The organism is Sphingomonas sp. LM7, from assembly GCF_002002925.1.
Classification (GTDB): Bacteria; Pseudomonadota; Alphaproteobacteria; order Sphingomonadales; family Sphingomonadaceae; genus Sphingomonas.
This window is the reverse complement of record NZ_CP019511.1, coordinates 620,834-678,504: the sequence shown is the minus strand read 5'-3', so window position 1 is coordinate 678,504 and position 57,671 is coordinate 620,834. Positions and strand designations below refer to the sequence as shown.

The window sequence follows — 57,671 nt, the reverse complement described above, 5'->3', positions numbered from 1 at the left end:
TCTCGAACTGGCCCGGCAGCGCCAGCACCTGCCCCTTGGCGAGCAAGTCGAGTTCGGCCTGCGTCGCGGGGCGCGTCTTGTTGATCCCGCGGACTTCCTTGTCGATCTCGCTCAGCGCCTCGGCGGTCTTGTCGGTCTGGATGCTGGTGGCGATCCCGAACGCCTGGGGCCCGCGCGCGTCGGCGATGTAGCTGTTGGCACCATAGGTCCAGCCCTTGCCTTCGCGCAGGTTCATGTTGAGCCGCGCAGTGAAGTTGCCGCCGAGCACGTCGTTCATCGCGCCAAGCTCGAAATCCTTCGAGTCGAGCCCCGACGGCATGATCTGGCCGACGCGGATTACCGACTGGATCGCGCCAGGCCTGTCGACCAACACGATGCGCGGCGCGGCCTGCCCGGCAACGGCGTCGAGCGTCTTGACGCCCTTGGCGCGGGCCGGCGCCTTCCAGTCGCCGAACGCCTTTTCCAGCGTGGTGGTCAGCGCGGCCATGTCGGTGTTGCCCGAGGCGTAGATCACGGCGTTGTCAGGCCGGATCCAGCTTTCGTGAAACGCCGTCAGATCCTCGCGGCTGAGCGCCTTGATCGTCTCCTCGCGCCCGGCGAGCGCTACGCCATAGGCGTGGTCGGCACCGTAGAGCAGGTTACCGAAGGTGCGCTGGGCGATGTCGCTGGGATCGACCAGCGACTGCGACAACCCCGAGAGGTGCATCGCGCGGTCGCGCTCGAGATCCTCGGCCCGGAAGCCGGGGTTGCGGATATAGTCGGCCCACAAGGCCACCGTCTCGGGCAGCGCGCGGGGCAGCGCCGAAAGTGCGAAGTCGGCGGTATCGGCATCGCTATGTGCCCAGATCCGGGCGCCGAGCACTGCCTGCTGCTCGGCAAAGGCCTGTGCGCTGAGTTTGATGGTGCCTTCGTCCATCATGCCGAGCGTGAAGCCCTGCAGCCCGCGCTTCATATGCTGTTCGGCGGCCTGGCCCGCGTCGAACACCATTGCGAGTTCGACCGTGGGCGTGCCCGGTCGCTCGGACAGGACGACGCGGATGCCGTTCGAAAGCTTCGCCTCGCGCAGCGCCGGCAGCTTGAGTTCGGGCGAAGGCCCGAGCGGCGGCAGCTTGGTGCGGTCGGCGGTGTCGGCGACGACACTGTGGCTGCCATACGGAAGCACGGTCAGCCGGTACGACGGCTTGGTCAGCCAGCCGCCGACTGCGGTGCGAACTTCTTGCGCCGTGACTGCCGCGAACCTCTGCTCCTCGACCTGATATTGCCCCGGATTGTTGGCGAACAGTGCGCCGTCCGACAGCGCCATCGCCTTGACGTAGATCGACTCCATCGACCGCGCGGTATCGGCATAGGAAGTCGTGCGCGTACGCTTGAGCTCGGCTTCGGTCGGCCCCTTGGCGAAGAATTCGGCGAGCACGGCCTTCACCGCCGCCTCGGCCTTAGCGCGATCGACATCGGGCTTGAGCCGCACATCGACCGAGAAGGTCCCCGCGATCGCAAAGGCGCCATAGCTCGCCGAAGCCGAAGTCGCGATCTGCTGGTCGTGGACGAGCGCCTGATAGAGCCGCGAGGTCTTGCCGCGGCCGAGCACCTGCGCTGCCATCCGCAACGCCGGCGCTTCCGCCGTGCCGCGGCCGGGAACGGGCCAGTTCCATGCGATGGCGGTCTGCGGCACCGCTTCCTGCATCACTTCGCTCTTGTCGCGATCGAGCACGGGCACCCATGCGGTCACCCGCCCGGTCGGCGGCCCCGCGGGGATGCCGCCGAAATACTTCTCCATCAGCGCTTTGGCCTGCGCGACGGTGACGTCGCCCGAGAGCGTGACCACGGCGTTCGACGCGCCATAATATTCGCGGAACCACGACTTCACGTCTTCCAGCGAGGCGGCGTTGAGGTCCTCCATCGAGCCGATCGTCGAATGGTGATAGGGATGGCCCGGCGGGAAGACGCCCGCGCCCGCGCGCTCGTCCATCAACGCATAAGGCTGGTTCTCGCGCGTGCGCTTCTCGTTCTGGACGACCGCGCGCTGCTCGTCGAGCTTGGCCTGAGTCACCGCGCCGAGCAGATAGCCCATGCGATCGGATTCGAGCCACAGCACCCGTTCGAGCCCGCCGGTCGGGACGATCTCGTAATACCAGGTCTGATCGAGCGCGGTCGCGCCGTTGACTCCCGACACGCCGACTTCCTGGAGCGGCGGCATATATTCCTTATCGTGATGCTCGGAGCCATTGAACATCAGATGCTCGAACAGATGCGCGAAGCCGGACTTGCCTTGCGGCTCGTTCATCGAGCCGACGTGATACCAGACCGACACCGCCACCTTGGGGGTATTATGGTCCTCGTGCACCACCACGCGCAGTCCGTTGGCGAGAGTGAACTGCTGATAGGGCGCAAGCTCCTGCGCGGCGGCGGGCAGCGCCGTGGCGATGGCGAGCGCCGCCGCTGCGAGAAGCAGTTTGCTGGACTTCATGACGATGGCTTCCTTGGGAGAATGCCGGCTCCCGCAAGGGCTGGAGCCGGCAATGACTATGCTTGCGTTCTTCAGAAGGTGACTGAGGCGCCGATCTTGAACTTGCGGCCGCCGAGATAGGTCGCGCGGGTGTAATAGCCGGCGATCAGCTGCTGGACGTCGGGCGTCTGCGTACCCTTGAGCAAGTCCGATGCCTCGAAATAGATCCGGTAGTTGCGGGTCCTGGGATCGACATAATATTCGGCACGCAGATCGAGCGTCTGGACGCCCTTGTCATAGACCGAGAGCCCGCGCGGGATGAAATTGTTCAGCGTCTGCGACTGGAAGCTGTAGGCCAGCGTGCCGTCGAAACCGAACTTGTTGTAGTTCAGCGCGACCGTGCCCGAATGCTCGGGCTGCTGGTTGAACGGCAGGCCGGAGAATTCATAGAGGTTGCTTTGGCCCGCCGGGGCCGCGGCCCAGCTGTACCGCTGCCAGCGGCTGCTCTTGGTGTAGGTATAATTGGCGATCACGCCCAAGCCGCTCAGCGCGCCGGGCAGGAAATCGAACTGACGCTCGAACCGGCCCTCGATGCCCCAGATCGTCGCGGGGTGCTCGCTGTTGATCGGCGCGCCGCCGTTGATGAAGAAGTTCTGCGGATTCGTCGGATCGAAATAGGGCGGGCCCTGGAAATAGGGGCTGTCGGGCAGCGTCACATTGGCGAGGCTGGCGGGGCCGTTGGTCTCGTTGGCCTGAAGCAAATTGTTGATCCGCTTGTAGAAGCCGCCGAGCTTGATGATGCCGATCTTGTGATAATATTCGGCGCTAAGATCGAAATTGTGCGTCGTCGCCTGCTTCAGGTTCGGATTGCCCGAGTTGAGCTGGAGAATCGGCTGCACGCCGTTCGGGCCGGGGATCGGGATATTGATGAAGGTGATCCGCGTCTGGTTCGACAAATTGGTGATCTGCGGCCGCGCGACCGACAGGAAATAGCCGCCACGGAAGATCAGATTGTCGCTCTGGCGAAAATTGAACAGCACGCGCGGCAGGAAGTCCTCGGACTTCGCCGTCTCGGTCACCAGTTTGCTGAACTGGTTCTGGAAAGCCAGGTCGACGCCGAAGCCGCCGCCGTTCGCCGGCAGGATCGGGCCGATATAGGTGGGGAAGAGCAGGTTGGAGGCGCGCAGATCGGTGCGATTGTAGCGCACGCCGCCGACCAGCTCGAGCTTGCCGAACTGCAGGCTGGTCTGGACATAGGCGGCGTAATTGTCCTCGCGCGTGCCCTGCTCGTCCTGCCCGATCGCCGGCACGATCGGTGACAGGACCACCGCGGGATAATCGCCGATATTGTCGAGGAAGTTGATGAACGTCTTCTCGCTCAGCGCAGTGAAGTTCGCACCGGTGACGCCTACGCGGGTGAGATCGGTCGGCGAGAAAGGCAGGCCAAGCGCCTGTAGCGACGCGTTGCCGCCGAACTGAACGCGCTCGTTGTTGCTCTTGAACTCGGCCCGCTCGTACCGCGCACCGACCTGGATATAGGTAAGCGGGCCGGCGCCGACGTCCCAGCGCAGGCTGACGTCGCCGGTATAACGGTCGTTGCTGCCGGTGCTCGTGTCGATCTGACCGGTGCCGGTGGTGATCGTGTAGAGCGAGGGATCGTTGATCAGCGCCCAGCCGGCACCGGTGAGCAGCGGGATCGGGATGGCATCGCCGCTGCGCCGACCAAAGGCACCGACGATATAGCCGAGCGACGCATCGGTGGCGCCGGGCTGGAAATAGGCCGCGGTCGCGTCGAGAGCGGGCGTGCGCATGTCGAGCGTGGCGTTGCGATCGTGGCGCTCGCTGCCATGCGCATAGCCGGCGAGATAGACGAAGGTGAGCTTGCCCGCCGTCGTCTTGCCGTTGAAGCTGTAGGTATCAGTGATCGTCTTGGCGTTCGGATCATAGTGATAGGCCTGGTAGCGCTGCAGGGCCGCATTGCCCGGCGCCAGGCTGAGGTTCAGCGCCGAGATCGCGTCGCCGCCAGGGATATCCGAATATTTGCTCAGCGCGCCGAACGTATCCTTCATGTCATAAGTGGTGCGGTCTGCCTCGGCATGCTGGAAATCGAACTTCCAGTTGGTGTGGTCGGCGACCTGCCACTCGGCCGATACGGTCGCCGCCAGCGTGGTCTGCTTCACATGATTGAAGCTGGTCTCCAGCTGGAGGACATAGGCGTCGTCGTCCCCGGCGACGAAGGGAAAGGTCGCGCGCGGGTCGACGCCCTCCGCAGTGGTCAGCGTCGGCGTGCCGTTCGCGGCATTGGGCAGGAACGCGCCGAACCGGGTCACCGTGTTGTACGAGACGTTGCGCACCGCATTGCGGCGGTACTGAACCGAGGCGCTGATGCCGAAATTGTCCTGCGCGCCGAAGCGGCCGGCGATCGTGCCCGAGGCGAGCAGGTCCTTGCTGAAGTCCTTGCCGCTCAAGCCGCCTTCGAGCTGGAAATTGGCGTAGCGGCGCGGGCGGTTGAGCGGCGACAGCGTCTCGATTTCGATCAGTCCGCCGGTGCCGGCGCTGTCCTGGCTGGGGAGCAGGCTCTTGCTGATCGTGATCCGGCTGACCGAATCCGCCAGCAGATTGCTGAGATCGGCCGAACGGCCGGTGCCGTTGCCCACCGGCAGCTGCAGGCCGTTCAACTTGACGCTGTTCATGTCGGGATCGAGCCCGCGGACGATGACGTTGGTGCCGTCGCCGGTCACGCTGTCCCGCTGGAACGAGACGCCCGCAGTGCGGCGCAGCGCGTCCGCAAAGGTGGTGCCGGTGAAATTGCCGAGATCGTCGGCGGAGATCACGTCCGAATTGTTCGACGCGGTGCGCTGGAGGTTGAGCGCGTTGGCGCGGGCGCTGCGCGAGCCATAGACGACGATCTCGCTCGCGCCGTCGCCCATGGCGAGCTCGACCGATGCGTCGCTGCCGCTGGTCACGTCGATGGTCTGGACCAGGGTCGGAAAGCCGAGGAACGAGATCTCCAGGGTGTAGCTGCCTGCGGGGACGCTCGGAAACCGGAAGTTGCCGAGATCGTCGGCGCGGGTGGTCTGGCCGGTCTCGACGATGCGGACCAGCGCGCCGGCGACGTTGCGGCTGCCATCGGCCTCGGCGACATGGCCAAGGATCGCGCCGGTGTCGCCGCTGCTCCCCTGCGTGTGCGGACGATTGACGACGTACGAGCCCCCGCTCGTGACGCTGAGCGTCAGGCCCGATCCCGCGAGCAGCTGGCGATAGGCGGTCTTGGTGTCGAAATCGCCGCGCAGCGCCGGCGCGGACTTTCCGCGTACCGCATCGTCCGCGAACACGATGTTCGAGCCGGTGCGCGAGGCGACGGCGCGGAGCGACTTGTCGAGCGGCTGGACGGGCAGGTCGAAGGAATAGCGGGCCTGGGCATGCGCGCCCACAGGACCGGCAACCACGCATGCCGTTGCGGCAAACGCCGAAAGCGTAACCTTCGATACCATTCGATTCCCCCCGTTCGGGACCGCGAGGATTTGCGACCCCTCACAGGAGTAGACGATGCTGCAGTGCGAAACCGACACGGGCGGGAAACAAAAATGTCACCTGCCGAGCGCTCAGCGCAATAAATGCAGTTCGTCGCCGGTTTTCTGGACACGAAGCCCATGCAGGGCGGCAACGGCATTGGCGAATTCGGCGGTGTCGTTGGTTGCGAATACGCCCGACACGCGCAGCGAGGCGAGGTGCGGATCGTCGATCGTGATGCGCGGGCCGCCATAGCGGTTGAGCTCGACGACCGCAGCGGCGAGCGGCGCATCGCTGAACATCGCCTGCCCCCGGCGCCAGGCGGTCGCCGCGTCCAGCGCCGGCTGGTCGATCAGCGGGGTGGCGTTGGGGCCGGCGGCAGTAAGCCGCTCGCCCGCCGCGAGCAAAGTCGGACGCGCGGCCCCCGCCGAAACGTCGCTGACCGACACCTTGCCCTGGATCAGCGTCACCACGACGCCGCTGCCCTCGCGGCGGACGATGAAGCTGGTGCCGATCGCCTTGACCAGCTTGTCGCCGGCACGGACGATGAACGGACGATCCGGATTGGGTGCGACTTCGAACATCGCCTCGCCGCGCTCCAGCGTGACGCGGCGCACGTCCTTTTCGAAAGCGACGTCGATCTCGGTATCGGTGTTGAGCGCGACGCGGCTGCCGTCCTCCAGCGTCGCGACCTTCTGCTCGCCGATGCGCGTGGCATAGTCGATCGGCCGCGCGAACAGCCACCAGCCGCTGCCCGCTCCCACGATCAGCAGCAGCGACGCGGCTAGCGCGAACGCCGTGACGCGCAGGCCCGAGCTGCGCCGGACCGGAAGCGGCACGGGTGCCGACACCGGCGCATCGGCGCACAGCATCGCACCCGGGATCATCGCCCAGATCTCGGTAGCGCGCTCGAACGCTTCCTCGTTGGCGGGATCGGCGTGGGCCCATGCCTTGAACGCGGTTTCGGTGGCGGCGCTGCGATCCGAATCCTGCAGCCGCGCCAGCCACGCGGCAGCCTCGGCATCGACGTCCCTGCGGAGCAGCGGATCGGGGCTCACCATTCCGCCATCCACTTCATCAGCTGAAGCGTGGCGCGCGCGACCTGCTTTTCCACCGCGGCGACCGACATGTCCTCCGACGCGGCGATCTCGGCATAGCTCATATCCTCAAGCCGCCGCTTGAGCAGGATGCGCCGGGTGCGCTCGGGAAGCTGGGTCAGTCCCTCGGCGGCATGGCGCAGCCGCGCCTGCTGCTCGACGATCTGCGAGGGATCGGGCGTGGCGTCGGCGATCGCATGGAAATCGTCGATGTCGACGAAGGGCGCGCGGGCACGGCGACGGCTGCGGTCGATCGACAAATTGACTGCGGCGGTGACGAGCAACGCCTCGCGCGAGCGCGCAGCGTGCGTCCGCTCATATTGCTCGACCTTCAGGAAAGCATCCTGCACCAACTCGTCCGCATCCTCTTCCGAGACCCCGCGCCGCAGCACGGCTCGCCTCGCCCTGGCCAACATCTCGATTAGGCTCGACATTGCCGGCTCGGGCTCCTTCTGCACTAAAGACGCGCGGAAACGCCGAACCAGACATTGCTGGCTGCGCACCCCCGTTGATTCAGTGCTTAGCAGAGGATCGGAGTGATTGCTTCCCTCTCCGGACTCCCCTCCCTGCAAGAGAGGGGAATTAACTGGCCTTAGCGCAGCGCCTTGAACCGGATCGCCGTCCCGCCGCCGGGGGCAAGCGCCAGATCGAGGACGTCTTCGCGCGTCACCACGCGCTTCTCGATGCGATAGGCCTGGGGGTTGGTGCGGTAGTCGGCCCCTGCCCCGTCGGCGTAGATCTGCGCTTCATAGCGCATGCCCTTGCTCAGGAAGGACAAGGACTGGCGCAGCGTGCGCGCCTCCTCGTCGGTAATCGCGCCGAGATACCAGTCGGCGCCGCCGCGCTCCTGCCGCGCGACCACGACGAAATCACCGATCTCGCCCTGCAGCGTACGGGAGTGCTCCCAGTCGGTGGGCACGTCCTTGATGAACTGGAAGGCGTCGGGCCGCGCCTCGTAATTCTCGGGCAGGTCGGCGGCCATCTGCACCGGCGAATAGAGCACGACATATTCGGCAAGCTGGGTCGCCAGCGTCGACTGGACGCGGCGCGTCAGTTCGGTCTTGCCATGGGCGAGATCGAAGATGCCCGGGGTGTAGTCCATCGGCCCGGCAAGCATCCGCGTGAACGGCAGGATGGCGAGGTGCTCGGGCGGATTGGTGGGATTGCCCCAGGCGTTGAACTCCTGCCCCCGCGCGCCCTCACGGCTGACCATGTTGGGCCACGTGCGGCGCAGCCCGGTATCCTTGACCGGCTCGTGCGCGTCGATCGCGATGCGGTGCTTCGCGGCGACTTCGGCGACGCGCTGGTGGTGGCGGACCATATATTGCCCCGCGAACCACTGCTTGCCGCCCGCGCCATCGGCAATGTCGCCGCTATGGCGGACATAACCGGTCTTGACCACATGCACGCCGAGCCCTTCGTAGAACGCCATCGCGTCCTCGAGCTGCGCGGCATAATTCTCCACGCCGCCGCCGGTCTCGTTATGGCCGATCAGCGCGACGCCCCTGCCGCGCGCATAGGCGGCCAGCGCCGGCGCGTCGAAATCGGGATAGGCTTTGGTGAAGCTGAACTTGTCGCCATTGGCGATCCAGTCGCCGTCCCAGCCCTGGTTCCAGCCCTCGACCAGCACGCCGCCGAATCCGCTCTTCGCCGCGAAATCGATATAGCGTTTGACGTTGTCGGTGTTGGCGCCGTGGCGATAGCCGCTGCCCCAGGTCGAGTGGTTGAGATGCATCTCCCACCAGATGCCGACATATTTGCCCGGCTTGAACCACGCGACGTCACCCAGCTTGTTGGGCTCGTTGAGGTTGAGTTCGATGCGGCTGTCGGCAAGCGCGCCGGCGCTGTCGCCGATCAATACGGTACGCCACGGCGTGGTGAAGGGGCCGATCTTGTGCGCCGCGGTGCCGTCCGGCCGGGGCATCAGCGATGCGGTGAGCGTGCCCGTGCCGTTGCCTGCGAGCAGCATGCTGGGGAAATCGACCAGTGCCGCTTCGTGGAACGACAGGTAGACGCCATTGTCGCCCTTGAGCGTAAGCGGCGTCTCGGCCAGGGTAATGCGGCGCGCGTCGGTCTGGGTGTAGAGATATTCGTCACGCTCTTGCCCGAGCGCCTGATACCACCAGGCCTGTTGCGCTCCGACCGGGCGAAACTGGGTAAGGTCGGCAGTCACCTTCACCGCCTGCCCCGCCGCGAGCCCGGCATAGCCGTAGCGCAGCCCGAACCCGTCGTCGAAGACGCGGAAGGTGACGTCCACTGCGCGGTTGAGCGGGGTATCGCCGCCGATCGTGACAGTCAGCGCGTTGTGGCGGTCGCGGATCACCCGCTGCTCGCCCCAAGGCTGTTCCCAGCTGGTATCGACTACACTGCGGCGCGGATTGGCCAGCGTGGCGAAGCGTGCCGTCGGTTCGCCCTCGAAGCTCAGCCCGAGTTCGCCCGGCGCCAGCACCGGCTTGCCCGCGCGGCGGACGTCGTAGGTCGCCTTGCCGTCCTGCACGTCGACGCACAGCTCGATCACCTTGGCCGGCGACTGCACGCATTCGCGCGCTTCGGCCGCGGCGATGCCTTGGGCAAGGACGGCGAGCGATACGGCGGCGAGGCGGAAATACATGGAAGATCCTTTGCGATATCGATCCGGACGTGCGGCATCCGGAGTTCTTCGAACCCGAAAAAACCGCGCCGCCGCCGGGGTTTGGCAGCGGCGCGAGGAAGGGTCTCAGAACTTGGCGCGCACGCCGAACTGGAAGCGGCGATCGACGCGGCTCCAGGCGGAGTCCATGTAGACCGGCGCCGCATTCGGCGTTGCCGGCGAGTCCCCGAAGATCTGCTGCTGGTACACGCTCTTGGTGTTGAGCAGGTTCGACGCATCGAGCGACAATTCGAGGAAGCGATTGACCGAGAAGCGCAGCGATCCATCGAGATAGCCCGCCGCCTTCTGGAACACCGGCAGGCCGATGCAGCAGTCGAGATTCTGGGTCAGGTAGCGCGAGCGCCAGTTGTATGCGACGCGGAAGCCGACCGGCCCCTTCTCGTACAGCGCGACTGCGTTGAACGTGTGCTTCGAGATGCCGGCAAGCTGGTGCGAGTCGATCACCGATCCGGTGCCGCCGAGCGCCGGCTGCCCCGCCCCGACTGCACCCAGATTGGCGCTGGAAGATGCGTTGAGCAGGTTCGAGTTGTTGATGTCCGACTGGTGGACATAGGTGTAGTTGAGCTGGGTGCCGAGCCCGCTCAGCAGCCCGGGCAGGAAGTCGAAGAAGGACTGGAACGCGACTTCGGCGCCCATCAGCTTGCCGCCGTCCTCGGCGTTGCTCGGCCCCAAAATCTCGACGGTCTGAGTCGAGCCGTTGTTGGTGAAGGTCCGTGCCATCTCGCCGAAGCTGATGCTGCCGTTGAGCTTCTTGTAAAAGCCGGTGAGCGTGAACGAGCTGCTCCGCCCGAAATAATGCTCGAACGACAAGTCGAACTGGTCGGCGGTGATCGGCTGGAGCGCCGGATTGCCGGCATTGGCCTGGAACACGAAATTGTAGCCCGTGACGTTCGCCGCAGTGTGCGCCGCGGTCGGCGAATTATAGACGATGTACGGCGAGTCCGGCGAGGTGTTGATGATCGGCGCGTTGATCGCGACGCTGTTGCGCAGGAAGCCGATGTCGGGCCGCGACATCGCCCGCGAATAGGCGAAGCGGACGAAGTTCTTGTCGTCGAGCCCCAGCCGCACGTTGAAGCTCGGCAGCCATTCGGTGCTCGATGCCTTGTAGGTGTCGGCCAGCGCCGCATTGTTGGCGAACGCCTGGATCGCCGGAGTCAGATAGCAGGCGGGATTGACGATGCTGTTGCCGCTGAGCGGCGTGCCGCAGGGCTGGAGATTGGCAAAGATGTTGCTCGCCGGGAAGGCGACGCTGCCTTCGCTGGTCTCGCGCGTCTTGACCACGCGCAGGCCAACATTGCCGACGACGCTCATCCCGCCGATCGTCTTGTCGTCGCCGCCGAAGCGCAGCATCAGATATGCCGCCTCGGTCTGCTCGCGCACCTTGAGCACTTCGCCCGGGGTGAAGCAGTCGTCCACCGTCGCCTCGGGCCGGTCGCAGATCGCGGTGTAGCCCGGCGGGACCGGCGAGTTGGTCGCGGCGCCGCCCAGCGAGCCGATCAGCTTGTTGAAGTCCTTGAGCGTATCGCGGTTGAGGAAGACCAGCGGTCCGTTGGGGAAGACCTTCCCGTCATAGAAGCCGTCCATCGCATAGGATTCCCAGATCCCCGCGCCATAGCCCTTGAACGGCGCTCGCCCGGCGTTGCCGCCGCAATTGCCGGTGTTGCTGGGATAGGCGCCGCCGCTGGTGTTGTCGGCGTTGAAGCCCGGGCCGTTGCAGAACCAGGGCGCCGCGATCGGAGTCCAGTTAAAGGTCGAATAGCGGACATTCTGCTTGCGATCGGCATAGCGCACGCCGGCCTTGATCGAATTGAACCAGCCGCCCTCGCCGAATTCATATTCAAGATCGGTGCGCAGCGCGACTTCGGTCGCGTCATTGTCCTCGACATGGCCCTGGATGAACGGGATCCAGTAATTATGGGCGTTGGTCAGCCCGCCCGACGCGTAATTCACGTTCGAGCCCGGCAGCAATGCGATCTGAGGGGTTCCGTCTTCGTTGGTGCTGTACTGGAAGTTCGCCATCGTGCCCGAGGCGACGAGGATGTCGTTATTGTAGGTCGACGCGTCGATATACTGCGCGTCGAAATTGGCGTGCAGCCGCTCCGAGATATCCCATTTGAGATTGCCCGAAAAATCGCGGGTGCCCTCGCGGTGCGCGAAGTTGCGCGCCTCGTTCTCGAGATACAGGCCGTCGCGCAGCGTGGTGCAGACCGACGGCGCGGCGCAATTGTTGACGAAGGGCACGCCGGGGATCGCCGATCCGGCGTTGATCGCCGCCTGGGTGCTCTCCCAGGTCCCGCTGAAGCTGCCATGGCCCTGAGTCAGCACGCCCGACTGGAGCATGCCGTTGGCCCCGAACACCAGCGCACCGCTGCCGTCGGCCGGGCCGAGGACGGTGCCGGTGCGCGGATTGAACGCGGGGGTGCCGAAATAGCCGCCTTCCAGCTTGGCGTGGCTGGCGCGCTCGAACCAGGCATTGCGGTAATGCGAGTCGACATATTGCAGCGTCGCGCGGACCGAGCCGCTGTTGTTCTCATATTGCGCGGCGAGCGCGATGCCGCGGCGCTTGCGGTCGTAATCGACTTCCGAATAGCGGACGCCGTCGGGCGCCATCGCGAAGCCGGTGCCGCCGAACGGATTGGCGGTGCAGGCGATGCTGCCGTCCGCATTGACCGTGCCCGCCGTCGCGGTGCCGAAACCGGCGCTGCAATAGGTGTTGATCTTGTCCATGATCACGCTCTCGGTGCGCGTCACGACCTTGCTCTCGGCATAGCTGGCGAGCAGGCCGAAACGGCCGATCGGCGTCTCGAAGACATTGCTGATCAGTCCCGAGAATTCGGGAGTCCAGCGATCTGAGCGATCGCCGTAGTTCATCTTGAAATTGCCGGTGACGAGCAGGCCGTTCTGGTCGAACGGCACCCGGGTGCGCAGGTTGACGGTGCCGGCGAGGCCGCCCTCGATCATCTCGGCGGTCTGGTTCTTGTAGGCGTCGACTCCGGCGAGAAGCTCGGGCGAGACGTCGTTGAACTGGAGCCCGCGCGCCGAATCCGCCGAGAAGCTGTCGCGGCCGTTGAACTCGGTACGCACCTGGGTGAGGCCGCGGATCAGCACGCCGGTCGGCTCGCCCGAAGGATGCGTGCTGTCGTCGGCCGACTGGAGCCGGCTGACGGTGATGCCCGGTACGCGCTGCAGCGCCTCGGCGGCGGACTTGTCGGGGAAGGCGCCGATATCGGTCGCAGTGATCGAGTCGACGAAGGTGTCGGCGTTCTTCTTGATGTTCTGCGACGTGTCGAGCGCGGCGCGCACGCCGACCACGACGATGTCGGGGCCGGAATCCTGCGCATCGGAGTCGGTCGCGCTTTGTGCCTGCGCGTCGGCAGTCTGCGCCTGCGCCTGCGCCGCCGAAGCGACGCCGATCGCGATCAGCGCGCAAAGCGAGACACCGCTCCGCAGCGCACGAAACCGGCGCGTAGAATTGAAATCGGTCATGCATACCTCCCCTGTGGCTCCGCTTTTGCGCGGATGCGTTTCGGGCACGGCTTGGCGCCGCCTTGGTCCCGTTGCACAAGATTGCGTAATTTTGCACACAGCGCAAGAGGCTTTTTCGCTCTTACTATGGCGTAGCCGGCGGTTCTACATTGCGACGGATTATGCAAGTTTGCATTATTTGGCGCGCGCCCTCGGGATGGTCAGTGCCAGGCAAGCTCCGATCGCCAGCGCTATTGCCGCGATGGTCAGCGCTCCGCCCGGCGCGCCGCCGAACGGCACGCGTACCAGTGCGCCGAGCGTCGCTGCGGCGATCAGCTGGGGCAGCACGATGAAGATGTTGTGGATGCCCATATACACGCCCATCTTGCGCGCCGGCACGCCGTCCGACAGCATCGCATAGGGCAGCGACAGGATCGCCGCCCAGGCCACGCCGATCCCGATCGCCGGCAGCCAAAGCTCGGCGGACCGGTCGAAGGTCGCGAAGCCGAGCAGCCCCAGCGCCCCGCCGGCAAGGCAGATCGCATGACATGCACGCCGGCCCACGCGCCGCGCGACGGCGGGAAGCAGCAGCGCGACGAGCGCCGCGACTGCGTTATACTCCGCGAACAGCATGCCGACCCAGTCGGCGCTGCGCCCATAGGCGGCGGAGGACGGATCGCGCGCGGCCGGATCGAGCGCGGCCACCGCGGGGATCGCATAGACCCAGAGCGCGAACATCCCGAACCATGTGAAGAACTGGACGAGCGCCAGCCGCTTGAGCACCGGCGGCATGTGGAGGATATCCTCGACGATCACTACCATGCCGATCGACGTCCGCCCGCGCCGGCGCAGCGCCACCGCCGCAAGCTGGAGCAGCCCGAACACCGCGGCAATCCCCGCCATCAGGTACAGCTCGCGCGGCGGCTGCAGCGCCGCGGTGAAAGCGGCGAGCAGCGCGCCTCCCAGTGTCCAGGCGACGCCGCTCCTGGCGAGCGCCGCGGCGCCGCTGGCGGTCGGCACCTCGGGATGCGCGACATCGGCACGTCCGGAGGCGAGCTGCCCGGGCGGCCGCTCGGGCGTAGTCGCCACCGACCAGCCCACCGTCACCACCAGCACGACGGCGCCGACCGCATAGGCCGCGGTGACGGTGTCGGCCCCGCCCCCCACGCCGAACCAGTTGGTCAGCATCCAGGGCAACGCGGAGGCGAACACCGCGCCCGCGCCGATGAAGAACACCTGCAGCGCGAACGCCGAGGTGCGCTGCGGCTCGGGCAAGGTATCCGCGACGAGCGCGCGGAACGGCTCCATCGCGATGTTGATCGATGCCGTGAGTACCCACAGCATGACGCAGGCCGACCACAGGGTCGTCACGCTCGGCATCGCCAGCAATGCCAGCGCCGTCAGCAAGCCACCTGCAAGGATATAGGGCCGCCGCCGCCCCAGCCTCCCCCAGGTCCGATCGCTCAGATGCCCGACCACCGGCTGGACGAGCAGCCCGGTGATCGGCGCGGCAATCCACAGCAAGGCGAGCTCATCGACATCCGCGCCGAGCGTCTGGAAGATGCGGCTGGTGTTGACGTTCTGGAGACCCCAGACGATCTGCACGCCGAACAGGCCGACGCACATGTTCCACAAATGCCAGGCCGCCGGCCGCGAGGGAGACGCGCGACCCGAACGCCCGGCCCGCGCCGATCGCCGCTTGATCGCTTGCAAAGTACCCCTCTCGATGCGCTACTAGGGCCGTCTTCGGCGTTGCCGTCAGCTTGGGTCCGATGGGTAGCAATAGCAATAACAATACCACCCTGCAGGATCTCGCGACGCTGGCCGGCGTGTCGGTGTCGACGGTGTCGCGCGCGCTCAACGATCATCCGCTGATCAGCACGCGGACCAAGCAGCGCGTCTGGGCGCTGGCGCGCGACCATGATTACCCGTTCAAGCCGACGATGCCCGCCGGGCCGATCGGCGCAGTCGGATCGATCGCGATCGTCACGCCGGTGATGCGCGGCCGCCCGCTGCCGCTGTCGCATCCCTTCTTCCTCGAGCTGCTCGCCAATATCGGCGAGGCGGCGCGCGAGCGCGACTGCGACTTCACCGTCAGCCACACCGCGCCTACCAGCTTCGACGATCTGGTCGCCACCACCACCACCAGCCGCGCCGACGGGGTGATCTTCCTCGGCCAGTCGATGCTCCACGACGAGTTCAACCGCCTGGCCGAGACCAATGCGCGCTTCGTGGTGTGGGGCGCGCAACTGCCGGGGCAGCTTTATTGCTCGATCGGATCGGACAATCTGCTCGGCGGAAGCCGCGCGACGCGACACCTTGCCCGGCTCGGCCGGCGGCGCATCCTGTTTATCGGCGGTAGCGATCCCGAGGCGATGCAGCGCCGCCGCGGCTATCTGGAGGCGCTCGCCGAAAGCGCCTTCGACGCCGATCCCGAGCTGATCGTGTCGGTGGAGTTCGAACTCGAATCGGCCTTTTCGGCGGTCAGCGGCCTGCTCAAGCGCGGCGTCGCGTTCGACGGCATCGTCGCGGCGAGCGACCTGATCGCACTCGGCGCCATCCAGGCGCTGCGCCGCGGCGGCAAGTCGGTGCCGCAGGACGTATCGGTGGTCGGCTATGACGACATGCTGCTCAGCCGATTGAGCACGCCGACGCTGAGCACTGTCCGCCAGGACACCTTCGCAGCGGGGAGGCTGCTGGTATCGCGAATCATGGACAAGGACGAACACCAGGAGAGCAAGCGCCTCCCGACCGAGCTGATAGTGCGCGAATCGTGCGGCGGATGAGCGACGCCGATCCCGCCGCGGTCGCACCGCGCGAGCGCGCCGGCAGTCAGACGCTGCTGCGCGGCCTCGACATCCTCGAGCAGCTGAGCGGCGAGCCGCTGCGCATCGCCGAAGTATCCGACCGGCTCGAACTGACCTTCCCGACCACCCAGCGGCTGGCCACGGCGCTGATCGACCGCGGCTTCCTCAAAAAGCTACCGCGCGGCCGGCTTGCACTCGGTCCCAAGCTGGTCCGGCTCGGCTTCATCGCCCGCGAACAGATCGACATGCTCGATCTGGCCCGTGCCGGCGCGGACACGCTGTGCGAGGCGATCGGACTCTGCGTCTTTGTCGGCGCGCGCGACGGCGACATGGCGCTCCATCTCCATCGCTCGATGGGCCGCCAGCGCATCGAAGTGGCGACCCGGCCGGGCACCCGGCGCGCGCTCGCCGATACCGGGCTCGGCAAGGCGCTGATGTTCGACGACACCCCCGCGGCCTGGGCCCGGCTGTTCATGCTCGCCCGGCCCGAACAGGACGACGGCGCCGCCGCCATCGACGAGATGCGCGCGCATGTCGCCGCCGGGGTGGTGCTCCATCACAGCACCAGCGACGATACGATCCGCTCGGTCGCGGCGCCGGTTCGAGACGCTTCCGGGACGATCGTCGCGGCGCTCAGCGTCGCCAGCCCGATGCAGTATCTCGACAGTTCACGAATGCGCGAGATCGCGCCGCAAGTCCTGCAAGCGGCGCGCGACATCGGCGCCGCGCTGGGACGCGAGCCGAGCTAGCCGATCAGGATGGCCGGCGCGGCGGCTTGCTGCCGGGGCCGCGGTTCGGTCCGGGTCCGCCGCTGCGCGGCGGCCGGCGCTCGCCGCCGCCGCCACGCGGGCGATGCACCGGCGCGGCAGCCGGCGGCGCGCGCCGCGGCTCGGCACCCTGGGGCGCGACCGAATAGCCTTCCTTGAGCAGCCGGGTGAACGCCGAGCGCACATTGGTGGCGATCGACGCCTGCACTTCCTTGGGCAGATCGGCGAAAGTGGTGTTGGGGTGGATGCTGTTGAGCTCGCGCAGCAGCGGGTTGGGAAGCCCGTTGGATGCGTCCTTCAGCGCCACGATCGAATCGAGGACGGTGGAGAACAGGATCTCCTGCATCAGGTCGGTTGCCGATTTTGCCATAGCCCCGCCTCAACGCCCGTCCGCGGCGCCGGTGTCAAGCGATGACTTGTTTCGCCAATGTGACAGCCGGAATCGCCAGTCGATCGGATGACGCAATGCGCTTGCCCGCAAGCACCGTGCGGACAAGCAGCTGGAGCCACGAAGTACGGCACATCATGCCGGAAATCGCGAACCGATGCGATCCGGACCTATTTCCCTGCTTTCGCATCGATATTTGCTTTAATATTCAATCCGGACATGTATTCTGCGGATCGCTTCTGCGGGATCAATAACTAGCGGATCGTTCTTGCCACGATATTTACCCATGCAAGTTGCACAGACATGCCAACTGGCATAGCATTCGGACGACTCGGGGATTTATTGCCGTGTCTGGGGGAAATGACATGACCGATGCTCCGATTGGGCGGGTATCCGCCGATACGATGACGCCATTGGTCTTCATCCATGATGCCGCCATCGACGATTTCATCGCGACGCTTCTCATCGAATCCATGCCGCAATTCGACTTGAAGGGCGTGATCATCGCCAATGCCGATTGCGTGCCCGAACCGGGCATCGAAGTGGCGTCGCGGGTCAACCAGTTCATGGGGCGCCCGGATCTGCCGCTGGGCCTCAGCAAGGCGCGCGGCTGGAACCCGTTTCCCTGGCCCTATCGCGGCGATTGCATCCGGCTCGGAGCAATTCCGATCCTCGCGCCCTTCACGTCCAATGTGCCGACCCCGCCGCCCTCGGGCGACGATCTGCTCGCCGACATGCTGCAGGCTGCGATCGACACCGGCACGCCGCTGACCATATTGCTGACCACCGGCTTCACCCCGCTCACCGATGTGCTCGCCGCGCGGCCCGAACTGGCGCAGGGCGTCGGCCAGATCGTCTGGATGGGCGGTGCGCTGGACGTAAAGGGCAATCTCGATCCGTCGACGATCCCCGCGGAAGTCGCCAACAAACATGCCGAGTGGAACGTGTTCTGGGATCCGTTCGCCGCGGACGAGGCGCTGGCGCGCTTCGGCGAGGTCGCGGTGTTCCCGCTCGACATCACCGACACCGCCGCGGTCACCAAGGAACTGATGGCGACGCTCCAGGCGCAGGGTGCCGAGCACAGCTTCTCGCAATTCGCGTACGAGGCGTACGACCTCGTCTCGGAAGAGCCCTTCTACGACATGTGGAACGTCACTTCGACGGTGTGGCTCGACGCGCCCGAACTCTATTCGGCGCCCCGCCAGACGCCGCTCCAGGTCGTCCAATGGGGCTTCGAGCAGGGCTGGTTACAGCCCGCGCCGCCCGAGGCCGATCGGCCCTCGCACAACCTCTATCTCAGCTTCGCCGACCAACCCGGCTTCTACGACTATGTGACCACGCGCCTCGCCAGATCGGCGTGACGCAACCACAGGGGGTGACCATGGGGAATGCGTTTCGGGGCCCGGCGATCCGGGCGACGGGTCTCGCAGCCTTGTTCGGGCTCGTCGCGATCGGCACCACCGGGTGCAAGCAGGCCGAGGCGCAGGGTGGCGGCAATTCGCCCGCCGCGCAGTTCGCCTTCCGCGATTCGGCCGATACGCCGCCGCCCAACCCCGGCCGCATCTTCAAGCTCAGCGACGATTATCCCAAGGCGATGCCCGGGGCGTGCGCGGAGTGCGACTGGCTCAAGATCCCGGTGAGCTTCGACGCCAATTTCCCGCCCAAGGAATCGCCGCACGCGTGGACCCAGGGCAAATGGGCCGACTATATCGGCTCGATCCTGCGCTATGTCCGCCAGGGACAGGATCCCAATCTGCGCGACGAAGTCGGCTTCCTGGTCGATGTCGGCGGCAGCACGCGCTGGTTCAACGTGCCGTGGATGGCGTTCGACCCCAGTGTCGGCCGCGAGTTCCGCCACGGCACCACCAACGAGCGCACTGCCGAGCTCGAGGATCTGGTCGGTCCCGACGGCAAGCCGCTCCCGGCGGACGCGGACTCGATCGGCGCCGCGCACTTCCTTCCGCACATGACCACGGCCTGCAAGCAGCGCTACCCGCGCGGGTTCGAGACCTGGTCGGTCGGCTATTACAATCCGCATGGCGGCTATGCGATCGGCAAGGCGATCCCCAAGGACGGCGTGCCGAAGGTGGTCGATTACATGGGCTCGCCGATGCCCGACGGCCTGCCCTTCCCGGTCGGCACCGCAGTGGTCAAGGTGCTCACCACCAACGCGCCGGTCGATTGCGTGCCGTTCCTCGCCGGATCGCCCGAATGGCGCGTCAACCGCCATGTCCAGAACCCCAATACCAAGGAATATATGTGCAAGCGCGAGGTCCAGGTCTCGCGCATCGTCCAGATCGACGTCGCGGTCACCGATCCGCGCTCGCCGAGCGGCTGGGTCTACGGCACCTATGCCTATAACGGCACGATCAAGGGCGCGACCTTCTGGGACCGGCTGATGCCGCTCGGCGTGCAATGGGGCGCCGATCCGTGGACCTTCCCTGCGGTGCCCAAGCGCGACAGTCAGCCGCTCCAGCAATCGGTCGCGAACCCCAAGATGGACATTTTCCAGCACATGGGCTGCCAGGGCCGTCTCGCCGGTCCGGTCGATAATCCGCAATCCTCGTGCATGTCGTGCCACGCCAGCGCCTATGCCGCGAAGCCGGGGTCGCTTTCGGTGATGGGGACCAATGCGCCGCCCTCGTTCGGGTTCGACGGGCTGTGCACGGCCTATTCCCTGGACAACGCCGCCTATTTCCAGACGACGCGCCCGCCGCAGAGCTTCCCGGGCGGGAAATATCCCAATGCGATGTCGCTCGACACCTCGCTCCAGCTCGAAGTGGCGTATCAGGAATATGGCCAGTTCGCGACGTCCAAGGCGCCCAAGCCCTGCAAGGATCCCAGCTGATGCCCGGCCCCGTATCGCGCCGTGACCTCCTCAAAGGGGTCACGGCGGCAGCGGTCTCGACCGCGGCAGTCGCGCCCAGCCAGGCAAAACAGGCCAAAGCCGGCGGCGAGTTCTTCGAGCTGCGCTGCGGCTTCAAGGAGGCGATCCTCGACGGCAACCGGGTGCGGCTGCGCGCCTATAACGGCCAGGTGCCCGGCCCGCTGATCACCACCCGCCCCGGCGACACGATGCGGATCCGACTGCGGAACGAGCTTCCGCGCTACGATTCACGCGCCTGGAACGGCGATCACAACGTCCCGCACAAGCTCGACAGCACCAACCTCCATGTCCACGGCATGGATGTCATCCCGCATCTGTTCGAGCCGCTGGGCACCAGCGATCCGCTCGCGCCGATGATCGGCATCGAGCCGGGCGAGCAACTCGAATATGTTTTCGAGATTCCCGACGATCACCCGCCCGGGCTGTACTGGTATCACCCGCACCACCATGGCTCGACGGCGGTGCAGGTCGTCACCGGGATGGCCGGCCCGATCATCGTGCGCGGCAAGATCGACGAAGTGCCCGAGATCAAGGCCGCGCGCGACATTCCGCTGGTGATCCAGGACATCGGCCTGTTCCCCAGCGAGACCGATCCCAAGCTGTGGACCTACGAACCCAGACAGAACGCGATCTGGCAGACCTTCGGCGGCAACGTCACGATCTACGATCCCAAGACGGGGCAGGCCGAACCGACCAAATTGAAGGGCGGCTTCACCACCGGCGACTATGCGCTGCGCTATTACCTGATGAACGGCGAGCCCTTCTTCAAGGAAGTGCACGACAACGCCAATCCGACTGCGCCCACGCCGACGCAGCTCAAGCCGCAGCGCATCAAGATGCGTCCGGGCGAGGTCGTACGTTTCCGCGTGCTCAACGGCTGTTCGGACAATCTCATGCCGATCCTGGTCGAGGGTCACGACTTGCATCTGATCGCGCTCGACGGGATCAATTTCGACGCGGTGCGCACGATTGCGCCTTACGGGGCCGACGGCACCGGCCAGGTGATGCTCTCCCCCGCCAACCGCGCCGAATTCCTGATCAAGGGATCGGCCAAGCCGGGCATCTATCGCATCCTCCAGCTCGCCCAGTCGCAGCAGTTCCTCGCCAGCCCGCAAAAGGTGATCGCCGAGATCGAAGTCGTCGGCACGCCGACCAACATGGCGCTGCCGACCAAGCTGCCGCCCGCCGCGCGCTATTATCCGCTGATCAAGCCGTCCGAGATCAAGGCGATCCGCACGATCGAGTTCGGCGGTGCGTTTCCGGGCGTCGCCAACCCGGTGGTCGGCATCGATTTCTTCATCAACAACATGCAGTATGGCGAGCAGGCGGTGCCGACCGTCGTCCGGCTGGGCGACACCGAGGAATGGCATCTCGTCGTCGAAGGCGCCCATCACGGCGGCACCGAGGGCCATCCCTTCCACATTCACGAAATCTCGTTCGAGCTGATCTCGATCAACGGCGTCGCGCAGCCGCCCGGCACGTTCATGGACACGGTCTGGGTGGCGAAGGACAGCGTCGTCGTGGTGCGGATGCGCTTCATCGGCTGGCCGGGAAAGACCGTCTTCCACTGCCATATCCTCCCGCACGAAGACACGGGAATGATGCAGAATTTCCTGATCCTGCCGGCGGAGAAGCCAGGGCATCACTAGGCCGGGTGGGAAAATCCGAACGGCCGAAACGCGTGTGTTTGGGCTCGGAATCCGTCTTTCCACTACCGCCCAGTTGCAGATATAGGGTCTTGGCTGCATCGTGCTTTGATGAATGAAGCGCCAAGCTCTTGCTGTTGCGTAGCCCTGCCTGACTTGGCCGCAGTGCCAATGGGCGGCGACGGGCTCGACGAGCGAGTGTTCGCGACCGTCGAGAATATCGTCGATCATGGCGGAGACGCTTGGTGGCTACATCTTTCGCAGTGCCGCGCCTGCGGTCAGCATTGGCTGATTGCTCAGGAAGAACGCATCTTCGATGAGCACTTCCTACGGCGATTGAGCGTCGATGAGGCCAGGCGCATTTCTGTCAATGCGGAATGGCCGGTCGAGTTTCTCAGTTACGAGCGTGTGCTCAGGACAGGGCACGCCTTGCGCGTTCGACCCTGCGTCTTCTTAGAACAACTTTCTCCGTCGCTGGTTTGGGCTGCGGAAGACCTGCGCAAGGAGCGGCCCGACATCTCAGTTGAGGAGATCGCGCTTCTGCTCGGTGCCACCGCAACGCAGGCGAAGCGACTCTTGGCAGCGGCTTCTTCGAAGCAGGGTTCATGGTGGCAGCGGACGCGCGACCGTTTGGGTTGGTAGCGGCTAAATCGGCGAGGCTGGAATGTCCGCTATCCACCCAATTCCCGCCATTCCCGACCCGCGAATGCCGCCGGAAATCGGATGGCGCAGCGGTCGGAACTTGTCCGTGCGGACCGGCTCCCGTACCGCCAAGCAATAGTCCAGCAATTCCTACCGATAGGTACGAATCTTCTTGCAACACCGGCTGGCTGCTTTAGTTGCTGCAGCGCAAGAAAGGGGAAGTCTGTGCGGCTCGTGCTCGGAATTTTGGGATTGTCGTTGCTTGCCGGATGCGGCGGAGAACAGGCGCCGCCTGCCCCGCCCCCGCCGCAGGTCACCGTCGCCACGCCCGTCGAGCGCGAGGTGGAGGACTGGGACGACTATACCGGCCGCTTCGTCGCGCCGCAGGACGTCGAGATCCGCCCGCGAGTCAACGGCGTAGTCACCGCGATCCACTTCCGCGACGGTCAGGACGTGCGCCAGGGCGCGCCGCTGTTCACCATCGACCCCCGCCCCTATCGCGCCGCGCTCGCCCAGGCCCAGGCCCAGGCATCGCGCGCCAATGCGGCGCTGTCGAACGCCCGCCAGGTCACTGCGCGCAGCCGCAAGCTCGCCACTGCCCAGGCCGTCAGCACCGAGGAGCTCGAGGCGAACATCGCTGCCGAGCGTACCGCGGCGGCCGATCTCGCCGCCGCGCGCGCCGCGATCGACAATGCCCAGCTCAACCTGAGCTTCACCACCGTCCGCGCGCCGTTCAGCGGCCGCATGTCGGATCGCAAGGTGAGCCTCGGCGCGTCGGTGGCGGACGGCCAGACGATCCTCACCCGCATCGTCTCGCTCGACCCGATCTGGTTCGAATTCGAAGGTGCCGAGAGCTTCTACATCAAGAACCTGCGCCAGGATCAGCGCGGCGAGCGCGGTTCGTCGCGCACCACCGCCAATCCGGTTCAGATCCAGCTCGCCGACGAGGCCGAATATCGCTGGCAGGGCCGGATGGAGTTCCTCGACAACGCCGTCGATCCGGACTCGGGCACGATCCGCGCGCACGCCGTGGTCCAGAACCCGAACCGCTTCCTGACGCCCGGCATGTTCGGCCGCGCGCGGCTGCTCGGCTCGGGCACGTACAAGGCGATGCTGATCCCCGACGAGGCGATCGTCACCGACCAGACCCGCCGCCTCGTCTATGTCGTCGGCAACGACAACAAGGCGCAGCCGCGTCCGGTGGAAGTCGGCGCGACGGTGGGCGGCCTGCGCATCGTCCGCGACGGCCTCGCTCCCACCGATCGCGTGGTCATCACCGGCGTCGGCAGGCTCCAGCCCGGCGCGCCGGTCTCGCCGGTCAGGGGCGTGATCAAGGCGGATGCCGCCAAGCAGGCAGCGCCGACCGCTCCGACGCAGGAGCCGGCCTCGGGCCAGGCGACTGTCCGCTAAGGACCGATTGATGAAATTCCCGCATTTCTTCATCGACCGGCCGATCTTCGCGGCGGTGCTGTCGATCCTGATCGTGATCGTCGGCGCGATCGCCTATCCGTCGCTGCCGATCGCCCAATATCCGAGCATCGCGCCGCCGACGGTGGTGGTCACCGCGACTTATCCGGGTGCGAGCGCCGAAACGCTGGCCGAGACCGTCGCCGCGCCGATCGAACAGGCGATCAACGGCGTCGAGAACATGATCTACATGACCTCGTCGTCGACCGGCAACGGCCAGACCCAGGTCACCATCGCGTTCAAGCAGGGCACCGACGTCGATCAGGCGCAGGTGCTGGTGCAGAACAAGGTCTCGCAGGCCGAGCCGCGCCTGCCCGAGGATGTCCGCCGCCTGGGTATCACGGTGAACAAGAACTCGCCCGACTTCCTGATGGTCGTGTTCTTCACCTCGCCCGACAACAGTCTCGAAATCCCCTACATCTCGAACTACGTCACCCTGCAGGTGCTCGACCGCATCGCGCGCGTGCCCGGCGTCGGCCAGGCGCAGGCGTTCGGCGGCCGCGACTACAACATGCGCGTGTGGATCGATCCGGGCCTCGCGGCCGCGCGCGACATGACCGTCGATGAAGTCGTCAATGCGATCCGCGGCCAGAACCTCCAGGTCGCCGCCGGCGCGGTCGGCCAGCCGCCTTATGGCAAGACCAGCCCCGCCTTCGAGCTTGGCGTCCAGGCCAAGGGCCGGCTAAGCACGCCGGAGGAGTTCGGCAAGGTCGTCGTCAAGCGCGATACCGAAGGCCGGCTGACCTATCTGCGCGACGTCGCGCGGGTCGAGCTCGGCGCACAGGACTATAATTTCAACGGCTATCTCGGCGGCAAGAGCGCCGTCGGCATGGGCATCTTCCAGATGCCGGGTTCGAACGCACTCGCCACTGCCGACGCAGTCAAGGCCGAGCTCGATTCGCTGTCGAAGAGCTTCCCCGCCGGGATGAAATATTCGATCGACTACAACCCGACCGAATATATCTCGGAATCGATCAGCGCGGTCGAGCACACGCTGATCGAGGCGCTGGTCCTCGTCGTGCTGGTGGTGCTGATCTTCCTGCAGAGCTGGCGGACCGCTTTGATCCCGATCATCGCGATCCCGGTGTCGCTGGTCGGCGCCTTCGCGGTGCTGTTCGCCTTTGGCTATTCGCTCAACACGCTGTCGCTGTTCGGCCTCGTCCTGGCGATCGGCATCGTCGTCGATGACGCGATCGTCGTCGTCGAGAATGTCGAGCGGCTGATGGAAGAGGAAGACATCGGCCCGCGCGAAGCCGCGCACAAGACGATGGACGAAGTGTCGGGGGCGATCATCGCGATATCGCTCGTCCTCGTCGGCGTGTTCGTGCCGACGATGTTCATCCCGGGCATTTCGGGTGCCTTCTACCAGCAGTTCGCGATCACCATCGCCTCTGCCACCGTCATCTCAGCCTTCGTGTCGCTGACGCTGTCGCCGGCGCTCTGCGCGCTGGTGCTCAAGAAGCCCGACCACGATAGGGCACCAACCCCCGGCTGGCGCGGGCTGCCCGCACGCGCGGGGAAGAAGTTCAACTCCGGGTTCAATTGGCTCTCGCACAAATATAGCCGCCTCACGGCGCGGCTGGTGCGGATGCTGGTGATCGTCGGCGTGGTCTATATCGCATTGATCTTCGTCGTGGGCTGGCGCTTCTCCGCCACGCCGAGCGGATTCATCCCGCCGCAGGACCAGGGCTATCTGATCGGCGTGGTCTCGCTGCCGCCGGGCTCGTCGCTCCAGCGCACCGACGCCGTGGTGCGCGAGGCGATCAAGGAGTCGCTGAAGCTCCCCGGCATCCAGACGTCGATCGGCTTTGCCGGCCTCGACGGCGCCAGCTTCTCGACTGCGCCGAACGCCGGCGTGATCTTCTTCGCCCTGAAGCCGCACGCAGACCGCGACCAGCATGCCGACGAAATCCAGCAGGCGCTGTACCCCGCGCTCGGTGGAATCACCGGCGGTGACATCATGGTCATCGCACCGCCGCCCGTTCCCGGCATCGGCACCGGCGGCGGCTTCAAGATGATGATCCAGGACCGTTCGGGCCAGGGCTATCAGGCGCTGGCGCAGGCATCGATGGCGATGATGATGGGCGCGAACCAGGCCGAAGGCGTCGCCGGCGCCTTCTCGCTGTTCAACACCGGAACCCCGCGCCTCACCGCCGAAGTCGATCGCGACCGCGCCGAGCGGATGGGCGTGCCCGTCTCGAACATCTATTCGACGCTCGGCTCCTATCTCGGCTCGGCCTATGTCAACGACTTCAACTATCTCGGCCGCACCTTCCGCGTGACCGCGCAGGCCGACGCCGCCTATCGCGACGACGCGTCGGACATTCAGACGCTCAAGACCCGCTCGGCCTCGGGCAAGATGGTGCCGATGAGCGCGGTCATGGCGCTCAAGAACGACGCCGGCCCGTATCGGGTGGTGCGCTATAACCTCTATCCCGCCGCCGAGCTGATGGGCGACACCAAGCCCGGCTTCTCGACCGGCCAGTCGCTCGATTCGATGGAAGCACTCGCCAACCAGACCCTGCCCAAGGGCATGGGCTTCGAATGGACCGAGCTCGCCTTCGAGCAGCGCCAAGCGGGCAATACCGGCGTGATCGCCTTCGGCCTTGCCGTGGTGTTCGTCTTCCTGCTGCTTGCCGCGCTCTACGAGAGCCTGGTGCTGCCGCTGGCGGTGATCCTGATCGTGCCGATGTGCCTGCTCGCCGCGATCCTCGGCGTGAATGTGATGGGCATGGACAACAACATCCTGACGCAGATCGGCCTCGTCGTGCTGATCGGCCTCGCTGCGAAGAACGCGATCCTGATCGTCGAGTTCGCGCGCCAGGGCGAGGAGGAGCAAGGCCTCGAGCCTGCCGCCGCCGCCGAGCAGGCCGCCCACCAGCGCATGCGCCCGATCATCATGACGTCGATTGCGTTCATCCTCGGCGTGCTGCCGCTGGTGATCGCCAGCGGTGCTGCGGCCGAGCTTCGCCAGGCGCTGGGTGTCGCGGTGTTCTTCGGCATGATCGGCGTGACCATCTTCGGCCTGCTCTTCACCCCCGCATTCTATGTGATGGTGCGGAAGCTGGCACGCTGGTCGGAAAAGCAGCGCGCGCGGTTCCGCAGCAAGCCCGACAGCAAGCCGGAGCCGGAGGCCGCAGCATGAAGCGCCTGACTATATTCGCCGCCGGGCTGCTCTCGGCCTGCGCCGTCGGCCCGAACTATGAGCGGCCCGAAACGCCGCCGACAGCCGCGGGCACCTTCGTCGATCCGGGCGTGACCAAGGTCTCGCTCGGCGCGGTCGAAGGCGAGTGGTGGCATCTGTTCCGCGATCCCGTGCTCGATCGCCTCGTGGTCGATGCACTGGCGCACAACACCGATATCCGCGTCGCCTCCGCCAATCTCCGCCGCGTGCGTGCCCAGCTGTCCGAAGCGCGCAACCAGCGCCTGCCCACGACGGACCTGAGCGCCAGCTATACCCGCCAGCGTGCCGGCTCGAACGCCTCCAACATCCCCGGCATGCCCAGCGTCGAGTTCGACGCGTTCCAGGTCGGGCTCGACGCGGGCTATCAGGTCGACATCTTCGGCCAGGTGACGCGCGCGATCGAAGCCGCGCGCGGCGACGTCGCCGCGGCACAGGCGGCGCTCGACGCTGCCCGCATCGCGATCGCCGCCGAGACGGCGCGCAGCTACGCCCAGGCCTGCAGCTTCGCGGCCCAGGCCGCCGTCGCGCGCGAAACCGCACAGCTCCAGGACCAGACGCTCGGCCTCACCCGCCGCCTGCTCGAGGCTGGCCGCGGCACCCAGCGCGATGTCGACCAGACCCTCGTCCTCGCCGAGAATGCGCGTTCGCAGGTCCCGCAATTCGAAGCCGAACGCCGCGCCGCGCTCTACGCCCTCGCCACGCTCACCGGCCGCCCGCCGGCCGAGACCGATGCCGAGGCCGGCGCGTGCGTCGTGCCGCCGCAGGTCAGCGGGCTGATCCCGGTCGGCGACGGCGCCGCGCTGCTCGCCCGCCGCCCCGACGTCCGCCAGGCCGAGCGCAACCTCGCGGCCGACACCGCGCGCGTTGGCGTCGCCACGGCGGCGCTCTATCCGTCGATCCGGCTGCTCGGCTCGGTATCGCTCGGTGCGCAGGACATCGGCGATCTCGCCAAGTCCGACTCGTTCAATTTCTCGCTCGGGCCGCTGATCAGCTGGAGCTTCCCCAATATGGGCCAGGCCCGCAGCCGGCTCCGCCAGGCCGAGGCCACTGCGGAAGGTTCGCTCGCCAGCTTCGACGGCACCGTGCTGACTGCCCTGCGCGAAGTCGAACAGGCGCTGGCCCGCTATTCGGGCGAGATCGAGCGCAACGTCGCGCTGCGCCGCGCCGAGGCGGCCGCAAGCAACGCCGCGCGCATCGCCGGCCTCCGCTTCTCGGCGGGCCGCGACACGCTGCTCCAGCGCATCGACGCCGAACGCGACCGCGCCACTGCCCGCGCCACGCTCGCCCAGTCGAATGCGGCACTGGCCGAGGCACAGGTCGCGCTGTTCAACGCACTGGGGGGCGGATGGGAAACCGCCCCCGAGCCGGTGCGCCGCGAGCCCGTCACCGCCCAATAGGCGTCAATTCGCCGGCGGATCGGCCGGATTGTGCTTGGCGAGGAAGGTTTCGAGGCGCGTGAGGAAATCCGTCAGGTTGGCGGCGCTTTCCAGCCCATGCCCCTCGCCTTCGTAAAAGGCAGTGGAAATCTCCGGCCCCAAATCCTTGCGCTTGGCCAGCGCCTTGATCATCTGCTGCGCCTGCTGGGCGGGCACGGTCCTGTCGAGCGTGCCATGCGCAATCAACACCGGCACGCGCAGCCGTGAAGCCTGGGCGAGCGGAGAAAGCGCCTTGAGGTCGACGTCCTTCTCGCCGCTCACGCGCTGCTGCCATTGCTTGAAATAGCGCGTCGCGTTGAACATCCGCCGATCGTAGCGCAGCATGCCGGGCAAGTCGGTCACCCCGGCCAGGCTGGCGGCGCAGCGATAGCGCTCCGGATTGCGGATCGCGCCCCACAAGGCGACATAGCCACCATAGGATGTGCCCATGATGCACACGCGTTTCGGATCGATGATGCCCTGCCCGGCCAGCCAGTCCACGCCGTCATCGACATCGTCCTGCATCTTGCGGCCCCATTGGCCATAACCTTGCTCGACGAAGCTCTTCCCATAGCCGGTCGATCCGCGGAAATTGGGCTGGAGCACGGCATAGCCGCGGCTGGCGAAGAACTGCACGAACGGATCATAGCGCCATCCGTCGCGCGCGAAGGGCCCTCCATGCGGCAGGACGATTAGCGGCAGGTTCTTGTCCGCCCGCCCCTGCGGCAACGTCAGGTAGCCCGGGATCGCCAGGCCGTCGCGCGCGGTGTAGCGGATCGGTGCGACCTTGCTCAGCCGCGCTTCGGACAGTTTGTGATAGGGCTTTCCCAGCGCTTCGAGCCGCCGCGCGGCGATATCGAAGGTGTAGAATGTGCCCGGGTCGCTCGCGCCGCCAGACCAGACCAGCAGATGCTTGCCGTCAGCGCTGCTGTCGACCACGACGGTGTCGAGATCGGGAAAGGCCTTGTCGAGGCGCTTCTGCACGGTCTGCATCGCCGGCGTGGTCCAGGCGACACGCGCACGCTCGTCTTCATAGGAGATGCCCGCGATCGATCGCGTGGTCGGATCGGGCAGGATCGCAGTGACGTCCACGGCAGGATGCTCGTAGATCGCCTCGCCGATCTGCCCGGTGCGAAAATCGAAGCGATAGGCCGCAAAGCGCCCGGTCCGCGCATTGGTGAGGATCGCGCCGGCATTCTCGCCCGGAAAGAAATAGACGCTGTCGACCGAGCCTTCGCTCCCCTCGAAGCGCGGCGAGCGCACCTTGGCGAGCGGCGCGCCGGGCCGATCGCGATACCACATCGTCCAGCGGTCATTGTCATAGGCTATGCCTGCGCGGACCACACCGGCCGTATCGGCGAACCAGCTCCAGACATTGGGCCGCGCCTTCTCGACGACTTCGCTGGCGCCCGAGCTTATATCGATGCGCCGCACCGCCGGCGTGTCGCCCAGCGCTTTGGGTGCGGCGAGAAGCAGCCACTCGGCCCTCGGATCGATGTGGAGCACCTCCCCGGTAATGAGCAGGTTGTTCTTGGGATCGAGGTCGTGCTGCGCCTTGGTCTGAAGATCGACTACGGTCAGTTTCGCGATCGGCATCGTCATGCCGAGTACCTCCAGCACGAGCTCCGACCGGACGAGCAGCCGGTTGGGGCCGGCCCAGCGCACGTCCGCGATGGGCAGGACGCCGACATCGTAATAGCTGGGCTCCGTCTCCTTCCCCGCGAGCGGGACGACGAGCAGCCGGGTCTTGGTGCCGGTATGCTCGACCGCGGCGACCCGCGTCGCGTCCGGCGACAGCTTCGGCACCGAGAACCCCGGTTTCTCGGCAAAGACGGCCGCGGGGACAGGCGCCACGACGGTTCGCGCGACCGGCGCCGTTTGCGCACCCGCCCCCGATGCGCCGAGCAACAGAAATGCCGCGCCGCCGATGCAGCCCAGCCGGATCGCCCCCATAGTCTTCCCCCTCGCTGAATACGCTCCAGCCGCCTCAGTCTAGAGTCAGCCTAAAGCGCAGCGCAAGCGCCCCCCCGTGGTGCCGTTCGAGTCGATGCGTCGGCGATTGCCTATCGTCCCGCGGCACGGCATGCTGCGCACTTCAAATCAGAGGAGGCCGATGATGATCGTCTTGTTGTTCGCAGCCTTGCAGCCCGCGCCCGCCGTCGATGCGCAGCCGCCGCGGCTGATCGAGACGCAGCCGGCGATCAGCTATGACGATTATCCGATCGAAGCGATCCGGCGCGGCGAAGCGGGCGTCGTCTCGGTGCTGCTCAAGGTCTCCGACGAAGGCAGCGTGATGCAGTGCGAAGTCACCGAATCTAGCCTGTCGAAGCCGCTCGACGAGCAGACCTGCAGCTTGCTCAAGCGGCGCGCGCGCTTTGCGCCGGCCACCGACGCGAGCGGCCGCAAGGTCGCCGGCGAATATCGCCTGTCGACGCCCTGGGGACTGGAGAAGGAGCATCAGCCGCGCACTGCGATCGAGGCAGTGCTGCAGGTGGCTGAGCTGCCCAGCGGCTATGATCGCCCGGCCAAGGTCCAGCTGGTCTATTACGGCGCCGGCGCGCCCAAGGAGTGCGACGTGCTGACCTCGAGCGGCAGTTCGCTCGCCGATCGCACCGCTTGCCACTACGCCACCCGCACCTTCTCGGCCGAAGCGCCCAAAAGCCGGTCCAAGTCGGTCGCTGCCGCCGCGGTGCGCTACGTCAATGCGAGCTTCGTCGTCGAAAAGGGCGCGGCGGCGAACTGATCCGCCCGCACGCCCACGGGTCAGGCGTTGGCCAGTCCGCGATCGGGGTTCTCGCTGAACCCGCGCTCCTCGCGCACGACGATTTCCATCCCGGCATCACCGGGGCCGACGGCACGGAGCTTGCGCCGCTCGCGATGCTCGGCGGCGACGGCTTCCTTGGCCCAGGCGGTTGCCGCGGCTTCCGCCTGGATGCGGACGCTGTTCAGCGTCGAGGCGGCGGCCCGGGCACGCTGGAGCGCTTCCTGGGCACGGCAAAGAATCGATGATGGGGGAATGTACACAGTCCTTTCGGTGAGGCGGTAATCGGCTGTGGGGATCAGCTCTGGAGTGAACTCCCGCGCACGCTTGCCGTTCCGGCGCCGGTCCGAAGTGCGTTCACTGCCGCCACGCATTCGCGCTCGCTGCCGAACCCGTCGCCCGAGGCGACGGTAAGGCCCGCGCCCGAGCAAAACCGCCAGCGCCAGTCCTCGCCCGAGAACAGGACCGAAGTGAGCTTGATGCGATCGGCGCGATAGATTTCGAAATAGGCCTGGGCCTCGCCCGCCGGTCGCAGGTCCTGATCGGCGCAGGCGACAAGCCCCTCCGCCGACAGAGCGCCCGCGAAGAGGTTCATGGCCGCAACCGGATGCGCGTCACCGCGCCGGTGATCACGCGCTTGCCGAATGCCTTGGCAACCGCGTTGGCGCCGTCAATGTTCATCAGCACGACGCGGGTGCCGCGTGGGTGCAGCGATTCGATCGCGCTGATCGCCGCCTTGTGCTTGGCGGCCATGGCCTCGACGTCGGCCCGATCGGCATCGATATTGATTGCGCGCGACACGTGAATCTCCCGTCAGAGCGGGAGCGCACGCATCTCTCAGCCGCACCATGCTCGAATGAAGGTCGGCGCGATGACAACGATATGGGGTGCGACTCGGCTTTTTACCAGCCCTCAGGGCCGGCGCACCGTGATCGCCGACCCGTCATAGACGAAGCTCTGCGCGGATTCGGCAAAGTCGGGCACCACAGCGCGGCCCGGCGTGTAAAAGCGCACCGACACCGCCCGCTTTTTCGCCATCCCGTCATAGCCGCCCTCGCGCGCCCCGATCGTCAGCGCGCCGCTGCCTTCGTCCCATTTGACCGGCACCCGCGCGAACTTGCCCTGCTGGTATTTCGGACTGACTCCGTCGTCCTCGTAGAGCGAGAAACTGCCGCTTGCCCCGGTGAAGACATGCAGCACGATCGGCCCGTCGGGCTGTTCGCCGACATGGCTGATCGCCGCGCCGGTCGGCACGATCGAGCCGGCGCGCACGAACAGCGGCATCGCCTCGCGCGGCGCCGCCGCCTTGACCGTCTGCCCGCCCTTGTAGAGCACGCCCGTGGCGAAGTCGTACCACCCGGCGCCGTCAGGCAGATAGACGTCGCGTGTCCGCGCGCCGAACCCGGTCACCGGCGCGACTAGGAAGGCCGGCCCGAACAGGTACGCGTCATCGATGTTCCAGGTCTTGCGGTCGCGCGGGAAGTCCATCACCAGCCCGCGCATCATCGTCCCGTCCTTGTGCCAGGTGTCGGCGGCGATCGTGTAGATATACGGCATCAGCCGGTAGCGAAGCTTGTCGTAGGCGACCATCGACTCGTACATCGCCTTGTCGCCCGCAGCGATCTCGAAGATCTCGCGCTTGGGGGTTTCGCCATGGCTGCGGAACAGCGGCGAGAAGGCGCCGAACTGGAACCAGCGCAGATTGAGCTCGCGCCACTCCGCGACATGCGCGGGCTCCTGGTTGGTATAGCGGTCCTCGAGCGCGAAGCCGCCGATGTCATGCGTCCAGTTGGGCACCCCCGACATCGACAGATTGACGCCGGCCGAAATCTGGTCCCGCAGATCGTCCCAACGTGCGGTGATGTCGCCCGACCACAACGCCGAGCTGGTCCGCTGGACCCCGCCGAACCCCGAGCGCGTCAGGATGAACGGCCTTTTGTCGGGCAGCGCGGTACGTAGTCCGTCCGCCACCCCCTCGGCATGGACCAGCGGGAAGCTGTTGAAGAACAATGCCGCCGGCCCCTGCGCGGTCGGCCCCATCCGGTCGATGCGCTGCTCGATCGACAGGTTCGAATGGATATCGGGCTCGGTCGCGTCCATCCACCAGGCATCGAAGCCCTTGTCGACCAGCGCTTCCTTCATCTGGCGGAAATAGATCGCCCGCGCCTCGGGCGCATACGGATCGTAATCGGTATTCTCATACCCCTTGCCGACCCAATCCTTCTCCCTGGCCTTGAGGTTGCCGAGATAGAGATGGCCCTTCGCCATCAGCTCCTTGGCGTTCGCGGTGTTCGGATAGAATTTGGGCCAGACCGAGATCATCACGCGCGTGTTCAGCGCATGCGCCTCGTTGACCATGCCCACCGGATCGGGGAAGCGCTTGGCGTCGAAGCAATGGCAGCCCCATTGGTCCTCGGGCCAGTAGAACCAGTCCTGGACGATGTTGTCGATCGGGATGTCGCGCTTGCGATACTCGCGCACCACCGAGAGCAATTGTTCCTGCGTCTCGTAGCGCTGGCGGCTCTGCCAGAAGCCATAGGCCCAGTTTGGCATCATCTCGGCCTTGCCGGTCAGCCCGCGATAGCCGGCGATGACCTCGTCCATGTTGCGCCCGCCGACATAATAATAGTCGATCGCCCGTCCGACATCCGACGACAGCCACACCGAATGGCGATCGGGCTGCGCCAGCGGATCCGAATGGTACAAGGCAAGATAGCCCGCATTGGGCTCCCATTCGATGCGCAGTTCGACTTGCTTGCCCGCGGTCATCGGCAGCTCGAAATTGTGGAACCAAGGATTCCAGTTCTGCCGCCAGCGCGACAGCACTTCCGTGCCGTCGGCGAACACCTTCACATAGCTCGACGAATAGAGCCGGAATTTATGCGTGCCGGTCTTGTCCGGCGTGACGCTGCCGCTCCACACCACGCTCTGCTTGCCGACGACCACGCCCGCGGTGTTCTGCCCGCTCTGCGGCGAGGCGACGGTCTGCGCCTTGGCCGCCTCGGGCCAGTTCGCCTGATCCTTGATGAACTGATAGTCGATGAACGGCTCCTGCCGCGTGACCGCCAGCTTCTCGCCGAGGAAATACTCCGCCTTCCAGCCCGGCTTGCCGCCACTGCTTACCTTCAGCCCCTGCCCGACATGGGCATAGGGCGCCGGATTGCCGAAGCGCGTGATCGAGTTGTTGTCCCACAGCAGCCCGTAATTGCGCGTCGACACGAGGAACGGGATCGCGATGTCCATATTGTGCTGGGCGAGTTCGACGTCCTCGCCATTGTAGTTCATCTGTCGGTTCTGGTGCTGGCCGAGGCCGTACAGGCCCTCGTCGGTGCCACGGTTGAACTGCTGTTCGGTGGCGAGGAACGGTTTGCCGTCTGCGCTGGTCGCGGTGAAGCGCCGCCGCGCCTCGTCGAGCACCAGCTTGCCCGCGGCATCGCGAAACTGCACGCGCCCGTCGGACAGGCGGATCTCGGCCGTCGCCTTGGCCAGCTTGAGCGTCACCAGCCCCCTGGTCTCGGCAATCACCGGATCGCCCGCCGCGTCCGCAGTCACCATCAGGCTCCTGGGCAGATTGAGGTCGCTCGCCGGCACCGCGGTCACCCGGAAGGCGGCGTCGCCATAAGCGAGCACGCGCACGCGCTTGGCAGCGCCCTGGTCCGGCGTAACGATCACGCCGTGCGGCACGCGCTCGACTTCGGACGCCAGCGCCGTGCCCGACAGCAGCATGGCGGCGAGCCCCGCCATCCCCCAAACCTTGTTCAAGCCCCGTCTCCCAATATTTTCACATATGCTATTCATTTTTACATTCGCCGTCCAGCCGCATCGCGCGACCAAAGCATGTTCCTACGCGATGATCCGCAGGGTCCCGGCATTGAAGCGTTAACCTTACCGGGCTACCAAATCCGCGAGATCACGCGGGGGCGGGTTTTGAAACGATGACCGAATTCTTCATTTCACTCTACGCGATGCTGGCGATGTTCGTCCTGTTCGCGATGCAGCGCAACCAGCGCGAACAGCGGCCCAATCCGCAGATGGTGACCCTGGTGGGCTGGGGCCTGTTTTCGCTTTCCTCGACGCTGGCGATCCTGCTTGGCGCCGTCGGCCTCGCGCTGGTGCTGGGGCTGCACATGCCCCTCCCCGCGACGTTCAACGCACCGCTTTTCTGAGGCGATGCCGCTCTACGCACTGGGCGGCTACCAGCCACAACTCGCCGCAGACGCCTGGGTCGCGCCGAGCGCCGACCTGATCGGCGACGTCCACCTCGCCGAACTGGCGAGCGTATGGTTCGGCGCAGCGATCCGCGCCGACAACACTCCGATCCTGATCGGCGCGCGGACCAATATCCAGGACGGCGCGATGCTCCATTCGGACCCCGGCGCGCCGTGTACGCTGGGCGAGGACGTGACCGTCGGCCACCACGCCATCCTCCACGGCTGCACCATCGGCGACCGCTCGTTGATCGGCATGGGCGCAACGATCCTCAACCGTGCCGTGATTGGCGAGGACTGTCTGGTCGGCGCCGGCGCGCTGGTCACCGAAGGCAAGACCTTCCCGCCGGGCTATCTTATCGTCGGCTCGCCGGCCAAGGCGATCCGCCCGCTCGACGACAATCAGAAGGCGATGCTCAAGGCGTCGGCGGCGCTCTACGCAGCCAAACAGCGCCAATATGCGCAGGAACTCCGTCGAGTCGATTGAGCCACGGCCATGCTACACGGCCCTGCCGTAGCGTCGCCGAGACCGGGATAGACAGCCATTCCCGTTGCGCTACAAAACTGGTCCATGGCTCTTCCTCCGCTGTTCGATCGCCTCCGGCTCCCTGTCATCGGCTCGCCCTTGTTCATCATCTCGGTGCCCGATCTGGTCATCGCGCAGTGCAAGGCGGGGATCGTCGGTTCCTTCCCGGCGCTCAATGCACGCCCGCAGAGCCTGCTCGACGAATGGCTCCACCGGATCACCGAGGAGCTCGCCGCCTGGGACCGCGCCAATCCGGACAGCCCTGCCGCCCCCTTCGCAGTCAACCAGATCGTCCACCGCTCGAACGACCGGCTCGAGGCCGATCTCCACACCTGTGCCAAGTGGAAGGTGCCGATCGTCATCACCTCGCTCGGCGCGCGCCCCGAACTCAATGACGCAGTGCACAGCTGGGGTGGCATCGCGCTCCACGACGTCATCGACGATCGCTTCGCCCACAAGGCGATCGAGAAGGGCGCCGACGGGCTGATCCTCGTCGCTACTGGCGCGGGCGGCCATGCCGGCAAGCTCAATCCCTTCCCCTTCGTCCAGGAAGTGCGCGAGTGGTTCGACGGGCCGCTGATCCTGTCGGGCGCGATCGCCACCGGCCGCGCAGTGCTCGCCGCGCAGGTGCTCGGCGCCGACCTCGCCTATATCGGCTCACCCTTCATCGCGACTGACGAAGCCAATGCCGTCGACGCCTATAAGCAGGGCATCGTCGAGGGCCGCGCGGCCGATATCGTCTATTCGAACCTGTTCACCGGGGTGCACGGCAATTACCTGCGCAGCTCGATCGTGGCAGCCGGGCTCGACCCCGAAAAGCTGCCGGAGAGCGATCCCAGCGCAATGAACTTCGGCGGCGCCAAGGCGTGGAAGGAGATCTGGGGATCGGGCCAGGGCATCGGCGCCGTCGGCGCCGTCGAGCCCGCCGCAGTCAAGATCGAGCGGCTCAAGAGGGAATATGCCGCGGCGAAGGCGGCGCTGTGCCAATTGACAGTTTGACCCGGTATAGCTCAGCGACGGCTGGAGTCGGGCGGGCTCGACGCTCTACGTAAGTCAGCGCGCAGGCGTGTTGCGCACTCCTAGGCTCATCTCTGACGCGTTGATGCCCGATCTTCGCGTCTCTGAGCTCTCGGTGTTCAAGACGACAGCTATCGTGTATATTTCGAGCCATGCAGCTTGAAGAGCAATGGGACGACGAAGAAGCAATCCTTCGCCGACTGGATCGCAGTGAATCCACCGCAAGCGAGCTGGCCGCTCGTATCACGAACTCGATCGCAGCCGCCAATGGGGCGGGCTTGTTGGCGCTCGGTGGCTATCTGGTTTCGAAAACCTTCATTCCCCAATTGGTTCTTGTCGGAGGACTAAGCGGCTTGGCGTTCGTTACGGGATTGGGTCTGTGCGTCAGCGCGCAGATCTGCTTTCAAGCGCAAGCCGAATTTAACGCCGAACGCCTTCGACAGCGTTACATCGGCAAGAAGCTCTTGGAAGACGGCAAAGTGTTCGTTGATTCCACAGCGAGCCTTGATGAATCGGCCCGCAAAGCGCGTGATGCGGCTTGGAGCATATCTACCTGGGGCGTAGTCTCATTCATGGTGGGACTCATACTCGCAATTTCGCTTGTCACCTTTGTTGCCTTGGGGTGGAACGAAACTCGCACGGTCGCCGAGAAAAATCGTTGCGCGGCCTTACGTGCGAAAATGGTGGCCAGCAGTGTACCCGATGCCGCATCCGCAGACGTGTTCGCTGCTCTTGGCTGCAGGGTCAGCTAGCCATACGACCCGTGACCGCTCAGAACGAAGCGGAAAGCCGCTCGATCATCCGGCGCGCCGGACTCGCTTCGGCCGGCGGCTCGTCGAGCGAGGCGTCGAGCCGTGCGACGCGGCGGTGGAGTTCGATGCTGGTGGCGATGATCGTGCGCGCATGGGCAGGCATCGTATCGAGCGTCTCCGCCTCGGTCTCGGGCGCATCGCCCAGACGCCGTGAGGGCGACAGCGCATCGACGGGCGTGAGTTCGCCCGCCTCGACCGCGCGCTGAGTCAGCAGCCACGCGATGATGTGCATCAGCCGCGTCGTGACCTTGAGCGACTCGCAGGAAAAGGTGACGCGGCTCAGTGCCTCGAGCGAGTCGCGCTCGGCGCGGCCCAGCACATCGAAATAGCCGCGCGCCTCGTCAGCCAGCAGCATCGCCTCGACATAGAGCGAATCTACCAGCCTGCGATGGATCGTCGAGGTTGCCTGCTCCGTCATCCCGCTATGGTTGCCATATCGGGCGGACGAGTTGAATGCTTAATATTACAGCATTTTCGTCCCGGCTCGGGAGATCAGGCAATGATGTCGGGGACGAGCTGATCTTCGAACACCGCGATCTCGTCGCGCAGCCGCAGCTTGCGCTTCTTCAGCCGCGCCAGCTGGAGCTGGTCCGCCGAGCCGGTTTCGCGCAGCGCGTCGATCGCGGTGTCGAGATCCCGATGCTCGGTCCGCAACTCCTCGAGTCGCCGCACGATCTCGCTTTCGTCCATTCCCGCCCCCTTACGCAGTACAAGCCCCGCAACGGATCATCGCGCCTTTTCTGCAGGCTGTCGATTGCGCCGAATACGGGGGGCGACAAGCAACTCGAAAGGTGATTTATTCATTCCCCCCGGCGCCTATTGAAGGAGGAACGCTTCCATGCAGAACGCGCATTTCGTGGCACTCAACGCCAAGCATTCGACTCTGGACCAGCGGATTACCGCCGAAGCGCAACGGCCGCTTCCCGATCAGATGCTGATAGCGGATTTGAAGAAGCAGAAACTGCGCGTCAAGGAGGAGCTAAGCCGCTAGCGCGGCCGTCCACAGCTTTATTGCCGGGAGGTGCGGCCAGAGGGCCGCATCTCTGCGGTAACCACCGACGGAATGCCGAGCCGCGCCTTAGCGTCGCGTGAGCGAAGGCTTCGTATAGGCCGGGTTTTGCGCACCCTTGCCGACCGGCTTGCGCGCCAGCATCGGATCGATCTCGATATCGAAGGCCACGCCGACGCGCCCGTCGGTGACCCAGGCGATGCGCCCCTTCACCCAGCCCACGCCACGCACTTCGATTTCCACCGGCGTGTGCGCTGCGACGGGCGAGGCATATTCCGCCATCAATCCGCCCGAGGAGAGGTTGCGCACGCGCGCCTGGACGACCTTGTCGTCACCGGCGATTCGAAACTGCGCCGTGAGCATCAGGCTGTCGCGCGAACCGCTGCGCTGGCCGGTAAAGTCATCGGCCGAGAGCGCGTTCACCGAATCGGTAGAGAAATGGTCATCCATCAGGGTTGCTCGACGCAAAAATTGATCTGCGTCAGTTAAACCATCAATCCCTGACGAAAGCCTAAATTTGGCGGGCCGCGACCAAAAATCGCGGCCCGCAAGTCGCTATTCGTCGCGCGAGACCTTCTCGTTGCGCTCGTGACGCTCCTGCGCCTCGACCGTCATCGTCGCGATCGGCCGTGCTTCGAGCCGGGCGAGCGAGATCGGCTCGCCGGTCACTTCGCAATAGCCATATTCACCCTCTTCGATCCGGCGCATCGCCGCGTCGATCTTGGAGATCAGCTTGCGCTGGCGATCGCGGGTGCGCAGTTCGATCGACCAGTCGGTCTCGCTCGATGCGCGGTCGGTAAGGTCGGCCTCGCGCAGCGAATCGGTCTGCAGCTGGTTGAGGGTGCCGGCGGCCTCGCGATAGATCGCGTCCTTCCAGGCGAGCAGCTTCTCGCGGAAATACTCCTGCTGCCGCGGGTTCATGAAGGGTTCGTCGTTGTGCGGGCGATATCCGTCGCCGCCGTCATTCGCCGCCGCCGGGAAATATTTCCCCGCTTCGTCGGCACGTTCCAATACCGTAGCCATCCCCACTCTCCAACTGGTCACCCAGTGGCCAAGCCGCTGGTCGACTGCCTTTTTGCCCGCCCGCCCTATACTTGCGCACGAACGCATAGACAAGCGCGCGATTATGACAGGCACGCTGACTAATTCCCGGTAACATGAAGGAAATTAGCATCGGCTGAACAGGAGCCGGATGTCGTCCTGCGTTAACCATCATTGTTAACAAGTAACGACTTGGCGGAGCCACGAACCGTACCGAAACCGCACATTAACCATAAGCTCTGCTGCCGAGTCCCGAAAAACTGTCCAAGAACAAGGTAAATGGCGCTCGTTCCGCTTGCGCTTAATAGTTTGTTTTGCGTTTCTTGTGCATTGACGGCGCAGAAGCTGCTGACGGTTCCGTGGGGAGCGACGCGCCAGCAACAGGGAAGAGTGGGACATCATGTCGGTTCGCATGGCCTTGGCGAAACTCTGCGCATGCGCCTGTGGCGGCGCAGTCATCGGTGGCAGCGGAGTCTACGCCGTCGAACGCGTAACGCAGCCCAGCGTGGTCAAGCAGTACACGGTCGCGAAGAAGCGCGTCGTGCGCAAGGGGCCGGTCGCCGGCGTCGAGCGCAAGAAGCTCGTCCGCCGCGTCGTCACGACCAAGACCGTGACCAGGCCCGAGGTCGTCGTGGTGACGACGCAGGGCGCACCGATCCCGCTTCCGCCGCGTGAGATGCCCGTGGTAGCCGCGGCCAGCAGTGCGGCGGCCGGCGTCGTCGGTGGCGGCGGTGGCTATGGCGGCGGCTTCGGCGGCGGCTTCTTCGCCGGCGGCTTCTTCGGCAGCTCGGGCAGCTCCTCGGGCAGCAGCAGCGGCATCAACATCGAAATTTCGAGCGGTGGCACCAGCACGTCGACCGGCGGCTCGTCGACATCGACCGGCGGATCCTCGACTTCGACGTCAACCGGTGGATCCTCGACGTCGACGTCGAGCGGCGTCAGCTCCTCGACTTCGTCTTCCACCTCTTCTTCGACATCATCGTCGACATCTTCGTCGACGTCCTCCTCTACTTCATCGAGCGGCAATTGGAGCACCTCGGGCAACTGGAGCACGTCGAGCAGCTGGGGCTGCAAATGGGGCAAGCATTGCGGTGGCGGTCATAATCCCCCGCCGTCGCCACCGGGCGGCCCCGAGCCGGTCCCTGCCCCGCCGATGATCCTGCTGTTCGGCGGCGCTGCGGCGGCGCTGATCGCACGGAAACGCTTCGCCAAGAAGAAGGTGGCGGAAGCGGCCTGAGCCCAAAAAAAGCCCCTCCCTGGAAGGGAGGGGTTGGGATGGGTTTAGCAACAGGGCGGGGCTAGATGCCTCGCCCTTTGCTGTTCAGCGAGACAGCTACGATTCTTTCAAGCGCGCGGACGTGCGCACGCACCCTCCCCTCCCGAAGCGGGAGGGGATTGGACTGCGCCCTACTCCGCCCGGGCCAGCGCTTCCTCGATCTGCGGCACGGTGTGGTCGGTCAGGTCTTTCGCGATCTCGGCCTTCAATCGGTCGCTCACTTCCTTGTGATAATGCTTCCGCAGCTCGCCCAGCGTCTTGGGCGGGGCGATGATGATCAGCGACTCGAAGTCGTTGTTGAGCGCGCGCTTCTTGAGCAGTTCGGCCGTCTCCGCGGCGAAGCGGTCCTCCTCGAGCTGGTGGAAGTCCACCTCGCCCATGCTGCCGCCACCCCATTGCCCGCCGCCGCGAGTGCTCGATGCGCCGCCGGCCAGGTCGGTCGCCTGTTCGTGGTGCGAGGGGTTATGCTTGTCGACCACCTTCTTCTCGACCTGCAGGTTGGGATATTCGGCATCGCCTTCGTTCCTGAGGAACAGCATCTTCCGGCCATCCGCGACCACCACGAACGTATCGTGCGGAACCTGCATTACTCATCTCCTTGCCTAGGTGCTGATCGTCTAACGCGCCCGCACGCCGCAGGGTTGCGCCGGCCATCGCGCAAAGCCATAGCCCGGCCATGCATGACATCCGGTTCATCCGCGAAACCCCCGCTGCCTTCGACGCCGGCCTGGCCAGGCGCGGGCTCGAACCCCGCTCGGCCGAACTGCTCGCGCTCGACGAGAAGCGCCGCGCGCTGATCCACGAGGCGCAGACCACTCAGGCGCGCCGCAACGAGGCGTCGAAGGCGATCGGCGCCGCCAAGGCCCGCCGCGACGACCCCACCGACCTGATGGCCGAAGTCGCCGCCCTGAAGGAGCGGATGCCCGCGATCGACGCCGAGGAAAAGGCCGTCGGCACCGAGCTGACCACCGCCCTCGCCGCGATCCCCAATCTCCCCCTCGCCGACGTGCCGCAGGGCGCCGACGAGGAGGATAACGAACTCGTCCACCAGCGCGGCACCCCGCCCAGCTTCGCCTTCGAGGCCAAGGAACACGACGCGATCGGCCCCGCGCTCGGCCTCGATTTCGAGACCGGTGCCTTGCTCTCCGGCTCGCGCTTCACCTTCCTGCGCGGCAGCGCTGCGCGCCTCCACCGCGCGCTCGGCCAGTTCATGCTCGACACCCTCACCCGCGATCACGGCTTCGAGGAAGCGGTCGTCCCCCTTCTCGTCCGCAGCGAGAGCATGTTCGGCACCGGCCAGCTCCCCAAATTCGCCGAGGACAGCTTCGAGACCACCGACGGCCGCTGGCTGATCCCGACCTCCGAAGTCAGCCTGACCAACAGCGTCCGCGAGAAGATCCTCAGCGAAGAGGTCCTGCCGCTGCGCTTCACCGCTCTCTCGCCCTGCTTCCGCTCGGAGGCAGGCTCGGCGGGCCGCGACACCCGCGGCTATATCCGCCAGCACCAGTTCGAGAAGGTCGAGATGGTCTCGATCACCACTCCGGACCAGTCCGAGGCCGAGCATGAGCGGATGACCGCCTGCGCCGAGGATATCCTGACCAAGCTCGGCCTCGCCTTCCGCCGGATGAAGCTGTGCACCGGCGACATGGGCTTCTCCGCCGCGCGCACCTACGATCTCGAAGTGTGGCTCCCCGGCCAGGCGCGCTACCGCGAGATTTCGAGCGTCTCGACCTGCACCGATTTCCAGGCCCGCCGGATGAACGCGCGCTACCGCCCCGAGGGCGAGAAGGGCACGCGCTTCGTCCACACCCTCAACGGCTCGGGCCTCGCGGTCGGCCGCACGCTCGTCGCGGTAGTCGAGAACTATCAGCAGGAGGACGGCTCGGTCGCCGTGCCCGAAGTGCTGCAGCCCTATCTCGGCGGCATAAACCGGCTCGAACCGCGCTGATGCGTATTCTCCTCACCAACGACGACGGCTATCATGCCCGCGGCCTCGCAGTGCTCGAGCGCATCGCCCGCACCATCTCCGACGACATCACCGTGGTCGCCCCCGCCGAGGAGCAATCGGGCAAGGGCCGCGCGCTCACCCTCACCGAGCCGTTCCGCGTCCGCCGCATGGGCGACGACCGCTACGCCGTCCGCGGCACGCCCACCGATTGCGTGATGTTCGCGCTCGCCGAGGCAATGAAGGACTCCCCGCCCGACCTGATCCTCTCGGGCGTCAACCGCGGCGGCAATCTCGCCGAGGACGTGAGTTACTCGGGCACCGTCTCCGCCGCGATGGAAGGCGCGCTCGCCGGGATCCGTTCGGTCGCGCTCAGCCAGCGCTACGAGCGGACCGGGATGGGCGACGCTGTCCCCTTCGACACCGCCGAAGCCTGGGGCGAACGCGCGCTGCGCCCGCTGCTCGACGCGCCCTGGGCGCCGCGCACCCTGGTCAACATCAACTTCCCGCCGATCCCCGCCGATGCGGTCAAGGGCATCAAGCCAGTCAGCCAGGGCCTTCGCGACTATGGCCGGGTCGGCCTCGACAAGCGCGTCGATCCCCGCGGCTTCCCCTATTACTGGCTGGCGATGAGCCGATTGCCGCACACGCCCGATCCCGAAACCGACCTCGAGGCGATCGAGCAGGGCTGGATCACGGTGACGCCGCTCCACCTCGATCTCACCCACCGCGACTCGCTGGAGGGCCTCAAGGCGATCTATTGTTAACCACCCCCGTTTACCTTATTGAATCTTAAGGGTCCGGGGGGAGTTGGGAATGCGCCGCATGGGGGTAATGCTGTTCGGCGCGCTGGCGCTGTCGGGCTGCATACCGGCCGAAGCCGGGTCGGGCCCCGGCCGCTACCAGGCACCCGCCTATGACAATCCGCAGCAGGATCAGTTCGAGCGCCGCTCGCTCGATCAGGACGTCCGTACGCTGCCCGCGCCGCCGCCCGCTTGGGAAGCGCGCCGCGTCACCGCGGATGCGAAGCAGGTGTCGAGCTCGATCTATGTCGTCCAGCCCGGCGACTCGCTCCGCTCGATCGCCGCGAAGACCAGCGCCGGGTCCGAGGCGATCGCCCGCGCCAACAACCTCGTCGCGCCGTTCGTCATCCAGCCCGGCCAGCGCCTCAGCATTCCCGGCGGCCGCTATCACCTCGTCCGCACCGGCGAGACCGGCATCGCGATCGCCCGCGCCTATGGCGTCGAATGGTCGCGCGTCATCGCGGCCAATACGCTCGCCGAACCCTATATCCTGCGCACCGGCCAGCGGCTGCTGATCCCGAGCACCCGCCCGGAGACGATCGAGGAGCGCGCCGCGCGCTTCCACCTCGACATCGACGACATCCTCACCGGCGGCCAGCCAGCGCTGGCGGCCAATGCCCAGCCGGCAAAGCCCGTCGCGACGGCCAAGCGCGTCCTTCCAGCGACAACCCCGGTCGCAACACCGGCAGTACGCACCGCGGGGCAGTTCGCCTGGCCGGTCAAGGGTTCGGTGGTGAAGCGCTTCGGCCCCGGCAAAAGCGGCGAGCGCAACGACGGGATCAAGATCGCCGTGCCGCTCGACACCCCCGTCCTCGCCGCTGCCGACGGCGTCGTCGCCTATGTCGGCAGCGACGTGCCCGCACTCGGCGGCCTCGTCATCGTCAAGCACGGCAGCAGCACCACCACGGTCTACGGCCATGCCGGGCAATTGCTTGTCCAGCGCGGCCAATCGGTCAAGAAAGGCCAGATGATCGCCCTCTCCGGCAATTCAGGCTTCGCCGACCGCCCCGAACTCCATTTCGAAATTCGCCAGGGCCGCACCCCGGTCGATCCGCTGGCGAGGCTCTCCGCGAGGTGAGTCGAGCCACTCCCCTCCCTGCTTGCAGGGAGAGGCTGGGGGTGGGTGCGCGCGTCTGCGCGCCCAACGAACTCACTGCCGAACGCTACCCCTTGCCCCTCCCTTCCAGGGAGGGGATAGAGGAGCAAGATGGCCGTCCTCCCACCCGCCACGCTCAAGCGCAAATCGACCCTGCCGATCTGGGTCTCGATCAGCTGGCGAGTGCTGGCCGTGCTCGCGCTGCTCGCGCTGGCGGTGGGGGTCCACTGGATAGAGCGCGACGGGCTCAAGGACACCGCCGACGGGTCGGTCAGCTTCCTCGACATCCTCTATTTCACCTCGATCTCGGTCACCACCACCGGCTATGGCGACATCGTGCCGGTCAGCACGTCGGCGCGGATGTTCGATGCGTTCGTGGTCACGCCGATCCGCGTTTTCGTGGTGCTGCTCTTCCTGGGCACCGCCTATAATTTCGTGCTCAAGCGCACCTGGGACAAATGGCGTATGGCAGTGATCCAGCGGACCCTATCGGGTCACATCATCGTGGCCGGCTACGGCACCACCGGCTCGGAGACCGTCGACGAGCTGATCGCGCGCGGCACCGATCGCGGCCAGATCGTCGTAATCGACACCCGAGAGGAAAATCTCGAGCGCGCCAAGGCGTGCGGCTGCACCGTGCTCCAGGCCGACGCCACCCGCGACCAGATCCTTCAGGACGTGCGGATCGAATGCGCCGAATCGATGATCGTATGCGCCGGGCGCGACGACACCTCGATCCTGATCACCCTCACCGCGCGCCACCTCGCCCCGGCGATCCCGATCAGCGTGATCGTCCGCAACGAGGATAACGAACTGCCCGCGCGGGCGGCCGGCGCCACCACCGTAGTCAATCCGGTGAGCTTCGCCGGGTTGCTGCTCGCCGGCTCATGCCGCGGCCCGCACCTTTCGGGCTACCTCATGGACCTGGCCTCGATCCACGGCGAAGTCGAACTGTCCGAACGCGCCGTCCGCGCCGACGAGATCGGCAAGCCGCTCGCGGGAATCGAGACCGGCCTCGGCGTCCGCATCTATCGCGATGGCATGCATTACGGCCACAAGGCGCCCGAAGCCGCCGCGCTGCTCGCCGGCGACCTGATCGTCGAGATCGTTACCGGATGACCGAACGCCTGCTCCCGATCGCGCTGCTGCTCGCCTCGAACATCTTCATGACCTTCGCCTGGTACGGCCATCTCAAGTTCAAGGCCGCGCCGCTCTTCCTAGTGATCCTGGTCAGCTGGCTGATCGCCCTCCCCGAATATATGCTCGCAGTTCCCGCCAACCGCTGGGGCAGCAGCGTCTATTCGGCCGCGCAGCTCAAGGGGATGCAGGAAGTCATCACGCTGGCGGTATTCGCCGCCTTCTCGGTCCTGTACCTCGGCCAGAAGATCACCATGAACCACCTGATCGGCTTCGCGCTGATCGCCGCGGGAGCATTCTTCCTGTTCAGGGCCCCCGTCACCCCTTAACCCCCTCGTCACCCTGGCCCTGTGCCGGGGTCCACCGCGAGGCTGGTTGAAGGGCAAGAGGATCGGGCAAATCCAGTGCGGCGCCGTGGACCCCGGCACGAAGCCGGAGTGACGAGGGAGGGTCCACCTTCCGCACCGGCGCCGACTAGCTTTTTTGCCAAAAAAGCCTATGTCGCCGGGCAATCATGGCAACCAAACTCCCTGAGTCCCCTCGCATCGGGATGGTGTCGCTCGGCTGTCCGAAGAACCTTGTCGACAGCGAACGCATCCTCACCAAGCTGCGCAGCGACGGCTATGCGATGTCGCCCGACTACCAGGGCGCCGATATCGTGCTGGTCAACACCTGCGGATTCCTCGATTCCGCCAAGGAAGAATCGCTCGAGGCGATCGGCGAGGCGATCGCGGAGAACGGCCGCGTCATCGTCACCGGCTGCATGGGCAAGGAAGCCGAGGTCATCCGCGCGCGCTTCCCCAATGTGCTCGCGGTTACCGGCGCGCACCAGTACGAGGAAGTCGTCGGCGCGGTCCACGAGGCGGCGCCGATGCCGCCCTCGCCCTTCGTCAACCTCGTCCCCGATGCCGGGCTCAAGCTGACGCCGCGGCATTACAGCTATCTGAAGATCTCGGAGGGCTGCAACCATCGCTGCGCCTTCTGCATCATCCCGAGCCTGCGCGGCGACCTGGTCAGCCGCCGCCCAGACGCGATCCTGCGCGAAGCCGAGAAGCTGGTCGAAGCGGGCACCAAGGAACTGCTGGTCATCAGCCAGGACACGTCCGCTTATGGCGTGGATATCCGCAAGGAGCCGCGGATCTGGAAGGGTCAGGAAGTGATCCCCCACATGACCGACCTTGCGCGAGAGCTCGGCAAGATCGCCCCCTGGGTTCGGCTCCACTATGTCTATCCCTACCCGCATGTCGACCAGGTCATCCCGTTGATGGCCGAGGGGCTGATCCTCCCCTATCTCGACATCCCCTTCCAGCACGCGGCGCCCGCCGTGCTCCGCCGGATGCGCCGCCCCGCCAACGAGGCCAAGGTGCTCGAGCGGCTGCGCGGCTGGCGCGCGATCGCGCCGGACATCACGATCCGCTCGACCTTCGTCGTCGGCTTCCCCGGCGAGACCGAGGAGGACTTCCAGTATCTCCTCGACTGGCTCGACGAAGCCCAGCTCGACCGCGTCGGCGCGTTCCGCTTCGAGCCGGTCGAGGGCGCCACGGCGAACCTGCTCCCCGATCCGGTGCCCGAGGCAGTCAAGGAAGAGCGCTACGCCCGCATCATGGAGAAGACCGCGGCGATCTCCGCCGCCAAGCTCCAGGCCAAGGTCGGCCGCACACTCGAAGTGATCATCGACGAAGTCGGCGAAGAGGGCGCCACCGGCCGCAGCCAGGCCGACGCCCCGGAGATCGATGGCGAGGTCTTCCTGCGCGACGCCGGACATCTCAAGCAGGGTGACATCGTCCGCGTCGAGATCGAGGACGCCGACGAGCATGACCTCTACGGGGTCCCGCTCGCGCGCTGAGCGTCTCTTGCGCGGGGTATAACCTGCGGCCAAGGTCCCGGTGACAGGCGCGGAGCAGCATCTATGCTCGGCGCCGAACCCGGAGGCCCGATGATCCGCACCGCATTCGCCGCACTGCTCCTGCTCGCTACCCCCGCAGCGGCGCAACAACTGACGCCCGAGCAGTCGGCAAAGGTCGACAGGATCGTCGCCGACGCGCTGGCCTCGACTCAGGTCCCCTCCGCGTCGGTGGCGATCGTCCGCGACGGCAAGATCGTCTACGCGAAGGCTTGGGGCAATCAGGGACCCCACGTCCCCGCGCCGACGCCCGACACCAAATACCAGATCGCCTCCATCTCCAAGCAGTTCACTGCCGCCGGCCTCCTGCTGCTCGAGGACGAAGGCAAATTGAGCCTCGACGACACGATCGGCAAATACCTCCCCGGCATCTCGGGCGGCGCGACGATCACCATCCGCCAGCTGCTCAGCCACACTTCCGGGCTGCAGGATTACTGGCCGCAGGATTATAGTTTCGCTGCGATGGAGAACCGCGCGACGCCGCAGGCGATCCTCGATCGCTGGGCGAAGAAGCCACTCGATTTTACGCCCGGCACCCAGTGGCAATATTCGAACACGGGCTATGTCGCCGCAGGCATGATCCTCGAAAAGGTCGCCGGCGAGCCGATCCTAACCTTCCTGGAACGCCGCATTTTCAAGCCCTTGGGCATTCGCCCGGTCGATCAGGACCTCGCGGTCGGCAGGGGCTATCCCACCGGCTATCGCCGCAACGCGCTCGGCCCGATCCGCCGGGTGACCGTCCCCGGCGCCGGCTGGATGTTCGCCACCGGCGAACTGGCGATGTCCGCCCCAGAACTCGCCAAGTGGAACATCGCCCGCATCGACCGCAAGCTCCTCCCCGCCGAGGACTGGATCGAGCAGGAGAAGATGATCCGCCTTACCGATGGCAACCCCGCCAATTACGGCCTTGGCGTCTCGCTCGGCATGCGCGGCGAGTATAAGCAGGTCAGCCATGGCGGCGCCGCGGTCGGCTTCCTCAGCCAGAACATCGTCGTCCCCGACGCCCGGCTGGCGGTGGTCGCGCTGGTCAACGGCGATTTCGGCAACGCCCAGTCGACCATCGCCAACGGCATCCTCGCCCTGCTGCTCCCCGCGGCGAAGGCAAATGACGAGGAAGCCTACCGCACCGGCCTGGCACGCGAATTCTACGCCGCGCTCCAGAAGGGCGAGCCAAACCGCAACCTGCTGACCGAAAACGCCGCCTATTATTTCAACGCCGAGACCGTCCGCGACTATCGCGACAGCCTCGGTCCGCTCGGCGCGCCGACCAGCTTCGAACCGATCGGCAGCCCGCGGCTGCGCGGCGGCTTCGTCAACCGCAACTATCGGATCACCTATGCCGACCGGTCGCTGACGCTGATCACCTATGCCGATGCCGGCCGGGACGGGAAGATCGAGCAGTTCGTGGTCACGCCGGCGAGCTGAGATGCTGCGCCCGGCGCTCCTTTCCGGCCTGGCATGGCTGTTCCTCGCGGGTGCCAGCGCCGGAGACCCGAATGCGCGCGTGAGCAGAGTCGATCCGCTCAGCGTGCAGGACGATGATTTCGCCCGCCACCGCGATCCCGCCGAGTGGAAGGGCCTTTCCGTCACTCGCATCGAATTCCGCGAGGAGCGCGCGGCGTGGCGGCTGTGGCGCATCGCCAATACCCGCCATCCGCGCGGCCCGTTGTGGTTCGTGCCGCACGACAATGAGAATGCCGGGTTCGAAGCCGGGCTGGCGGCGGTCCGCAGCTATGGCGGCACGCTGATCGCCGTCGATGCCGGCATCGCCGAGGACGGCGCCCGCATGAACCGTGCGATCGACTATGGCCGGCCCGTCGATCCCAACCGCAATTTCGACACTGCCCTGCCCGGCTATGCCCGCCGCATTCTCGCCGACCTGTCGCCGGGCATGCCGATCATCGCGCTCCACACCAACGCCCGCGGCTTCGACACCGGCGAATCGCGCTGCAACCAGTCCGACCCTTCCGGCAGCGGCGTGATCTCGATCCGCTATTGCGACGAGGTGCTGATCCCCAGCCCGTCGCGCGCCCGGGCCTGGCCATGGGATGACGACGACACCGTCGCCTTCGCCACCTACCGGACAAAGCGAAGCCCGAGCACCGCATTCTGCCGCGACGCGATGGTCGCCGCCGATTTCAACGTCGTCCAAGAACGCGTCGTCGCCAGCGACGGTTCGCTCTCCAACTATGCCGTGCTCCACGATCTCGACTATCTCAATTTCGAGACGCTCGACCGGGGCGACGGCGCCGAAGGCCTTGCCGAGGGCCGCCGCCGGCTCGTCCACATCATCGATCGCGCGCTGGCGATGTGCGCGCCCAAGGTCCGCCGCAAGCGATGAAGCGGCAATTCACTGACCTGCAGGGGCTAGGCGCAGCGGCTTCGCGACCCTAGATCGTTGCAATGCCTGACCTCTCCACGCTCATTCAGCCCGATCGCGGTCAGCCCGCGCGCACCATCCACCTGATCGACGCCAAGGGCTTCGACGCCTGGCTAAACGCGCAGCCGCCGCGCCACCGCACCGCCGCGCAGGCGCAGAAGCTCGCGCCCACCGGCTATTCGAGCGCGATCCTTCCTGGCGACGGGCCCGAGGACTGGTCGGTGGTGACCGTCGTCGCCAATGTCGAGCGGCTCACCCCCTGGTGCCTCGCCAAGCTGGCTGAGACGCTGCCCGAGGGCAGCTATCGCGTCGAAGGCCACGAGCCCGGCAAGGCGCTGCTCGGCTGGCTCACTGCGCAATACAAGTTCGATCGCTACAAGAAGAAGGACGACAAGGCCCAGGGCCCGCGCGTCCTGCTCACCGGCGACCCCGCCAAGATGGAAGAGGCACTGCGCCTCGCCAACGTCACCTTCAAGCTGCGCGACCGGATCAATACCGGCGCCAACGACATGGGGCCGGCCGATCTCGAAGCCGCCGCCGCCGATCTCGCCAAGGACTATGGCGCGACGCTCACCGTTGCCAAGGGCAAGGAAGTCGAGAAGGGCTATGGCATGCTCTGGGCTGTCGGCAAGGCTGCCGGCGAAGGCCGCGAGCCGCGGCTGATCGAACTCGAATGGGGCAATCCCGAGCATCCGCGCATCGCGATCATCGGCAAGGGCGTATGCTTCGATACCGGTGGTCTCGATATCAAGCCCGCCGCGGGCATGCGGCTGATGAAGAAGGACATGGGCGGCGCCGCGCACGCCCTCGCCCTCGCCGAGCTCGTCATGCAGAATCGCCTGCCGGTGCGCCTCCACATGCTCGTCCCCGCAGTCGAGAACTCGATCAATGGCGAGGCGACGCGCCCCGGCGACGTGATGATCTCGCGCAAGGGCCTGTCGGTCGAGAACAGTAATACCGACGCCGAGGGCCGTCTGATCCTCGGTGACGCACTCACCAAGGCGGCCGAGAGCAACCCCGAGCTCGTGTTCGACTTCGCGACGCTCACCGGCGCCGCCCGCGTCGCGCTGGGTGCCGACCTCCAGGCGCTGTTCGCCAATGACGACACGCTCGCCTCCGAGCTGCTCGCCGCGGCCGAGACCGAGTCCGATCCGATGTGGCGGATGCCGCTCTACGATCCGTACAAGGAAGCGCTCAAGTCCGACGTCGCCGATCTGGTCAACGCCGCCGAGGGTCCGTTCGGCGGCGCGATCACCGCGGCGTTGTTCCTCAAGGAATTCGCCCCGGACAAGGCGCAATGGGCGCATTTCGACATCTTTTGTTGGAACGGCTCGCCCAAGCCCGGCCGTCCCAAGGGCGCTGAGGCGGTCAGCCTGCGCGCCACCTGGAAGGTGCTGAAGGACCGCTACGCGAGCTGAGCCCGCGCCGCAGCCTCGGCATCTTCCATCGACATCGGGTAGCCGTAATAAAAGCCCTGCCCCATCGCGCAGCCCAGCCCGACGAGGGTCTGCGCGGTGGAGGCGGATTCGATGCCTTCCGCCACCACTGGCAGGCCGAGCGTGCCGGCCAGGGTGATGATCGCATGGACCAGCCGTAGCGCGCTCGGGTCGCGCTCCATCGCCGTGACGAACGAGCGGTCGATCTTGAGCCTGTCGAACGGCAGCATCTGGAGATGCTTGAGCGACGAATAGCCGGTGCCGAAATCGTCGAGCGCCAGCTGGATGCCCTGGTTCTTGAGCGAGGCGATGGTCTGCTGCGCGCTGTCCGCGTCGGCGATCAGCGCGTTCTCGGTGATCTCGATCGTCAGCCGCGGCGCCGGAAAGCGTTCGCGAGTCAGCACTGCCAGCACCTTCTGGCTGAACCACGGATCCTTGAGCTGCGTCGGCGAGACGTTGATCGCAATCCCCACGCCCCAGTCGCGCGTCTCGCGACAAGCGCGGCGCAGCAGCCGGATCATCAGCTCGTTGATCAACCCGCATTCTTCGGCGATCGGGATGAACAGGTCGGGTCCGATCTCCTCGCCGCACGGCCGCTGCCAGCGTGCGAGCAGCTCATAGCCGACGACGACGCCGGTCTTGAGATCGACGATCGGCTGGTAATGCGGGGCAAAGGCATCGTTCGCCATCGCCTCGCGCAACTCACGCTCGATCTCGGCGCGACGCCGGATTTCCGCATCGAGCATCGGCTCGAACGCGCACAGCTGCCCGCGTCCGGACTGCTTGGCCTTGTAGAGGGCGATGTCGGCGCGGCGCATCAGCGTCTCGCGATCCAGCGCATCTTCGGGATACAGCGATATGCCGACGCTCGCGCCGATGTGGTGGACCAGGTCGGGGCCGGCAAAGGGCTTGCGCATCGCATGGACGATCGCATTGGCGATCCGCCGCGCGCCTTCCCCGTCGGCATCGACGACCACGGCGAACTCGTCGCCGCCCAGGCGATAGCTAACGCCCTGCTCGGCGACGATGGCGCTGAGCCGCGCCGCGACGTCGCGCAGCAACTGGTCGCCGGCATGATGACCATGCACGTCGTTGATCGACTTGAAGCGATCGAGATCGATGATGAGCAACCCGTGGCGCTCGCCGTCGCCCGCCCGCGCCATATGCGTCTCCAGCGCCTCGGCAAGCGCGCGGCGGTTGGGCAGTCCGGTCAGCGGATCGTGATAGGCTAGCTGGTGCGCGCGCTGCTCCGCCCCCTGCGCACGGCGCTTCTCGGTCGCCATGTCGGAACGCGACAACAACACTTCGACGAATCCGGCATGGCTGTTCCGCAGCATCCGCAGCACCACCGTGGCGACGATGACGATGTTGAAGCCCAGCCCGCGCAGGAACCAGTCGTCGGAAAAGATCAGGCACAAGGTGACGGGCAACGCACCGAACACCAGCACCGCATGTCCCGCCCGCGGCAGCGCCTGGAGGCAGTAGCAGCAGCTGATCGCGCCGATGAAGATATAGAGCGCGATGCACGCGCGGCGCATCAGATCCGCCTCGGCGTAGAGGAACAGCCCCCAGCCGCCAAAGCCCAGGCTCAGCACTGCGGCGACGATGGTGGTGCCCAGCAGGTAGCGCGGGATCCGGTCGTGCTCGGGCGTGATCGTGCGGCGCCGCAGCCAGAACAACGCGCGCCCGGCGGAGAGCACTGCCAGCGCGGCGGGCATGCCAAGGCTCCACCACAGGCTCACGGTGCCGTGCGAGGCGAAACTCAGGAACGCCGCATCGACGAACATCATCGCGTACATCAGCGGCACCTGATTCCGCAGCGCATGGAACTGCGCGACCAGAATCGCGCGACTCTGATCGGTCTCGATCGAAACGGCAGGAAGCGCTCGTCGATGCATAGTCAATTATAGCAGGCCACGCCTGCCCAGCGGGTGGCGCGCCAAAATCGCCTGTGATTTTAGAGCGTTAGCGTTCGAAAACGAGCGTCCTCGCGAAAAACGGCAGCATCTCGGTATAGATCCGCCCGCCATTCCCCCAACGCCGATCGCCCCAGCCGCCGCGATATTCCTCGGCCTCATAGGGCACGCCGAACGCATCGAGCACACGGGTGAATGCCTGGTTGGAAACGATGTGATCGGCATTCGGGTCGCCGCGCGCCCAATCGAACATCAAGCCGCGGAGCCGCTTGAGATTGTCGGCGTAGAGCGGGACCTGGCGCTCGAGGAAGAAGCTGGCGTTGAGCCGCTCGGTGCGCGCCGCATCGATGCTTAGCCGGCCATCGGTGAGGCTCGCCGGCGCCGCGAAACGCAGCGGCGGGACGGGATCCGCTAGGTGCGCCTGGAAGATCGACGTGAAGATCAGCGAGAACCCGTCGCCACGCAGATCCTCGATCGATTTGGCCCGCGCCAGCAACGCCCAGTCGGGCCGCGAGAACATCGTCTGCAGCCCGGGGCCGGTGCCGATCGGGTGAAGCGCATAGACTGCGCCGAATATCTCCGGATGCCGCATGCCGAAGCGGATCGCGCCGTGCCCGCCCATCCGGTCGCCGGCGACGCCGCGCGATTGCGGCCGCGCCAGCGTGCGGTAGCGGCCATCGATCCAGGGGACGAGCTCGCGCACCATGAAGTCGTCCCAATTCCCGGTCGCCGCCGAATTGACGTACCAGCTTCCGCCGGCCGGGGTGGTGAAGTCGGCGGTGACGATGATGACGTCGCCGATCACGCGCTCGGCGATGGCGCGGTCGAACAGCGCCTGCGCGCCATTGGTGGTGTAGGGCGCGCGGTCGTCCTCGAAGAAGCCCGACAGATAATAGAGCACGGGCAGCCGCCGCGTGCCCGCCGCATAGCCATCGGGCAGATAGACGGTGACGCCGCGGACACTCGCCAATCCGGCCGGATTGCCGCGCAGGCTGGCGGAATCGATGCGGTGGTGCTCGATCGTCCCCGCAGCGGCGGGAAGCGCGGGCGACAGCGTCAGGAGAAAGACCAGCAGACGGACGATCATCGCGCGGCTCCGTATCGAGGCCTCACCAGCCTAAGCGGCAATGCCGCCTGCTCCAAGCCCCTCCCCGTCGCCCCGCGCCTCTGCTATCCGCAGCTCCCATGCAGGCCGCGCACCCCAGGCTCACTCTCGTCGCGTGCATTCTCGCGTCGAGCCTCGCCTTCATCGACGGATCGGTCACCAATGTCGCGCTGCCGGCGATCGGCGCGGACCTGAACGCGACCCCGGCCGAGCTGCAATGGACGATCAACGCCTATCTGCTGCCGCTCTCGGCGCTGCTGCCGATCGGCGGCGCGGCGGGGGACCATTTCGGCCGGCGCAAGCTGCTCGTCCTCGGCATTGCGATCTTCACGCTCGCCTCGATCGCCTGCGCGGTCGCCGCAGACCTGACGCTGCTGCTCGTAGCCCGGGCGGCGCAGGGCATCGGTGCGGCGATCCTGCTGCCCAACAGCCTGGCGACGCTCGGCCACGCCTTTACCGGTGAGGCGCGCGGCAAGGCGATCGGCACCTGGGCGGGCGTCGGCGCGATCGCCGGCGCGGTCGGCCCGCCGCTCGGCGGCTGGCTGGTCGACGCGATCGGCTGGCGCGCGATCTTCTACGTCAACGTGCCCGTCGCGGCCGCGGCGATCTTCATCGCGCTGCGCTATGTCGAGGAAAGCGCCGAGGGCGAATTGCCGCTCGACTTGCCGGGCGCGCTCGCCGCCACCGTCGCGCTCGGCGCAATCACCTGGGCACTTACCCTGTGGTCGAGCCAGCACGCGTTCGGTGCGACCGTCGCGATCGGCCTCGCCGCCGGGCTGATCGCCGCGGCCCTGTTCCTGTGGATCGAGCATCATCGCGGCGCGCGGGCGATGATGCCCTTCGCGATGTTCGGCTCGCGCGCCTTTGCCGGGCTGACCTTGCTCACTTTCCTGCTCTACGGCGCGCTGGGCGGGGTGCTGCTGCTGCTCCCCTTCGTCCTGATCGAGGCGGCAGGCTATACTGCGCTCCAGGCCGGGCTCGCCTTGCTGCCGATGCCGCTCGGCATGGGGCTGGCCTCGCGGGTGATGGGAAAACTTACCGCGCGGGTCGGCCCGCGCTGGCCGCTCAGCATCGGCGCATTCATCGTCGCGATCGGCTTTGCGCTGCTCGTGCTGGTCGATGACGGCGCGCCCTATTGGACCTCGGTCTTCCCCGGCTGCCTGGTCATCGCGATCGGGATGTCGAGCGTCGCCGCGCCGCTCACCACTGCGGTACTCGCCTCGGTCGACGACACCCATAGCGGCACCGCTTCGGGCTTCAACAGCGCCGTCGCGCGCACCGGCGGGCTGATCGCCACTGCGATCGCCGGCGCCATCATCGCCAGCGCCGGACGCGAGCTGATCACGGCCTTCCATGGCGGCGCGCTGGTCGGCGCCGGCCTCGCCGCCGCGTCGGGCCTTACTGCATTGCTGACGCTCGGCGCGATCAGGAAAGCGACGCCGCAGCCCGAATGATCGGCACGAACTTCTCCGCGGTCAGGCTCGCCCCGCCGACCAGCGCGCCGTCGACATTGTCCACCGCCAGGATTTCCGCCGCATTCGCGCCGGTCACCGATCCGCCATAGAGGATGCGGATCCCGGCGGCAGCGTCGCCCACCATCATCCGCAGCTTGGCGCGGGCGATGGCATGGATCGCCGCAATGTCCTCCAGCGTCGGAGTCTTGCCGGTGCCGATCGCCCAGCGCGGCTCATAGGCGAGCGTCAGCCAGTCGGGCGAGGCGCCGTCGGGCAGCGACTTCTCGATCTGCGACTGGACGATCCGCTCGGCGCGGCCGGCATCACGCTCGGCTTCGGTCTCGCCGCAGCACAGGATCACCTGAAGCCCGCCGCGCCGCGCCGCTGCCGCCTTGGCCCAGGCGTCATGGCTGGTCTCGTGCTGGTCGGCGCGGCGCTCCGAATGGCCGACGATCGTCAGCGTCGCGCCCGCCTCGCGCAGCATCGCCGCCGAGATGCAGCCGGTATGGGCGCCCTTGTCGCCTTCATGCACGTCCTGGGCGCCGATCGGCAGCGTGCCCGCCACTGCCACGGCCGGCGCGATCAGCGTGAACGGCACGCACAGCGCGACATCGACTGCCGGGTTCGCCGCGGCCGCCGCGGCAATCGCCTCGACTTCGCCCAGCTGCGCCTTGAGCCCGTGCATCTTCCAGTTTCCGGCAACCAGCTTGCGGCGCATGTCATACTCCTTCTATTTGGTGGCAGGCGATACCAAGCCGCGCGCGCTGCACAAGCTTGAAGGCAGCCAATTGCGGCCCTAAAGCACGCCAGCTTCCTCTTTCGAACGGCCCTTCATGCTCAATTCCTTCCGCCGCTTCACCAAGTCGCGCTTCGGCCTGATCGCGGTGTTCGTGTTCCTCGCGGTGATCGCGCTGGCATTCGCCGCAGGTGATATCACCGGCGTCCGCAGCGGCACGGGGGGTCCCAGCGGCAGCGTCGTGGCGCAGGTCGGCGACCGCAAGATCACCGATCGCGAAGTGCGCGAGCGGATCGACCTGTTCCTGCGCAACCTCCAGCGCGAGGGCCAGAACGTCACGATGGAGCAGTTCCTGGCCCAGGGCGGGCTGGAGCTCGCGCTCGACGAGATGATCAACAGCGCGTCGCTCGTCGCGTTCGGCAAGGAATCGGGAATGCAGGTCAGCAAGAAGCTGATCGACGGCGAAATCGCCAGCAACCCCTCGTTCTATGGGCTCGACGGCAAGTTCAGCCAGAAGCAGTTCGAGGACCTTCTCGGGCAGAACCGCATTTCGCCGGTCGCTTTCCGTGAGGGCATGACCAACGACCGCTACGGCAGCTGGCTGCTCAATCGCGCCACGCTGGGCAACCAGATCCCCGATGGCGTGCTGCTGCCCTATGCCTCGCTGCTGCTCGAGCGCCGCGCCGGCATTGTCGGCCTCGTCTCGACGATCGCGATGGACCCCGGCGCCGACCCC

The 57,671-nt window shown here is 66.3% G+C and carries 48 protein-coding genes (2 of these 48 running past the window's edge); 27 read left to right on the top strand and 21 right to left on the bottom strand.

The genetic code is table 11. From position 1 onward, the window contains the following. The 7 genes from BXU08_RS03195 to BXU08_RS03165 form a co-directional block, all read right to left on the bottom strand. On the bottom strand, positions 1–2,467 hold the 5' portion of the coding sequence (locus BXU08_RS03195; RefSeq protein ID WP_077508728.1) for a pitrilysin family protein. 251 nt of this gene lie to the left of the window's left edge; only the first 2,467 of its 2,718 coding nucleotides appear in the window; its start codon is at positions 2,465–2,467; its stop codon lies off the left edge, out of view. A 71-nt stretch (positions 2,468–2,538) separates the two neighbouring features. After that, positions 2,539–5,940 carry a TonB-dependent receptor gene (locus tag BXU08_RS03190; RefSeq protein WP_077508726.1) on the bottom strand — a complete coding sequence of 1,134 codons (3,402 nt, stop codon included), beginning with the start codon at positions 5,938–5,940 and terminating at the stop codon, positions 2,539–2,541. A gap of 111 nt (positions 5,941–6,051) precedes the next feature. Continuing rightward, positions 6,052–7,020, bottom strand: coding sequence for a FecR family protein (locus tag BXU08_RS03185; RefSeq protein ID WP_077508724.1), 969 nt, complete (start codon positions 7,018–7,020; stop codon positions 6,052–6,054). Next, complete coding sequence (locus BXU08_RS03180) at positions 7,014–7,490, bottom strand: RNA polymerase sigma factor (RefSeq protein WP_077508722.1); 477 nt, start codon at positions 7,488–7,490, stop codon at positions 7,014–7,016. Before BXU08_RS03180 ends, BXU08_RS03185 begins: the two co-directional genes overlap by 7 nt. A gap of 158 nt (positions 7,491–7,648) precedes the next feature. After that, a complete protein-coding gene (locus BXU08_RS03175; protein ID WP_077508720.1) occupies positions 7,649–9,667 on the bottom strand; it encodes a glycoside hydrolase family 97 protein in 2,019 nt (672 codons plus the stop codon). Between the two features lie 105 nt (positions 9,668–9,772). Further along, on the bottom strand, positions 9,773–13,192 hold the full coding sequence (locus BXU08_RS03170; protein WP_077508718.1) for a TonB-dependent receptor: 3,420 nt from the start codon (positions 13,190–13,192) through the stop codon (positions 9,773–9,775). Between the two features lie 174 nt (positions 13,193–13,366). Next, complete coding sequence (locus BXU08_RS03165) at positions 13,367–14,884, bottom strand: MFS transporter (RefSeq protein WP_253190490.1); 1,518 nt, start codon at positions 14,882–14,884, stop codon at positions 13,367–13,369. Positions 14,885–14,943: 59 nt separating this feature from the next. On the opposite strand from BXU08_RS03165, the gene BXU08_RS03160 reads away from it, so the two are divergent. Continuing rightward, complete coding sequence (locus BXU08_RS03160; protein WP_077508714.1) at positions 14,944–15,957, top strand: LacI family DNA-binding transcriptional regulator; 1,014 nt, start codon at positions 14,944–14,946, stop codon at positions 15,955–15,957. Next, a complete protein-coding gene (locus tag BXU08_RS03155) occupies positions 15,954–16,727 on the top strand; it encodes an IclR family transcriptional regulator (RefSeq protein ID WP_077508712.1) in 774 nt (257 codons plus the stop codon). The genes BXU08_RS03160 and BXU08_RS03155 overlap by 4 nt, the downstream gene beginning before the upstream one ends. Positions 16,728–16,731: 4 nt before the next feature. Here the strand turns inward: BXU08_RS03155 and BXU08_RS03150 are convergent, their stop codons facing one another. Beyond that, positions 16,732–17,115: a hypothetical protein gene (locus tag BXU08_RS03150; protein WP_077508710.1), complete on the bottom strand. Its 384-nt coding sequence runs from the start codon at positions 17,113–17,115 to the stop codon at positions 16,732–16,734. Positions 17,116–17,498: 383 nt separating this feature from the next. Between BXU08_RS03150 and BXU08_RS03145 the strand changes: the two genes are divergently transcribed. The 7 genes from BXU08_RS03145 (at position 17,499) to BXU08_RS03115 (ending at position 28,356) form a co-directional block, all read left to right on the top strand. Then, positions 17,499–18,494, top strand: coding sequence for a nucleoside hydrolase (locus BXU08_RS03145; protein ID WP_077508708.1), 996 nt, complete (start codon positions 17,499–17,501; stop codon positions 18,492–18,494). Positions 18,495–18,514: 20 nt separating this feature from the next. Beyond that, positions 18,515–19,981, top strand: a complete 1,467-nt coding sequence (locus BXU08_RS03140; protein WP_077508706.1) for a hypothetical protein — start codon at positions 18,515–18,517, stop codon at positions 19,979–19,981. Beyond that, entirely contained in the window at positions 19,981–21,669 is a 1,689-nt protein-coding gene (locus BXU08_RS03135; RefSeq protein WP_077508704.1) for a multicopper oxidase family protein, read from the top strand. The genes BXU08_RS03140 and BXU08_RS03135 overlap by 1 nt, the downstream gene beginning before the upstream one ends. 168 nt (positions 21,670–21,837) lie before the next feature. Then, complete coding sequence (locus BXU08_RS03130; RefSeq protein ID WP_077508703.1) at positions 21,838–22,308, top strand: hypothetical protein; 471 nt, start codon at positions 21,838–21,840, stop codon at positions 22,306–22,308. A gap of 225 nt (positions 22,309–22,533) precedes the next feature. After that, entirely contained in the window at positions 22,534–23,718 is a 1,185-nt protein-coding gene (locus BXU08_RS03125; protein WP_253190489.1) for an efflux RND transporter periplasmic adaptor subunit, read from the top strand. 10 nt (positions 23,719–23,728) lie between these two features. Then, positions 23,729–26,920 (top strand): efflux RND transporter permease subunit, encoded by a 3,192-nt coding sequence (locus BXU08_RS03120; RefSeq protein ID WP_077508699.1) that lies wholly within the window; start codon positions 23,729–23,731, stop codon positions 26,918–26,920. Then, complete coding sequence (locus BXU08_RS03115; RefSeq protein ID WP_077508697.1) at positions 26,917–28,356, top strand: efflux transporter outer membrane subunit; 1,440 nt, start codon at positions 26,917–26,919, stop codon at positions 28,354–28,356. The genes BXU08_RS03120 and BXU08_RS03115 overlap by 4 nt, the downstream gene beginning before the upstream one ends. A gap of 3 nt (positions 28,357–28,359) precedes the next feature. Here BXU08_RS03115 and BXU08_RS03110 read toward each other — a convergent pair whose 3' ends face one another. After that, a complete protein-coding gene (locus BXU08_RS03110; protein ID WP_077508695.1) occupies positions 28,360–30,327 on the bottom strand; it encodes a S9 family peptidase in 1,968 nt (655 codons plus the stop codon). A gap of 160 nt (positions 30,328–30,487) precedes the next feature. Between BXU08_RS03110 and BXU08_RS03105 the strand changes: the two genes are divergently transcribed. Then, positions 30,488–31,117, top strand: a complete 630-nt coding sequence (locus BXU08_RS03105) for an energy transducer TonB (protein ID WP_171982399.1) — start codon at positions 30,488–30,490, stop codon at positions 31,115–31,117. Positions 31,118–31,137: 20 nt separating this feature from the next. On the opposite strand, the gene BXU08_RS03100 is transcribed toward BXU08_RS03105, so the two are convergent. The 4 genes from BXU08_RS03100 to BXU08_RS03085 form a co-directional block, all read right to left on the bottom strand. Beyond that, entirely contained in the window at positions 31,138–31,398 is a 261-nt protein-coding gene (locus BXU08_RS03100; RefSeq protein ID WP_253190488.1) for a hypothetical protein, read from the bottom strand. A gap of 35 nt (positions 31,399–31,433) precedes the next feature. Next, the gene (locus BXU08_RS03095) at positions 31,434–31,730 is read right to left on the bottom strand and encodes a DUF1508 domain-containing protein (RefSeq protein ID WP_077508691.1); all 297 of its coding nucleotides are present in this window, start codon (positions 31,728–31,730) and stop codon (positions 31,434–31,436) included. After that, positions 31,727–31,936, bottom strand: coding sequence for a hypothetical protein (locus tag BXU08_RS03090; RefSeq protein ID WP_077508689.1), 210 nt, complete (start codon positions 31,934–31,936; stop codon positions 31,727–31,729). The genes BXU08_RS03095 and BXU08_RS03090 overlap by 4 nt, the downstream gene beginning before the upstream one ends. Before the next feature lie 111 nt (positions 31,937–32,047). Beyond that, entirely contained in the window at positions 32,048–34,897 is a 2,850-nt protein-coding gene (locus BXU08_RS03085) for a TIM-barrel domain-containing protein (protein WP_077508687.1), read from the bottom strand. A gap of 173 nt (positions 34,898–35,070) precedes the next feature. Here BXU08_RS03085 and BXU08_RS03080 point away from each other — a divergent pair, with 173 nt between their 5' ends. From BXU08_RS03080 to BXU08_RS03065, 4 genes are all read left to right on the top strand, one after another. Further along, positions 35,071–35,301, top strand: coding sequence for a hypothetical protein (locus BXU08_RS03080; protein ID WP_077508685.1), 231 nt, complete (start codon positions 35,071–35,073; stop codon positions 35,299–35,301). A 4-nt stretch (positions 35,302–35,305) separates the two neighbouring features. Further along, positions 35,306–35,830, top strand: coding sequence for a gamma carbonic anhydrase family protein (locus BXU08_RS03075; RefSeq protein WP_077508683.1), 525 nt, complete (start codon positions 35,306–35,308; stop codon positions 35,828–35,830). A gap of 84 nt (positions 35,831–35,914) precedes the next feature. Further along, positions 35,915–36,868 (top strand): nitronate monooxygenase family protein, encoded by a 954-nt coding sequence (locus BXU08_RS03070; RefSeq protein ID WP_077508681.1) that lies wholly within the window; start codon positions 35,915–35,917, stop codon positions 36,866–36,868. A gap of 170 nt (positions 36,869–37,038) precedes the next feature. Continuing rightward, entirely contained in the window at positions 37,039–37,638 is a 600-nt protein-coding gene (locus tag BXU08_RS03065; RefSeq protein ID WP_077508679.1) for a hypothetical protein, read from the top strand. A 19-nt stretch (positions 37,639–37,657) separates the two neighbouring features. On the opposite strand, the gene BXU08_RS03060 is transcribed toward BXU08_RS03065, so the two are convergent. After that, positions 37,658–38,116, bottom strand: coding sequence for a DUF1465 family protein (locus tag BXU08_RS03060; RefSeq protein ID WP_077508677.1), 459 nt, complete (start codon positions 38,114–38,116; stop codon positions 37,658–37,660). Between the two features lie 74 nt (positions 38,117–38,190). Beyond that, a complete protein-coding gene (locus tag BXU08_RS03055; RefSeq protein WP_077508675.1) occupies positions 38,191–38,388 on the bottom strand; it encodes a YdcH family protein in 198 nt (65 codons plus the stop codon). A gap of 148 nt (positions 38,389–38,536) precedes the next feature. On the opposite strand from BXU08_RS03055, the gene BXU08_RS03050 reads away from it, so the two are divergent. After that, entirely contained in the window at positions 38,537–38,689 is a 153-nt protein-coding gene (locus BXU08_RS03050) for a YdcH family protein (RefSeq protein ID WP_077508673.1), read from the top strand. 87 nt (positions 38,690–38,776) lie between these two features. On the opposite strand, the gene BXU08_RS03045 is transcribed toward BXU08_RS03050, so the two are convergent. Together BXU08_RS03045 and dksA are read right to left on the bottom strand one after the other, a co-directional pair. Next, a complete protein-coding gene (locus tag BXU08_RS03045) occupies positions 38,777–39,157 on the bottom strand; it encodes a PilZ domain-containing protein (RefSeq protein WP_077508671.1) in 381 nt (126 codons plus the stop codon). Positions 39,158–39,262: 105 nt separating this feature from the next. Further along, the gene (gene dksA, locus BXU08_RS03040) at positions 39,263–39,730 is read right to left on the bottom strand and encodes an RNA polymerase-binding protein DksA (protein WP_077508669.1); all 468 of its coding nucleotides are present in this window, start codon (positions 39,728–39,730) and stop codon (positions 39,263–39,265) included. A gap of 418 nt (positions 39,731–40,148) precedes the next feature. On the opposite strand from dksA, the gene BXU08_RS19730 reads away from it, so the two are divergent. Beyond that, positions 40,149–40,985 (top strand): hypothetical protein, encoded by an 837-nt coding sequence (locus tag BXU08_RS19730; protein WP_171982398.1) that lies wholly within the window; start codon positions 40,149–40,151, stop codon positions 40,983–40,985. 170 nt (positions 40,986–41,155) lie between these two features. On the opposite strand, the gene BXU08_RS03030 is transcribed toward BXU08_RS19730, so the two are convergent. Further along, on the bottom strand, positions 41,156–41,611 hold the full coding sequence (locus BXU08_RS03030; RefSeq protein ID WP_077508667.1) for a host attachment family protein: 456 nt from the start codon (positions 41,609–41,611) through the stop codon (positions 41,156–41,158). Positions 41,612–41,700: 89 nt separating this feature from the next. Between BXU08_RS03030 and serS the strand changes: the two genes are divergently transcribed. From serS to BXU08_RS02985, 9 genes are all read left to right on the top strand, one after another. After that, on the top strand, positions 41,701–42,972 hold the full coding sequence (gene serS / locus BXU08_RS03025; RefSeq protein WP_077508665.1) for a serine--tRNA ligase: 1,272 nt from the start codon (positions 41,701–41,703) through the stop codon (positions 42,970–42,972). After that, on the top strand, positions 42,972–43,736 hold the full coding sequence (gene surE / locus BXU08_RS03020; protein WP_077508663.1) for a 5'/3'-nucleotidase SurE: 765 nt from the start codon (positions 42,972–42,974) through the stop codon (positions 43,734–43,736). Before serS ends, surE begins: the two co-directional genes overlap by 1 nt. A gap of 49 nt (positions 43,737–43,785) precedes the next feature. Beyond that, entirely contained in the window at positions 43,786–44,850 is a 1,065-nt protein-coding gene (locus BXU08_RS03015; protein ID WP_253190487.1) for a M23 family metallopeptidase, read from the top strand. 129 nt (positions 44,851–44,979) lie between these two features. Then, positions 44,980–45,987 carry a TrkA family potassium uptake protein gene (locus tag BXU08_RS03010; protein ID WP_077508659.1) on the top strand — a complete coding sequence of 336 codons (1,008 nt, stop codon included), beginning with the start codon at positions 44,980–44,982 and terminating at the stop codon, positions 45,985–45,987. Continuing rightward, the gene (locus BXU08_RS03005) at positions 45,984–46,334 is read left to right on the top strand and encodes a DMT family protein (protein ID WP_077508657.1); all 351 of its coding nucleotides are present in this window, start codon (positions 45,984–45,986) and stop codon (positions 46,332–46,334) included. The genes BXU08_RS03010 and BXU08_RS03005 overlap by 4 nt, the downstream gene beginning before the upstream one ends. Positions 46,335–46,519: 185 nt before the next feature. After that, positions 46,520–47,851, top strand: a complete 1,332-nt coding sequence (gene rimO / locus BXU08_RS03000; protein WP_077508655.1) for a 30S ribosomal protein S12 methylthiotransferase RimO — start codon at positions 46,520–46,522, stop codon at positions 47,849–47,851. A 90-nt stretch (positions 47,852–47,941) separates the two neighbouring features. Beyond that, positions 47,942–49,333 (top strand): serine hydrolase, encoded by a 1,392-nt coding sequence (locus tag BXU08_RS02995; RefSeq protein WP_077511950.1) that lies wholly within the window; start codon positions 47,942–47,944, stop codon positions 49,331–49,333. A gap of 1 nt (position 49,334) precedes the next feature. Beyond that, complete coding sequence (locus tag BXU08_RS02990) at positions 49,335–50,249, top strand: hypothetical protein (protein ID WP_077508653.1); 915 nt, start codon at positions 49,335–49,337, stop codon at positions 50,247–50,249. Positions 50,250–50,311: 62 nt separating this feature from the next. Then, a complete protein-coding gene (locus tag BXU08_RS02985; RefSeq protein ID WP_077508651.1) occupies positions 50,312–51,706 on the top strand; it encodes a M17 family metallopeptidase in 1,395 nt (464 codons plus the stop codon). Here BXU08_RS02985 and BXU08_RS02980 read toward each other — a convergent pair. Then, positions 51,694–53,622, bottom strand: coding sequence for a bifunctional diguanylate cyclase/phosphodiesterase (locus BXU08_RS02980; protein ID WP_077508649.1), 1,929 nt, complete (start codon positions 53,620–53,622; stop codon positions 51,694–51,696). The two genes, BXU08_RS02985 and BXU08_RS02980, sit on opposite strands and share 13 nt — an antisense overlap. Before the next feature lie 67 nt (positions 53,623–53,689). Next, complete coding sequence (locus tag BXU08_RS02975; RefSeq protein WP_077508647.1) at positions 53,690–54,727, bottom strand: alpha/beta hydrolase family protein; 1,038 nt, start codon at positions 54,725–54,727, stop codon at positions 53,690–53,692. 98 nt (positions 54,728–54,825) lie between these two features. Here BXU08_RS02975 and BXU08_RS02970 point away from each other — a divergent pair, with 98 nt between their 5' ends. Then, on the top strand, positions 54,826–56,199 hold the full coding sequence (locus BXU08_RS02970; RefSeq protein ID WP_077508645.1) for an MFS transporter: 1,374 nt from the start codon (positions 54,826–54,828) through the stop codon (positions 56,197–56,199). On the opposite strand, the gene tpiA is transcribed toward BXU08_RS02970, so the two are convergent. Continuing rightward, positions 56,171–56,917, bottom strand: a complete 747-nt coding sequence (gene tpiA, locus BXU08_RS02965) for a triose-phosphate isomerase (RefSeq protein ID WP_077508643.1) — start codon at positions 56,915–56,917, stop codon at positions 56,171–56,173. The two genes, BXU08_RS02970 and tpiA, sit on opposite strands and share 29 nt — an antisense overlap. A gap of 115 nt (positions 56,918–57,032) precedes the next feature. Here tpiA and BXU08_RS02960 point away from each other — a divergent pair, with 115 nt between their 5' ends. After that, a protein-coding gene (locus BXU08_RS02960) for a peptidylprolyl isomerase (protein ID WP_077508641.1) crosses the window boundary here: on the top strand, positions 57,033–57,671 show its start. 1,308 nt of this gene lie beyond the right edge of the window; the window shows 639 of its 1,947 coding nt (coding positions 1–639); its start codon is at positions 57,033–57,035; its stop codon lies off the right edge, out of view.

Excerpts from the sequence above, each read along its gene's own strand:
- BXU08_RS03190 (WP_077508726.1), bottom strand. The coding sequence starts at position 5,940 with ATGGTATCGAAGGTTACGCTTTCGGCGTTTGCCGCAACGGCATGCGTG.
- BXU08_RS03185 (WP_077508724.1), bottom strand. The coding sequence starts at position 7,020 with ATGGTGAGCCCCGATCCGCTGCTCCGCAGGGACGTCGATGCCGAGGCT.
- BXU08_RS03180 (WP_077508722.1), bottom strand. The coding sequence starts at position 7,490 with ATGTCGAGCCTAATCGAGATGTTGGCCAGGGCGAGGCGAGCCGTGCTG.
- BXU08_RS03175 (WP_077508720.1), bottom strand. The coding sequence starts at position 9,667 with ATGTATTTCCGCCTCGCCGCCGTATCGCTCGCCGTCCTTGCCCAAGGC.
- BXU08_RS03170 (WP_077508718.1), bottom strand. The coding sequence starts at position 13,192 with ATGACCGATTTCAATTCTACGCGCCGGTTTCGTGCGCTGCGGAGCGGT.
- BXU08_RS03160 (WP_077508714.1), top strand. The coding sequence starts at position 14,944 with ATGGGTAGCAATAGCAATAACAATACCACCCTGCAGGATCTCGCGACG.
- BXU08_RS03155 (WP_077508712.1), top strand. The coding sequence starts at position 15,954 with ATGAGCGACGCCGATCCCGCCGCGGTCGCACCGCGCGAGCGCGCCGGC.
- BXU08_RS03150 (WP_077508710.1), bottom strand. The coding sequence starts at position 17,115 with ATGGCAAAATCGGCAACCGACCTGATGCAGGAGATCCTGTTCTCCACC.
- BXU08_RS03145 (WP_077508708.1), top strand. The coding sequence starts at position 17,499 with ATGACCGATGCTCCGATTGGGCGGGTATCCGCCGATACGATGACGCCA.
- BXU08_RS03140 (WP_077508706.1), top strand. The coding sequence starts at position 18,515 with ATGGGGAATGCGTTTCGGGGCCCGGCGATCCGGGCGACGGGTCTCGCA.
- BXU08_RS03135 (WP_077508704.1), top strand. The coding sequence starts at position 19,981 with ATGCCCGGCCCCGTATCGCGCCGTGACCTCCTCAAAGGGGTCACGGCG.
- BXU08_RS03130 (WP_077508703.1), top strand. The coding sequence starts at position 21,838 with ATGGGCGGCGACGGGCTCGACGAGCGAGTGTTCGCGACCGTCGAGAAT.
- BXU08_RS03120 (WP_077508699.1), top strand. The coding sequence starts at position 23,729 with ATGAAATTCCCGCATTTCTTCATCGACCGGCCGATCTTCGCGGCGGTG.
- BXU08_RS03115 (WP_077508697.1), top strand. The coding sequence starts at position 26,917 with ATGAAGCGCCTGACTATATTCGCCGCCGGGCTGCTCTCGGCCTGCGCC.
- BXU08_RS03110 (WP_077508695.1), bottom strand. The coding sequence starts at position 30,327 with ATGGGGGCGATCCGGCTGGGCTGCATCGGCGGCGCGGCATTTCTGTTG.
- BXU08_RS03105 (WP_171982399.1), top strand. The coding sequence starts at position 30,488 with ATGATGATCGTCTTGTTGTTCGCAGCCTTGCAGCCCGCGCCCGCCGTC.
- BXU08_RS03095 (WP_077508691.1), bottom strand. The coding sequence starts at position 31,730 with ATGAACCTCTTCGCGGGCGCTCTGTCGGCGGAGGGGCTTGTCGCCTGC.
- BXU08_RS03080 (WP_077508685.1), top strand. The coding sequence starts at position 35,071 with ATGACCGAATTCTTCATTTCACTCTACGCGATGCTGGCGATGTTCGTC.
- BXU08_RS03075 (WP_077508683.1), top strand. The coding sequence starts at position 35,306 with ATGCCGCTCTACGCACTGGGCGGCTACCAGCCACAACTCGCCGCAGAC.
- BXU08_RS03070 (WP_077508681.1), top strand. The coding sequence starts at position 35,915 with ATGGCTCTTCCTCCGCTGTTCGATCGCCTCCGGCTCCCTGTCATCGGC.
- BXU08_RS03065 (WP_077508679.1), top strand. The coding sequence starts at position 37,039 with ATGCAGCTTGAAGAGCAATGGGACGACGAAGAAGCAATCCTTCGCCGA.
- BXU08_RS03060 (WP_077508677.1), bottom strand. The coding sequence starts at position 38,116 with ATGACGGAGCAGGCAACCTCGACGATCCATCGCAGGCTGGTAGATTCG.
- BXU08_RS03055 (WP_077508675.1), bottom strand. The coding sequence starts at position 38,388 with ATGGACGAAAGCGAGATCGTGCGGCGACTCGAGGAGTTGCGGACCGAG.
- BXU08_RS03050 (WP_077508673.1), top strand. The coding sequence starts at position 38,537 with ATGCAGAACGCGCATTTCGTGGCACTCAACGCCAAGCATTCGACTCTG.
- BXU08_RS03045 (WP_077508671.1), bottom strand. The coding sequence starts at position 39,157 with ATGGATGACCATTTCTCTACCGATTCGGTGAACGCGCTCTCGGCCGAT.
- dksA (WP_077508669.1), bottom strand. The coding sequence starts at position 39,730 with ATGGCTACGGTATTGGAACGTGCCGACGAAGCGGGGAAATATTTCCCG.
- BXU08_RS19730 (WP_171982398.1), top strand. The coding sequence starts at position 40,149 with ATGTCGGTTCGCATGGCCTTGGCGAAACTCTGCGCATGCGCCTGTGGC.
- BXU08_RS03030 (WP_077508667.1), bottom strand. The coding sequence starts at position 41,611 with ATGCAGGTTCCGCACGATACGTTCGTGGTGGTCGCGGATGGCCGGAAG.
- serS (WP_077508665.1), top strand. The coding sequence starts at position 41,701 with ATGCATGACATCCGGTTCATCCGCGAAACCCCCGCTGCCTTCGACGCC.
- surE (WP_077508663.1), top strand. The coding sequence starts at position 42,972 with ATGCGTATTCTCCTCACCAACGACGACGGCTATCATGCCCGCGGCCTC.
- BXU08_RS03015 (WP_253190487.1), top strand. The coding sequence starts at position 43,786 with ATGCGCCGCATGGGGGTAATGCTGTTCGGCGCGCTGGCGCTGTCGGGC.
- BXU08_RS03010 (WP_077508659.1), top strand. The coding sequence starts at position 44,980 with ATGGCCGTCCTCCCACCCGCCACGCTCAAGCGCAAATCGACCCTGCCG.
- BXU08_RS03005 (WP_077508657.1), top strand. The coding sequence starts at position 45,984 with ATGACCGAACGCCTGCTCCCGATCGCGCTGCTGCTCGCCTCGAACATC.
- rimO (WP_077508655.1), top strand. The coding sequence starts at position 46,520 with ATGGCAACCAAACTCCCTGAGTCCCCTCGCATCGGGATGGTGTCGCTC.
- BXU08_RS02995 (WP_077511950.1), top strand. The coding sequence starts at position 47,942 with ATGATCCGCACCGCATTCGCCGCACTGCTCCTGCTCGCTACCCCCGCA.
- BXU08_RS02990 (WP_077508653.1), top strand. The coding sequence starts at position 49,335 with ATGCTGCGCCCGGCGCTCCTTTCCGGCCTGGCATGGCTGTTCCTCGCG.
- BXU08_RS02985 (WP_077508651.1), top strand. The coding sequence starts at position 50,312 with ATGCCTGACCTCTCCACGCTCATTCAGCCCGATCGCGGTCAGCCCGCG.
- BXU08_RS02980 (WP_077508649.1), bottom strand. The coding sequence starts at position 53,622 with ATGCATCGACGAGCGCTTCCTGCCGTTTCGATCGAGACCGATCAGAGT.
- BXU08_RS02975 (WP_077508647.1), bottom strand. The coding sequence starts at position 54,727 with ATGATCGTCCGTCTGCTGGTCTTTCTCCTGACGCTGTCGCCCGCGCTT.
- BXU08_RS02970 (WP_077508645.1), top strand. The coding sequence starts at position 54,826 with ATGCAGGCCGCGCACCCCAGGCTCACTCTCGTCGCGTGCATTCTCGCG.
- tpiA (WP_077508643.1), bottom strand. The coding sequence starts at position 56,917 with ATGCGCCGCAAGCTGGTTGCCGGAAACTGGAAGATGCACGGGCTCAAG.